The 55,806-nt window shown below is 71.9% G+C and carries 51 protein-coding genes, 1 tRNA gene, 1 pseudogene and 1 riboswitch (2 of these 54 only partly in view); of the genes and pseudogenes, 35 read left to right on the plus strand and 18 right to left on the minus strand.

The features are described from left to right. The 5 genes in view from ACFWJW_RS12620 to ACFWJW_RS12640 are tightly spaced (each overlapping or abutting the next) and all read left to right on the plus strand, a layout consistent with a single transcriptional unit that may run on beyond the window. A protein-coding gene (locus ACFWJW_RS12620; RefSeq protein ID WP_387238786.1) for a prenyltransferase/squalene oxidase repeat-containing protein crosses the window boundary here: on the plus strand, positions 1 to 1,064 show its 3' portion. 244 nt of this gene lie to the left of the window's left edge; only the last 1,064 of its 1,308 coding nucleotides appear in the window; the start codon falls outside the window, past its left edge; the stop codon is at positions 1,062 to 1,064. Beyond that, positions 1,064 to 1,762 carry an SCO2322 family protein gene (locus ACFWJW_RS12625; protein WP_387238789.1) on the plus strand — a complete coding sequence of 233 codons (699 nt, stop codon included), beginning with the start codon at positions 1,064 to 1,066 and terminating at the stop codon, positions 1,760 to 1,762. Before ACFWJW_RS12620 ends, ACFWJW_RS12625 begins: the two co-directional genes overlap by 1 nt. Next, on the plus strand, positions 1,759 to 2,940 hold the full coding sequence (locus ACFWJW_RS12630) for a CbiQ family ECF transporter T component (protein ID WP_387238988.1): 1,182 nt from the start codon (positions 1,759 to 1,761) through the stop codon (positions 2,938 to 2,940). Before ACFWJW_RS12625 ends, ACFWJW_RS12630 begins: the two co-directional genes overlap by 4 nt. Then, positions 2,937 to 4,565: an ABC transporter ATP-binding protein gene (locus ACFWJW_RS12635; protein WP_387238792.1), complete on the plus strand. Its 1,629-nt coding sequence runs from the start codon at positions 2,937 to 2,939 to the stop codon at positions 4,563 to 4,565. The genes ACFWJW_RS12630 and ACFWJW_RS12635 overlap by 4 nt, the downstream gene beginning before the upstream one ends. Continuing rightward, positions 4,562 to 5,569, plus strand: coding sequence for an ECF transporter S component (locus ACFWJW_RS12640; RefSeq protein ID WP_387238795.1), 1,008 nt, complete (start codon positions 4,562 to 4,564; stop codon positions 5,567 to 5,569). The genes ACFWJW_RS12635 and ACFWJW_RS12640 overlap by 4 nt, the downstream gene beginning before the upstream one ends. 214 nt (positions 5,570 to 5,783) lie before the next feature. Here ACFWJW_RS12640 and ACFWJW_RS12645 read toward each other — a convergent pair whose 3' ends face one another. Together ACFWJW_RS12645 and ACFWJW_RS12650 are read right to left on the minus strand one after the other, a co-directional pair. After that, the gene (locus ACFWJW_RS12645; protein ID WP_387238798.1) at positions 5,784 to 6,398 is read right to left on the minus strand and encodes a hypothetical protein; all 615 of its coding nucleotides are present in this window, start codon (positions 6,396 to 6,398) and stop codon (positions 5,784 to 5,786) included. A gap of 146 nt (positions 6,399 to 6,544) precedes the next feature. After that, positions 6,545 to 7,714, minus strand: coding sequence for a steroid 3-ketoacyl-CoA thiolase (locus tag ACFWJW_RS12650; protein ID WP_387238800.1), 1,170 nt, complete (start codon positions 7,712 to 7,714; stop codon positions 6,545 to 6,547). 239 nt (positions 7,715 to 7,953) lie between these two features. Here ACFWJW_RS12650 and ACFWJW_RS12655 point away from each other — a divergent pair, with 239 nt between their 5' ends. From ACFWJW_RS12655 to ACFWJW_RS12670, 4 genes are all read left to right on the plus strand, one after another. Then, complete coding sequence (locus ACFWJW_RS12655) at positions 7,954 to 9,186, plus strand: cytochrome P450 (protein WP_387238803.1); 1,233 nt, start codon at positions 7,954 to 7,956, stop codon at positions 9,184 to 9,186. A 454-nt stretch (positions 9,187 to 9,640) separates the two neighbouring features. Next, positions 9,641 to 10,261: a DUF6230 family protein gene (locus tag ACFWJW_RS12660; RefSeq protein ID WP_387238806.1), complete on the plus strand. Its 621-nt coding sequence runs from the start codon at positions 9,641 to 9,643 to the stop codon at positions 10,259 to 10,261. Beyond that, positions 10,252 to 10,650: a DUF6114 domain-containing protein gene (locus ACFWJW_RS12665; protein ID WP_387238809.1), complete on the plus strand. Its 399-nt coding sequence runs from the start codon at positions 10,252 to 10,254 to the stop codon at positions 10,648 to 10,650. Before ACFWJW_RS12660 ends, ACFWJW_RS12665 begins: the two co-directional genes overlap by 10 nt. 162 nt (positions 10,651 to 10,812) lie before the next feature. Continuing rightward, on the plus strand, positions 10,813 to 11,511 hold the full coding sequence (locus tag ACFWJW_RS12670) for a hypothetical protein (protein WP_387238812.1): 699 nt from the start codon (positions 10,813 to 10,815) through the stop codon (positions 11,509 to 11,511). Between the two features lie 52 nt (positions 11,512 to 11,563). Here ACFWJW_RS12670 and ACFWJW_RS12675 read toward each other — a convergent pair whose 3' ends face one another. After that, positions 11,564 to 11,899, minus strand: a complete 336-nt coding sequence (locus ACFWJW_RS12675; protein WP_387238815.1) for a hypothetical protein — start codon at positions 11,897 to 11,899, stop codon at positions 11,564 to 11,566. Positions 11,900 to 11,979: 80 nt separating this feature from the next. Then, complete coding sequence (gene ctaD, locus ACFWJW_RS12680) at positions 11,980 to 13,626, minus strand: cytochrome c oxidase subunit I (RefSeq protein ID WP_387238818.1); 1,647 nt, start codon at positions 13,624 to 13,626, stop codon at positions 11,980 to 11,982. A gap of 114 nt (positions 13,627 to 13,740) precedes the next feature. Between ctaD and ACFWJW_RS12685 the strand changes: the two genes are divergently transcribed. The 6 genes from ACFWJW_RS12685 (at position 13,741) to ACFWJW_RS12710 (ending at position 19,655) form a co-directional block, all read left to right on the plus strand. Continuing rightward, on the plus strand, positions 13,741 to 14,382 hold the full coding sequence (locus ACFWJW_RS12685) for an RNA polymerase sigma factor (protein ID WP_387238821.1): 642 nt from the start codon (positions 13,741 to 13,743) through the stop codon (positions 14,380 to 14,382). Then, entirely contained in the window at positions 14,375 to 15,406 is a 1,032-nt protein-coding gene (locus tag ACFWJW_RS12690; protein ID WP_387238824.1) for a CU044_5270 family protein, read from the plus strand. The genes ACFWJW_RS12685 and ACFWJW_RS12690 overlap by 8 nt, the downstream gene beginning before the upstream one ends. A gap of 450 nt (positions 15,407 to 15,856) precedes the next feature. Next, a complete protein-coding gene (gene proP / locus ACFWJW_RS12695; RefSeq protein WP_387238825.1) occupies positions 15,857 to 17,356 on the plus strand; it encodes a glycine betaine/L-proline transporter ProP in 1,500 nt (499 codons plus the stop codon). A 219-nt stretch (positions 17,357 to 17,575) separates the two neighbouring features. Next, complete coding sequence (locus tag ACFWJW_RS12700; RefSeq protein WP_387238991.1) at positions 17,576 to 18,640, plus strand: DUF2330 domain-containing protein; 1,065 nt, start codon at positions 17,576 to 17,578, stop codon at positions 18,638 to 18,640. A 91-nt stretch (positions 18,641 to 18,731) separates the two neighbouring features. Further along, positions 18,732 to 19,064: an antibiotic biosynthesis monooxygenase family protein gene (locus tag ACFWJW_RS12705; protein WP_387238827.1), complete on the plus strand. Its 333-nt coding sequence runs from the start codon at positions 18,732 to 18,734 to the stop codon at positions 19,062 to 19,064. A 66-nt stretch (positions 19,065 to 19,130) separates the two neighbouring features. Next, a complete protein-coding gene (locus ACFWJW_RS12710; protein WP_387238829.1) occupies positions 19,131 to 19,655 on the plus strand; it encodes a GNAT family N-acetyltransferase in 525 nt (174 codons plus the stop codon). Between the two features lie 44 nt (positions 19,656 to 19,699). Here ACFWJW_RS12710 and ACFWJW_RS12715 read toward each other — a convergent pair whose 3' ends face one another. Further along, the gene (locus tag ACFWJW_RS12715; protein WP_387238831.1) at positions 19,700 to 21,778 is read right to left on the minus strand and encodes an MFS transporter; all 2,079 of its coding nucleotides are present in this window, start codon (positions 21,776 to 21,778) and stop codon (positions 19,700 to 19,702) included. Between the two features lie 300 nt (positions 21,779 to 22,078). On the opposite strand from ACFWJW_RS12715, the gene ACFWJW_RS12720 reads away from it, so the two are divergent. Then, positions 22,079 to 23,140 (plus strand): peptidoglycan-binding protein, encoded by a 1,062-nt coding sequence (locus ACFWJW_RS12720; RefSeq protein ID WP_387238834.1) that lies wholly within the window; start codon positions 22,079 to 22,081, stop codon positions 23,138 to 23,140. A 182-nt stretch (positions 23,141 to 23,322) separates the two neighbouring features. Further along, positions 23,323 to 23,985 carry an HAD-IA family hydrolase gene (locus tag ACFWJW_RS12725; RefSeq protein ID WP_387238837.1) on the plus strand — a complete coding sequence of 221 codons (663 nt, stop codon included), beginning with the start codon at positions 23,323 to 23,325 and terminating at the stop codon, positions 23,983 to 23,985. Between the two features lie 175 nt (positions 23,986 to 24,160). On the opposite strand, the gene ACFWJW_RS12730 is transcribed toward ACFWJW_RS12725, so the two are convergent. Further along, positions 24,161 to 24,742: a TMEM165/GDT1 family protein gene (locus ACFWJW_RS12730; RefSeq protein ID WP_387238840.1), complete on the minus strand. Its 582-nt coding sequence runs from the start codon at positions 24,740 to 24,742 to the stop codon at positions 24,161 to 24,163. Positions 24,743 to 24,967: 225 nt separating this feature from the next. Continuing rightward, on the minus strand, positions 24,968 to 25,726 hold the full coding sequence (locus ACFWJW_RS12735) for an ABC transporter permease (protein ID WP_387238843.1): 759 nt from the start codon (positions 25,724 to 25,726) through the stop codon (positions 24,968 to 24,970). Positions 25,727 to 25,934: 208 nt separating this feature from the next. On the opposite strand from ACFWJW_RS12735, the gene ACFWJW_RS12740 reads away from it, so the two are divergent. From ACFWJW_RS12740 to ACFWJW_RS12770, 7 genes are all read left to right on the plus strand, one after another. Beyond that, complete coding sequence (locus ACFWJW_RS12740) at positions 25,935 to 26,579, plus strand: HNH endonuclease family protein (RefSeq protein ID WP_387238846.1); 645 nt, start codon at positions 25,935 to 25,937, stop codon at positions 26,577 to 26,579. A 135-nt stretch (positions 26,580 to 26,714) separates the two neighbouring features. Next, complete coding sequence (locus ACFWJW_RS12745) at positions 26,715 to 28,463, plus strand: alkaline phosphatase D family protein (RefSeq protein ID WP_387238849.1); 1,749 nt, start codon at positions 26,715 to 26,717, stop codon at positions 28,461 to 28,463. Between the two features lie 195 nt (positions 28,464 to 28,658). Then, positions 28,659 to 30,701: an FAD/NAD(P)-binding protein gene (locus ACFWJW_RS12750; RefSeq protein ID WP_387238852.1), complete on the plus strand. Its 2,043-nt coding sequence runs from the start codon at positions 28,659 to 28,661 to the stop codon at positions 30,699 to 30,701. Between the two features lie 60 nt (positions 30,702 to 30,761). Then, positions 30,762 to 31,226: a DoxX family protein gene (locus ACFWJW_RS12755; RefSeq protein ID WP_387238855.1), complete on the plus strand. Its 465-nt coding sequence runs from the start codon at positions 30,762 to 30,764 to the stop codon at positions 31,224 to 31,226. Between the two features lie 289 nt (positions 31,227 to 31,515). Beyond that, positions 31,516 to 32,169 (plus strand): DedA family protein, encoded by a 654-nt coding sequence (locus ACFWJW_RS12760; RefSeq protein WP_387238858.1) that lies wholly within the window; start codon positions 31,516 to 31,518, stop codon positions 32,167 to 32,169. A 549-nt stretch (positions 32,170 to 32,718) separates the two neighbouring features. After that, on the plus strand, positions 32,719 to 33,912 hold the full coding sequence (locus ACFWJW_RS12765; protein WP_387238861.1) for a methyltransferase: 1,194 nt from the start codon (positions 32,719 to 32,721) through the stop codon (positions 33,910 to 33,912). A 250-nt stretch (positions 33,913 to 34,162) separates the two neighbouring features. Beyond that, positions 34,163 to 34,819, plus strand: a complete 657-nt coding sequence (locus ACFWJW_RS12770; protein WP_387238864.1) for a nucleoside/nucleotide kinase family protein — start codon at positions 34,163 to 34,165, stop codon at positions 34,817 to 34,819. On the opposite strand, the gene ACFWJW_RS12775 is transcribed toward ACFWJW_RS12770, so the two are convergent. Beyond that, entirely contained in the window at positions 34,782 to 35,195 is a 414-nt protein-coding gene (locus ACFWJW_RS12775) for a hypothetical protein (protein WP_387238867.1), read from the minus strand. The genes ACFWJW_RS12770 and ACFWJW_RS12775 overlap by 38 nt on opposite strands. 211 nt (positions 35,196 to 35,406) lie before the next feature. Here ACFWJW_RS12775 and ACFWJW_RS12780 point away from each other — a divergent pair, with 211 nt between their 5' ends. The 3 genes and pseudogenes from ACFWJW_RS12780 to ACFWJW_RS12790 all read left to right on the plus strand — a co-directional run bounded on the left by ACFWJW_RS12780 (position 35,407) and on the right by ACFWJW_RS12790 (position 38,381). Continuing rightward, positions 35,407 to 36,042: a MarR family winged helix-turn-helix transcriptional regulator gene (locus ACFWJW_RS12780; protein ID WP_387238870.1), complete on the plus strand. Its 636-nt coding sequence runs from the start codon at positions 35,407 to 35,409 to the stop codon at positions 36,040 to 36,042. Next, positions 36,039 to 36,887 (plus strand): alpha/beta fold hydrolase, encoded by an 849-nt coding sequence (locus ACFWJW_RS12785; protein WP_387238873.1) that lies wholly within the window; start codon positions 36,039 to 36,041, stop codon positions 36,885 to 36,887. Before ACFWJW_RS12780 ends, ACFWJW_RS12785 begins: the two co-directional genes overlap by 4 nt. A 109-nt stretch (positions 36,888 to 36,996) precedes the next feature. Next, a riboswitch (cobalamin riboswitch) is annotated at positions 36,997 to 37,213 on the plus strand. 9 nt (positions 37,214 to 37,222) lie between these two features. Then, positions 37,223 to 38,381, plus strand: a pseudogene (locus ACFWJW_RS12790) (HoxN/HupN/NixA family nickel/cobalt transporter). A 204-nt stretch (positions 38,382 to 38,585) separates the two neighbouring features. Here ACFWJW_RS12790 and ACFWJW_RS12795 read toward each other — a convergent pair. The 4 genes from ACFWJW_RS12795 to ACFWJW_RS12810 form a co-directional block, all read right to left on the minus strand. Further along, on the minus strand, positions 38,586 to 39,086 hold the full coding sequence (locus ACFWJW_RS12795; RefSeq protein ID WP_387238876.1) for a VOC family protein: 501 nt from the start codon (positions 39,084 to 39,086) through the stop codon (positions 38,586 to 38,588). A 192-nt stretch (positions 39,087 to 39,278) separates the two neighbouring features. Continuing rightward, entirely contained in the window at positions 39,279 to 39,830 is a 552-nt protein-coding gene (locus ACFWJW_RS12800; protein WP_387238879.1) for a DoxX family protein, read from the minus strand. A gap of 212 nt (positions 39,831 to 40,042) precedes the next feature. Continuing rightward, positions 40,043 to 41,083: a DUF1152 domain-containing protein gene (locus ACFWJW_RS12805; RefSeq protein ID WP_387238994.1), complete on the minus strand. Its 1,041-nt coding sequence runs from the start codon at positions 41,081 to 41,083 to the stop codon at positions 40,043 to 40,045. Positions 41,084 to 41,376: 293 nt separating this feature from the next. Then, positions 41,377 to 41,448: transfer RNA gene (locus ACFWJW_RS12810), tRNA-Val, on the minus strand. A gap of 142 nt (positions 41,449 to 41,590) precedes the next feature. On the opposite strand from ACFWJW_RS12810, the gene ACFWJW_RS12815 reads away from it, so the two are divergent. From ACFWJW_RS12815 to ACFWJW_RS12845, 7 genes are all read left to right on the plus strand, one after another. Beyond that, positions 41,591 to 42,970, plus strand: a complete 1,380-nt coding sequence (locus ACFWJW_RS12815) for a hypothetical protein (protein ID WP_387238882.1) — start codon at positions 41,591 to 41,593, stop codon at positions 42,968 to 42,970. A 192-nt stretch (positions 42,971 to 43,162) separates the two neighbouring features. After that, positions 43,163 to 43,894 carry a DUF4383 domain-containing protein gene (locus ACFWJW_RS12820; protein WP_387238885.1) on the plus strand — a complete coding sequence of 244 codons (732 nt, stop codon included), beginning with the start codon at positions 43,163 to 43,165 and terminating at the stop codon, positions 43,892 to 43,894. A gap of 101 nt (positions 43,895 to 43,995) precedes the next feature. Continuing rightward, on the plus strand, positions 43,996 to 44,697 hold the full coding sequence (locus ACFWJW_RS12825) for a FadR/GntR family transcriptional regulator (RefSeq protein ID WP_387238888.1): 702 nt from the start codon (positions 43,996 to 43,998) through the stop codon (positions 44,695 to 44,697). Positions 44,698 to 44,858: 161 nt separating this feature from the next. Next, complete coding sequence (gene dgoD, locus ACFWJW_RS12830; RefSeq protein WP_387238891.1) at positions 44,859 to 46,004, plus strand: galactonate dehydratase; 1,146 nt, start codon at positions 44,859 to 44,861, stop codon at positions 46,002 to 46,004. Between the two features lie 171 nt (positions 46,005 to 46,175). Continuing rightward, positions 46,176 to 46,796 (plus strand): bifunctional 4-hydroxy-2-oxoglutarate aldolase/2-dehydro-3-deoxy-phosphogluconate aldolase, encoded by a 621-nt coding sequence (locus ACFWJW_RS12835; RefSeq protein ID WP_387238895.1) that lies wholly within the window; start codon positions 46,176 to 46,178, stop codon positions 46,794 to 46,796. After that, complete coding sequence (locus tag ACFWJW_RS12840) at positions 46,793 to 47,917, plus strand: sugar kinase (protein WP_387238997.1); 1,125 nt, start codon at positions 46,793 to 46,795, stop codon at positions 47,915 to 47,917. Before ACFWJW_RS12835 ends, ACFWJW_RS12840 begins: the two co-directional genes overlap by 4 nt. Positions 47,918 to 47,942: 25 nt before the next feature. After that, positions 47,943 to 48,167 (plus strand): zinc ribbon domain-containing protein, encoded by a 225-nt coding sequence (locus ACFWJW_RS12845; RefSeq protein WP_085926195.1) that lies wholly within the window; start codon positions 47,943 to 47,945, stop codon positions 48,165 to 48,167. A gap of 66 nt (positions 48,168 to 48,233) precedes the next feature. Here the strand turns inward: ACFWJW_RS12845 and ACFWJW_RS12850 are convergent, their stop codons facing one another. From ACFWJW_RS12850 to ACFWJW_RS12860, 3 genes are all read right to left on the minus strand, one after another. Further along, on the minus strand, positions 48,234 to 48,857 hold the full coding sequence (locus ACFWJW_RS12850) for an O-methyltransferase (RefSeq protein WP_387239000.1): 624 nt from the start codon (positions 48,855 to 48,857) through the stop codon (positions 48,234 to 48,236). Between the two features lie 147 nt (positions 48,858 to 49,004). Next, a complete protein-coding gene (locus tag ACFWJW_RS12855; RefSeq protein ID WP_387238898.1) occupies positions 49,005 to 49,664 on the minus strand; it encodes a LuxR C-terminal-related transcriptional regulator in 660 nt (219 codons plus the stop codon). After that, on the minus strand, positions 49,655 to 50,794 hold the full coding sequence (locus ACFWJW_RS12860; protein WP_387238901.1) for a sensor histidine kinase: 1,140 nt from the start codon (positions 50,792 to 50,794) through the stop codon (positions 49,655 to 49,657). Before ACFWJW_RS12860 ends, ACFWJW_RS12855 begins: the two co-directional genes overlap by 10 nt. A gap of 108 nt (positions 50,795 to 50,902) precedes the next feature. Here ACFWJW_RS12860 and ACFWJW_RS12865 point away from each other — a divergent pair, with 108 nt between their 5' ends. Beyond that, positions 50,903 to 51,541, plus strand: coding sequence for a DedA family protein (locus ACFWJW_RS12865; protein WP_387238904.1), 639 nt, complete (start codon positions 50,903 to 50,905; stop codon positions 51,539 to 51,541). Here ACFWJW_RS12865 and ACFWJW_RS12870 read toward each other — a convergent pair. The 3 genes in view from ACFWJW_RS12870 to ACFWJW_RS12880 are tightly spaced (at most 15 nt apart) and all read right to left on the minus strand, a layout consistent with a single transcriptional unit that may run on beyond the window. After that, positions 51,504 to 52,379 carry an HAD family hydrolase gene (locus tag ACFWJW_RS12870; protein WP_387238907.1) on the minus strand — a complete coding sequence of 292 codons (876 nt, stop codon included), beginning with the start codon at positions 52,377 to 52,379 and terminating at the stop codon, positions 51,504 to 51,506. The two genes, ACFWJW_RS12865 and ACFWJW_RS12870, sit on opposite strands and share 38 nt — an antisense overlap. Beyond that, on the minus strand, positions 52,379 to 54,994 hold the full coding sequence (locus ACFWJW_RS12875; protein WP_387238910.1) for a phosphoribosyltransferase: 2,616 nt from the start codon (positions 54,992 to 54,994) through the stop codon (positions 52,379 to 52,381). Before ACFWJW_RS12875 ends, ACFWJW_RS12870 begins: the two co-directional genes overlap by 1 nt. Before the next feature lie 15 nt (positions 54,995 to 55,009). Next, positions 55,010 to 55,806: the 3' portion of an HpcH/HpaI aldolase/citrate lyase family protein gene (locus ACFWJW_RS12880; protein ID WP_387238913.1), read on the minus strand. 376 nt of this gene lie beyond the right edge of the window; the window shows 797 of its 1,173 coding nt (coding positions 377-1,173); the start codon falls outside the window, past its right edge — the gene reads right to left on this strand; its stop codon occupies positions 55,010 to 55,012.

Below are 55,806 nucleotides of genomic sequence, written 5' to 3' on the forward strand. Positions count from 1 at the left end.
ACACGGTGGGAGTGCGGCCGGCCGCGTCCGGCGTGCGCTGGCTGGTCGGGCAGCAGTGCGCCGACGGCGCGTTCACCGCTTTCCGTGCCGAGCCCGGCAAGCCCTGTGACGCCAAGACCATGCGGGACACCAACCAGACGGCGGCCGCGGTGCAGGCGCTGGCCGCGCTCGGCGGGCACGGCGACGCCGTGCGAAAGGCCGTGGGCTGGCTGAAATCGGTGCAGAACGATGACGGCGGCTGGAGCTCGATGCCCGGTTCGGCCAGCGACGCCAACTCCACGTCCGTGGTCATCGGCGCGCTCGCGGCGGCGGGCGAGAAGCCGCGGTCCGTGACCTCCAAGAAGGGCGGCAAGACCCCGTACGACGGGCTGCTCACCTTCCAGCTGGGCTGCGACGCGAAGGAGGGCGAGCGCGGCGCGTTCACCTTCCAGCTCAAGGGCGCCGCCCCGAACGCCGATGCCACCGCGGCCGCCGCGACCGGAGTGCTCGGCAAGGGCTTCGTCGTCGCGCCCGCGGACCAGCGGGCGAACGCTCCGGTCAAGCCGCTGAACTGCAAGGACGGCGGGGACGCGAAGAAGGATGATCCGGCGGGGGCCGCGGCGGGCGGCGACGCCTACCTCGTCGCGCAGCTCGACAAGAACGGACAGCATCTGCTCTCCGCGATGCCGGGCGCCGAGAAGCAGCCCGATGTCGGCAACACCGCCGACGCCGTGGTGGCGCTGGCGGCCGGCGGGCACGGTGCCGCTGCCGCGAAGCCGCTGAAGTGGCTGGAGAAGAACGCCTCGGCCTGGGCCGAGCAGAACGGGCCCGCGGCGTACGCCCAGCTGGTGCTGGCCGCGCACGCCACCGGCACCGACCCGCGTTCCTTCGGCGGCACCGACCTGGTGGCCGCGCTCAACGCCACCGGCCCCAAGCCGGCCGCCGCGGCGCAGAAGGACACCGGGGACGCCGACGACGCCACGGACGGTGGCGGCATCGGGGTGTGGTGGGTCATCGGCGTCGGCCTCGCCTTCGGCGCCGGCATCGGGTTCCTGCTGAGCAGCCGTAAGAAGAACCAGCTCTGATGCGGCGGACCAGGATCGCCGGCGCCGTACTGCTGGCCGGTGCGGTCACCGGCCTGGCCGCTGGGCCCGCGCAGGCGCAGGAGTACCGCTACTGGTCGTTCTGGGACGGCAAGGGCGGCTCCTGGGCGTATGCCACCGAGGGGCCGGCCACTCAGCGGCCGGCCGACGGCGCGGTCGAGGGCTTCCGCTTCACCGTCGGCGCCGACTCCGCCGGGGCCGGCAAGCCGCGCCCGGCCGCCGACTTCGACATGATCTGCCGCGACACCCCCGCCAAGGACGGCCGCAAGCGGATCGGCATCGTGCTGGACTTCGGCACCGCGGCGGACGCGCCCGGCGGCGAACGGCCGCCGACGGCCAGGACGGAGTGTGCGCAGGTGGCCGAGGACGCCTCGGCGGGCGAGGCGCTGGCGGCGGTCGCCCGGCCGCTGCGCTACGACGCCAACGCCCTGCTGTGTGCCATCGCCGGCTATCCGAAGGCGGGGTGCGCGGAGGCGGTGAACGGGTCGAAGGACGGGGCGAAGGGGTCCGCGTCCTCCGCTGCGCCGTCCGCGGGAGCGGCGGAGGACCGTGCCGACGGGAACGACGGGGGCGGTGGAAGCGGCGACGGAGGGCCGTCCGCCGGACTGCTCGGCGGGGCCGCGGTCGTCGTCGCCCTGGGTGCGGCAGCGGTGTGGCAGGCACGCCGCCGGCGCGGATGAGCGCCCCGCAGGCGACCCGTACCACCGCGCTGCACGCCGGCGCCTGGTGGCTGTGGGCGCTGGGCCTGGCCACCGCGGCCTCCCGCACCACCGATCCACTGCTGCTGGGGCTGCTGGTGGGGGTGGCCGGATATGTCGTCGCGGCACGTCGTACGGACGCGCCGTGGGCCCGCTCGTACGGCGCGTTCGTCAAGCTCGGGCTGGTCGTGATCGTCATTCGGCTGGTCTTCGCCTTCTTCCTCGGCTCGCCGATCCCCGGTACGCACACCCTCGTCACGTTGCCCGAAGTGCCGCTGCCGGACTGGGCGAAGGGCGTCCGGATCGGCGGCCGGGTCACTGCGGAGGGCATGGTCTTCGCCCTGTACGACGGACTGAAACTGGCCACTCTCCTCATCTGTGTGGGCGCCGCCAATGCGCTCGCCAACCCGGCCCGGCTCCTGAAGTCCCTGCCCGGTGCGCTCTATGAGGCGGGCGTCGCGGTTGTCGTGGCGATGACCTTCGCCCCGAACCTGGTCGCCGACGTCCAGCGGCTGCGCGCCGCCCGCCGGCTGCGCGGGCGCCCCGACCGTGGGGTCAAGGCACTCCTCCAGGTCGGACTGCCGGTGCTGGAGGGCGCGCTGGAGCGCTCGGTGGCGCTGGCCGCGGCCATGGACGCGCGCGGCTACGGCCGCAGCGCCCACGTACCGCCCGCCGTACGCCACCTCACCTCCCTGCTCACCCTCGGCGGGCTGCTCGGTGTCTGCGCCGGAACCTACGGATTGTTGGGGGACACCGGGAGCGGCTACGGGCTGCCGCTGCTGCTCGCCGGGCTGGCGGCGGCGCTCGCCGGGCTGTGGCTCGGGGGCCGCCGCTCGGTGCGCAGCCGCTACCGGCCCGAGCGGTGGGGCGCCCGCGCCTGGCTGGTCGCGGGCTCCGGCATGGCCGTCGCCGCCCTGATGATCTGGGCGAACGCCTATGCGCCGGCCGCGCTGCATCCGCCCGCCGTCCCGCTCACCACCCCCGTTCTCCCCCTCTGGCCGGCCGTTTCCGTTCTCGTGGGGCTGCTGCCCGCGTTCGTCGCCCCACTCCCGTCGAGCGCGGACCGGGCCGGGTCCCGTGCTGCGTCCCGTGGGCGTCGCCGTGCCTCTGATGTCGATCCGTGTGATGTCGATCCGTGTACGAAGGAGCCCACCCCGTGATCCGGTTCGAGCAGGTCTCGGTCACCTACGGCGATGCCGCGGCGCCCGCCGTCCAGGGCGTCGACCTGACCGTCCCCGAGGGCGAACTGTGTCTCCTGGTCGGCCCCTCCGGCGTCGGCAAGTCCACCGTCCTGAACGCCGTCTGCGGTCTCGTCCCGCACTTCACCGGCGGCACCCTGCACGGCCGGGTCACCGTCGACGGCCGGGACACCCGCACCCACAAACCGCGCGAACTGGCCGATGTCGTCGGCACCGTGGGCCAGGACCCCCTGGCGCACTTCGTCACGGACACCGTCGAGGACGAACTCGCCTACGGCATGGAATCGCTCGGCCTCCCCCCTGAGGTGATGCGCCGCCGTGTCGAAGAGACCCTCGACCTGCTGGGCCTGGCCGAGCTGCGCGACCGCGCGATCACCACGCTCTCGGGCGGACAGATGCAACGGGTGGCGATCGGTTCGGTCCTCACCACCCACCCCAAGGTCCTGGTCCTGGACGAGCCGACCTCCGCACTGGACCCCGCCGCCGCGGAAGAGGTGCTCTCCGTCCTCCAGCGGCTGGTCCATGACCTCGGCACCACGGTCCTGCTGGCCGAACACCGGCTGGAGCGTGTGGTCCAGTACGCCGACCAGGTCATCCTCCTTCCCTCGCCGGGCGCGCCCCCGGCCATGGGCACCCCCGCCGACATCATGGCCGTCTCCCCCGTCCACCCCCCGGTCGTGGCCCTCGGCCGCCTCGCCCACTGGTCCCCGCTCCCCCTGTCCGTACGCGACGCCCGCCGCAAGGCCGCCCCCCTGCGCGAGCAGCTGACGGGCGTCCCGCCGCAGGTGCCGACGAGGAACGCGGGGCGCGGGCCGGGGGCATCGGATGCTGCCGCGGAGGTCTCGGGACTTGGCGTGCGCCGGGGGCGGACCGAGGCGCTGCACGGGGTGGATCTGACCGTGCGGGGTGGCGAGACGGTCGCTCTGATGGGACGTAACGGTGCGGGGAAGTCCACCCTGCTCACCACCCTCGTCGGGATGCATCAGCCGTCGTCCGGCACGGTGCGGGTCGGCGGCGCCGTCCCGCACCGCACCAGCCCCCGGGACCTCCTGCGGCATGTCGGTCTGGTCCCGCAGGAACCTCGTGACCTCCTCTACGCCGATACCGTCGCCGCCGAGTGCACCGCGGCCGACCAGGACGCGGACGCCCCCGCCGGCAGCTGCCGGGCTCTGGTCGCCCGGCTGCTGCCGGATGTCCCGGACTCCGTTCACCCCCGTGATCTGTCCGAGGGCCAACGGCTCGCGCTTGCCCTCGCGGTCGTGCTGACCGCCCGTCCACCACTGCTCCTTCTCGACGAGCCCACCCGCGGCCTGGACTACGCCGCCAAGGCCCGGCTGATCGAGGTGCTGCGCACCCTGGCCGCCGAGGGCCACGCCATCGTCCTGGCCACCCACGACGTGGAACTCGCCGCCGAACTGGCACACCGTGTGGTCATCCTCGTCGACGGCGAGATCGTCGCCGACGGTCCCACCGACGAGGTCGTGGTCTCCTCTCCTTCCTTCGCGCCGCAGGTCGCCAAGGTCCTTGCCCCGCTGCCCTGGCTGACGGTTCCCCAGGTGGCCCGCGCCCTGGAGGCCCTCGCATGACCGTGCCCCCACCCCGCCCGGAGGACCCCGGGCCCGAGCCCGGCTCCGGTCCCGGCCTCGGCTCCGACTCCGCTTCCGGCCCCACCTCCGACTCCCGCTCCCGTTCCGACTCCGATCCCGGCTCCGACTCCGGCCGCCCCGGCCCCGGCCCCGGCTCCCGCCACCCCTGCCTCGGCCGGCAGGCGCGCGCCGTGCGGCTCGGGCCCCGCTCCATCGCCGCGCTGGCGCTGATCTCGGCCATCGGCGTGATGGCCTTCGGCTGGCCGCTGCTCGCCGACTCCGCCTCCGGGCTCGCCCATTCCAAGGACGCGCCCTGGCTGTTCGCCGCGCTGCTGCCGATGCTGCTGGCCGTTGTCGTGGCGACCATCGCCGATACCGGCCTGGACGCCAAGGCCATCGCCATGCTCGGCGTCCTGGCCGCGGCCGGGGCCGCCATGCGCCCGCTGGGCGCGGGGACCGCCGGCATCGAGCCGATGTTCTTCCTGATGGTGCTGTCGGGACGGGTGCTCGGGCCCGGGTTCGGGTTCGTACTGGGTTCCGTGGCGATGTTCGCGTCGGCGCTGCTGACCGGCGGTGTCGGCCCCTGGATGCCGTTCCAGATGCTGACGATGGGGTGGGTGTCGATGGGCGCCGGCCTGCTGCCGGGGGCCGACCGGCTGCGTGGCCGCGGTGAACTCGCCATGCTCGCCGCCTACGGAGCCGTCTCCGCCGTCCTCTACGGCCTGGTCATGAACCTCCAGGGCTGGCCCTATATCGCCGGCCTGGCCTCAGGGGTCTCCTTCGTCCCCGGCGACCCGCTCGATCAGAACCTGGCCCGCTATCTCGCCTACTGCCTTGCCACCTCCCTCGGTTGGGACCTCCCCCGAGCCCTGGTCACCGTGATCCTCACCTGCACGCTCGGGGGCACCGTCCTCAGGGCGCTGCGCCGTGCCACCCGCCGCGCGGCCTTCGACGTCCCGGCCTCGTTCGCTCCCGATCCGCCCCGAGAGGCCACCTCCCGGTGAAGTGACCCAGGGTGCGATGACCCCAGATGCGGTGGCCCCAGATGCGGTGGCCCCGGGCGCGGTGACCCCGGGCGCGGTGGCCCCGGGTGCGGTGGCCCCGGGCGCCGTGACCTCGGCTCCTGCCTCCCCTCTGCCCCCGCGTACGCCCCTCCCCGCCTGGGACAGTGATCGTCAGCCGTCTCGCTGCACGCCCCTGGCACCCTCCGGAGCCGGATCAGCGGGCGACCGGCAGTGCGCGGGCGATGGACGGCTCCGAGCGCAGGAATGCCCTGTAGTGGTCGGCATCGGCGCCCTGGTCCACGACCGTGGCCCTGACGCCGTGGCCGGCCAACTGCCGGGCACAGCTGCGGGTGTTGGCTATGGGGACGTCCCGGTCGCCGGTGGCGGAGTAGAGGGCTATCCGCACGCCTCGGCCCGGCTTCCAGTCGCAGGTGCGGTCGTTGGCGCGAAGCACGTCCAGCAGGGCCCCGGAAGGGTGCCGGAGCTTTTGGTACCAGGTGTCCGTCAGCAGGTCTTCGAGACGTTCGGGCAGCTTGCCGGCGATCTCTTCCGCCGGATGCTCGCCGTCGAAGAGACCGAGGCGAGGACCGGGCGTCCATGTACGGATGGCGTCCGGGGCCGGTGCGGAGGGCCGCGCATCCTGGACGCGTCGTGGCCCCCGCGAGGTCCCCGGCCCGGCCGGCCCACCGGATGCGGCCGACTCGCCGAAGGCAGCCGACCCACCGGCGGCACCCGATGCACCAGCCGCTGCCCGAGGTAACGAAGAGAAGGCGAGAGAGAAGGAGGCGGAAGAGGAAGAGGAGAGCTGCCGCGGTGATCTGTTCGTCATGTCGTCGACGGTACGGAGATCGCGCGCCTCGCAGAATGCGGCTTTCCGCACAACTCAGCTGTGGCTTTCCTCAGGTTGGGGAGGGGGTGCCGGAACACCCCCGTCCCCTTCGCGTGACGGCCCGCCGGTGGCCGCCGGGCCCTGCACTACAACCGCTGAATGATCGTCCCCGTAGCCAGTGCCCCGCCCGCGCACATGGTGATCAGGGCGAACTCCTTGTCCCTGCGTTCGAGTTCGTGGAGTGCGGTGGTCAGGAGCCGGGCGCCGGTGGCGCCGACCGGGTGGCCGAGGGCGATGGCGCCGCCGTTCACGTTCACCTTCTCCAGGTCCTGCTCGAAGACCTGCGCCCAGGAGAGCACGACGGAGGCGAAAGCCTCGTTGATCTCGACGAGGTCGATGTCCTTGAGGGACATACCGGCCTTGCCGAGCACCGCGCGGGTGGCGTCGATGGGACCGTCCAGATGGAAGTGCGGATCGGCGCCGACCAGCGCCTGGGCCACGATGCGGGCCCGTGGCTTGAGTTTGAGGGCGCGTGCCATGCGCTTGGAGGCCCACATCAGCGCGGCGGCGCCGTCGGAGATCTGTGAGGAGTTGCCCGCCGTGTGGACGGCGGTCGGCATCACGGGCTTGAGGCCGCCGAGCGCCTCCATGCTGGTGTCGCGCAGTCCCTCGTCGTGGTCGACCAGCCGCCACATGCCCTGGCCCGTGGCCTGTTCGTCCTCGGTGGTGGGGACCTGGACGGCGAAGGTCTCCCGTTTGAAGCGCTCCTCGGCCCAGGCGGCGGCCGCCCGCTCCTGCGAGATGAGGCCGAGCGAGTCGACGTTCTCGCGGGTCAGCCCCCGGTTGCGGGCAATGCGTTCGGCCGCTTCGAACTGGTTGGGCAGGTCGACGTTCCACTCGTCGGGCCAGGGCTTGCCGGGTCCGTGCTTGGAGCCGCTGCCGAGCGGCACCCGGGACATCGCCTCGACGCCGCAGCCGATGCCGATGTCGATGACCCCGGCCGCGATCATGTTGGCGACCATGTGGTTGGCCTGTTGCGAGGATCCGCACTGACAGTCCACGGTGGTGGCGGCCGTCTCGTACGGGAGGCCCATCGTCAGCCAGGCGTTGCGGGCCGGGTTCATGGACTGCTCGCCGGCGTGGGTGACGGTGCCGCCCACGATCTGTTCGACGCAGTCCGGCTGGATGCCTGTACGGGCGAGGAGTTCGCGGTAGGTCTCCCCCAGGAGGTAGGCGGGGTGGAGGTTGGCGAGCGCGCCTCCGCGCTTACCGATGGGGGTGCGTACTGCTTCGACGATGACGGGTTCCGCGGCCATGACTGACTCGTCCTCTCCTCGCGTCCGCGGATGTCCCGGCACCCACGGAAGAAGAACTAGTACCCGTTCTAGTTCTACAAACAGTCTTATGAGGCGGCCCCCGGGGCGCAAGGGGCGTGCAAGCCCCTTGTCCACAACCGGAGTCGCCGCGCCCCTTGCCACTTGCGGAAGTGGTGATTACCTTCACCGCGACCCATATCTGATGAACCGTCAGACGCCGGATGGACCAGGAGTCGCCGATGCCATGTCCCGCGCTGCCCGACGGGTTCGACTTCACCGACCCCGACGTCTACCAGTCCCGTGTTCCGCTCCCCGAGTTCGCCCAGCTGCGGCGGACCGCGCCCGTGTGGTGGAACGCCCAGCCGCACGGCATCGCCGGCTTCGGTGACGACGGGTATTGGGTCGTCACCCGTCACCAGGACGTCAAGGAGGTGTCCACCAAGCCGGAGATCTTCTCCGCGAACCTCAACACCTCGATCATCCGGTTCAACGCGGCCATGACCCGTGACCAAATAGACGTACAGAAACTCATCATGCTGAACATGGACCCGCCCGAGCACACCAGGGTCCGGCAGATCGTGCAGCGCGGCTTCACCCCGCGCTCGATACGGGCACTGGAGGACGCGCTGCGTCACCGGGCGGCGCAGATCGTCGCCGAGGCACGGCGGAACGGCTCCGGGGACTTCGTCACCGATATCGCCTGCGAACTCCCCCTCCAGGCCATCGCAGAGCTCATCGGCATCCCCCAGGACGACCGGGCGCGCATCTTCGACTGGTCGAACAAGATGGTCGCGTACGACGATCCCGAACTGGCCATCACCGAAGAGGTCGGCCTGAACGCGGCCACGGAGCTGATCTCGTACGCGATGAATCTCGCCGCGGTGCGCAAGGAATGCCCGGCCACGGACATCGTCAGCCAACTGGTGGCCGCGGAGCACGAAGGGAACCTCGGCTCCGACGAGTTCGGCTTCTTCGTGCTCCTGCTGGCGGTGGCCGGCAACGAGACCACGCGTAACGCCATCACGCACGGTATGCATGCCTTCCTCACCCATCCCGACCAGTGGGAGCTCTACAAGCGCGAGCGCCCCGAGACGGCGGCCGAGGAGATCGTGCGGTGGGCGACCCCGGTGGTCTCCTTCCAGCGCACCGCCACCCAGGACACCGAGCTGGGCGGCGCGGAGATCAAGAAGGGCCAGCGGGTGGGGATCTTCTACTCCTCCGCCAACAACGACCCGGAGGTGTTCGACCGCCCGGAGGTCTTCGACATCACCCGGGACCCCAACCCCCACCTGGGATTCGGGGGCGGCGGCCCGCACTTCTGCCTCGGCAAGTCGCTCGCGGTCCTGGAGATCAACCTGATCTTCGGCGCCCTCGCGGACGCCATGCCCGGCATCTCCCTGGCGGGCGACCCGCGCCGGCTCCGCTCGGCCTGGCTCAACGGCGTCAAGGAACTCCAGGTTCACTACGGCTGACGGCAGCACCGCTGCCCGGGGGTCGGCAGCGGAGACGGAACGGCATACGGGCGGGACGCTCACCCCGATCGCGTCGGGTGGGCGTCCCGCCGGTGCGTGGACCCATGGGCGTCCGTGGTGCTCCCCCACCTGCCCGTAGTACCGCTGACCGCCGGCCGGTGCGCGCGAAGCCGATCCGGAGAAAGCCGGACCAGCGGTATGTCCGAAACCAGTTCCTCCCTCAACCTTGCCAGCCGTCATGGGCAGACTTACATTCAACTCGCCAGTAACAACTCGGCAGTTCATCCTCCGGCGCGCGCTCGCTCCGCACCGCCCGCGTCCGAGCCGCACGCTCCCCCCGCGCTCACCCCGGCTCGTCCGCGCGCCTTCCGCACCACGCGCAACCCTGCGCCCACGCATCCCCCACACGTTTCGACAAGTGCGCTCCACCGCTCTTCGAAGGGGACATACCGCCATGAAGGACGCACACGGCAGACCTGTCACGGGACGCATCAGCTGGCGGAAGTTCGCCGTGCTGTCCGTCCCGGCGCTCGCCGGCACCGCCGCCCTGGGCATCGCCCTGGCCAATGGGGCACTGGCGGCGTCGTTCGCCGTCTCGGGACAGCAGTTCAAGGTCTCCGCGGACAGCCTCAAGGGCGACGGCTTCGCCCAGTACGGCAGTGTGGACACGAACGCCAGGGGAGATCTCCTGCCGGTCGCCGTCACCGCCATCAAGACCGCCCAGCTGGACCATCTGTGCCAGTCGGTCGTCACCCACCTGCCCGTCGTCGGCGATATCTCGCTCAACCTCAGCGCCGGTACGGGCAGTACGCCCGTCGAGGCCACCGATCTGTTCGTGGACGCCACCCAGCTCTCCGGCAACGCGTCCTTCCACCGGATCGAGATCGGCCGGGACGCCTCCACCCTCGACAAGGGACCGGACGGCGCTCAGGGCATGCAGGACCTCTTCGCCCAGCAGGCGGACGACGTCAGCATCAGCAAGCTGCGGCAGACCGCCTGGGCCACCAACGCGGGGACCTTCAAGCTGTCCGGGCTGAGCATGAAGATCTCCAAGGGCAAGAAGGAATGCTTCTGACCTGGCGGCGCTGGCGGCGGGGACGGCCCTTCTGGGGCGGTCTGGCGGCCGTCGTCGCCGGCGCCGAGATCTGCGCCATCCCCCTGGCCCCGCTGAAGATCATGCTGCAACAGGGGATCGCCGGCATCCCGTCGGTCCTGATGGGGCTGGTGATGATCGTGATGGGGCTCTCGGCGTGGTTCGCGCCGTATTACCGGGGCATCGCGGGCGTGCTCACCGTGCTGTGCGCGGCGGCCGCGCTGGTGATGTCCAACCTCGGCGGCTTTCTGATCGGCACCGTCATCGGGATCCTCGGCGGCTCGATGATCTTCGCCTGGCAGCCGGTCGCCCCGACGGAACCCGAAACCCCCGAGGCGCCCGGAACCGCGCCCGCGCCCTGCGAGCACTAAGGCGTCCGCAACGCCCCGCCCGCCACAACGCCCCGCCCGCCGACGACCGCCCGCCCTACACCGTCCGCCCGTACGCGTACCCCCATGCCTTCATCCGCGTACGGGGCGGACCGCTGCCCGTACCTCTCCTCCGGCACCTCACCCCTCAGAAGGAGAACCACGATGACGATGACGCACCCCACCCGCCGTACGCCCCGTCAGCGCGCCTTACGCACCGCCGGAACCGGAAGCGTCGCGGCGCTCGGCCTGGCGCTCGCCGTCACGAGCCCCGCGACCGCCCAGCCGGCCGGGACACCGGCCGCCGCCGCGCCGTCCACGACCGTGAGCCCCGCCGGTCACGGCTTCACCGCCACGCTCAGCGGCAAGGCCACCTTCAAGGCCGGTTCGGTGACCGTCACCTGTAAGACCTCGGTCTCCAGTGGGCAGGTCCCGGCGGCGCCCGGTAACCAGAACCCGGCCGGGCCGGTGAGCAGTTCCACCACCCCGGCGACCTACGGCTCCTGCACGACGAGCATGCCGGGCGTCGCCGCGACCGTCACCACGACCGGCACCTGGGGCGTGGCCATGCAGTACGGGACACCGGTGACCGCCGGACTGACCATCCCGGCCGGCGGGTTCGTGCTCCAGACCAGCGGGCTGGCGTCCTGCACGGTGACGGCGGCTCCCACCTCGGCGGCAACGGTGAACGGCAGCTGGACCAACGGCGCGCCGTCCACCCTCACCTTCACCAACGCGTCGGTGCCGGTGAAGGTGGTGGGCGGTTTCGGCTGCCCGACCAGCGCGACCAGCTCGACGTTCAACGCCGCCTATACGGTGAGCGACACCACCGATCCCGCCGCCCAGATCACCGTCACCGGCTGAGCACCCCGCTGAGCCACGGGTGACGGCCGTTCCCCGAGCGGGCGTCACCCTCTCAGCGTGTGCTCATCCCGACGGCCGCCAGGGCCGCCAGCGCCGCCACGGCCACCGTGCCGGCCAGGAAGGCGGTGATCAGCCGGCGCCGCAGGGCCCGGTAGACACCTTCGTATTCGGTCCGCAAAGCGGCGCTGCGGGTCGCGATGCGCTCCAGGTAGGCCCGGGACGTCTGGTGCTGGTCCTGGCAGTAGCGCAGCTCCACTTCCCGCCGCTGGGTGTCGGTGAGCCAGGGCAGGCCGGCACAGAATTCCTCCGCGCGGGTCCGCGCCCGGTCCTTCTCCGCCTCCCAGAGGAGAAATCCCTCGATCTCGTTGACGGCCTGGTCCAGCTGCATTTCCGCGGCCCTCCGCATTCCTCCGCCGCTCCCCGTGCCGGCGGTCTTCCGCATGTCTTCGCCCATCCGCGTTCCCTCGCTCATGTGCGTGCGCCGATTTCGGTGGCGGCGGCGCCCTCGGCGTCCGCCATGACGGCGATCTCGTGCGCGATCTCCGGGTGGTGCAGATCGAACGCCGGGGATTCGGAGCGAATGCGCGGCAGGGTGCGGAAGTTGTGCCGCGGCGGCGGGCAGGACGTCGCCCATTCCAGCGAGCGGCCGTAGCCCCAGGGGTCGTCGGTCTCGACCTTCTTGGCGTACTTCGCGGTCTTCCAGACGTTGTAGAGGAACGGCAGAAGGGAGAGTCCGAGAAGGAAGGAGAAAAGGGTGGAGACGGTGTTCAGGGCGGTGAATCCATCGGCGGCGAGATAGTCGGGGATGCGGCGCACCATGCCTTCCGCGCCGAGCCAGTGCTGGACGAGGAAGGTGCCGTGGAAGCCCACGAACAGCGTCCAGAAGGTGATCTTGCCGAGCCGCTCGTCCAGCATCTTGCCGGTGAACTTCGGCCACCAGAAGTGGAAACCGGCGAACATCGCGAACACGACCGTACCGAACACCACGTAGTGGAAGTGCGCCACCACGAAGTACGAGTCCGAGACGTGGAAGTCCATCGGCGGCGAGGCCAGGATGACACCGGTCAGACCACCGAAGGTGAAGGTGATCAGGAAGCCGATCGTCCACAGCATCGGCGTCTCGAAGGACAGTGAGCCCTTCCACATCGTGCCGATCCAGTTGAAGAACTTCACACCCGTCGGCACCGCGATCAGGAACGTCATGAACGAGAAGAACGGCAACAGCACGCCGCCCGTCACATACATGTGGTGCGCCCACACCGTCACCGAAAGACCGGCGATCGAAATCGTCGCCGCGATCAGACCGAGGTAACCGAACATCGGCTTCCGGGAGAACACCGGAATGACCTCGGAAATGATGCCGAAGAACGGCAGCGCGATGATGTACACCTCGGGATGGCCGAAGAACCAGAAGAGGTGCTGCCACAGCAGTGCCCCGCCATTGGCCGCATCGAAGACATGCGCCCCAAATTTACGGTCCGCCTCCAGCGCGAACAGCGCCGCCGCCAGCACCGGGAAGGCCAGCAGCACCAGCACACCGGTCAGCAGCACGTTCCAGGTGAAGATCGGCATCCGGAACATCGTCATGCCGGGAGCCCGCATGCAGATGATCGTGGTGATGAAGTTGACCGAGCCGAGGATCGTGCCGAAGCCGGAGAAGGCCAGACCCATGATCCACATGTCGCCGCCGATGGCGGGGGAATGCACCGCGTCGGAGAGCGGCGCATAAGCGAACCAGCCGAAATCGGCGGCCCCTTGGGGCGTCAGAAATCCTCCGACGGCGATCAGCGAACCGAAGAGATAGAGCCAGTACGCGAACATGTTCAGCCGGGGAAAGGCGACATCGGGCGCGCCGATCTGGAGCGGCATGATCCAGTTCGCGAATCCGGCGAACAGCGGCGTCGCGAACATCAGCAGCATGATCGTGCCGTGCATCGTGAACGCCTGGTTGAACTGCTCGTTCGACATGATCTGGTGACCGGGACGGGCCAGTTCGGCGCGCATGAGCAGGGCCAGCAGACCGCCTAGGCAGAAGAAGGCGAAGGCGGTGACCAGGTAGAGCGTGCCGATCGTCTTGTGGTCAGTGGTCGTCAGCCACTTCACGGGAAACTTCATGCCCGGTAGGTGTCCGGAGCCGTCGCGATCCTCACCGGCGCGGGGACGAGACGGGGTGGCAAGTCTCACCCCGGAGGGTGTGAGGATCGGGGCGATGCCGGACACCAAGGGTTCATGAGCACGGACGACGCCTTCGCCGATGCCTATCGCGCGCACTACTGGGCGGTCAGCCGCTTCGTGGCGCGGCGGCTGGACGGGCAGGCACACGAGGTCGAGGAAGTGGTGGCGGAGGTCTTCTCCATAGCCTGGAGACGCCGCGCCGAACTCCCCGATGCGCCGCTGCCCTGGCTGTACGGGGTGGCCCGGAACTGTCTTGCCAACACGGTGCGGGGGCTGAGCCGTTACCGGCGGCTGCTGCACCGGCTCGGCAGTCACGAGGCGGCGCACCGCCGGCAGACCGTGGACAGTCCGGACGCCGAGCGGCCCGGCTCCTGGGTGCACGAGGCGCTGGCCCGGCTCTCCCCCGCCGACCAGGAGGTGCTGCGGCTGACGGCCTGGGAGGAACTGACCATCGAGGAGCTGGCGGTGACCCTCGGCTGCGGTCAGAGCGCGGCGGCCATGCGGCTGCACCGGGCGCGCGGCCGGCTCCGTACCCAGATCGAGCGGATGCGCCAGCGCGGCACCGCCCCGTCCGACGCGCCCCCACCACGGCCCGAGGCACCCCCCTCGCCGGAACCGGCGTCCCGCCCGGCCGCGCCCCGTCCCCTCACCCCCCACCCCGTACCTACCCGAGCGGGAGGCCGCCGCCATGACTGAGGAACTGGAGCTGCTGCGCCGGGCCGACCCCGTCTCCGCCGACGAGGGGCGCTGGCGCGACCGCCCGCTGACCGCACGGGCGCAGGCCCGGCTGGCGGCGCTGACGGCCGGCGCCGAACCGCGCGGCCGCCCGCGTCCGCTGCGCCGGCGGCCCCTGCTGATGGGCCTGGCCGCCGCGTCGGCGGCGGCCGCCGCGGCCCTGGTGCTGACCTTCTCCGGCGCCGGCAGCAGCCCCGCCGTCGCCGCGCCCCTCGCCCTCCCCGTACACGCCGACGCGCCGTCCGTGTCGCTGGACACCCTCGCCCTCCGGGCGGAGGCCAGGGCGCGGGCGGCGAGCCGCGAGGACGGGCCGCGGCGGGGCAGCCACCTCCAGAGCTGGTACATGAGCATGGAGTCGGGCCCGGACGCCGCGCCCCCCGTGACCGTGCCCGAGGAGCGCATCACCAGCTGGAACGACGACGGCAGCGGCTCGGAGCTGGTCGTGGCCACCGACCCGCGGCACCCGGGCCGTCCGGTGATCCACGAAAACGACGGCACATGGCAGACCGTCAGCGACGGCAAGGTGCTGCACCGCAAGACCTATCCGGCGGGCTCGGAGGCCCAGCACAGCGGGCTGGCCGCCCGGACGAAGCCCGCGACGGACGCCGGGAAGCTGCGCGAACAGCTCTCCTGGCTGTACGGCGGGGCGGACGGCACCAGCACGACACCGCAACTTCTGTCGGCGCTCTCCTCGTTCCGTCAGGAGTGGACGCCGGGGCCGCGGGAGACGGCCGCCGTCGTCCGGATGCTGGCCGATGCGGACGGTCTGCGGCCGGCGGGGGTGGTCACCGACCGGATGGGCCGGCGCGGGCAGGCGTATGTGTACGACGGCCCGGACGGCGCGACGAACTCCACCCGCCAGATGGTGATCCTCGACCCGCGGACCGGCGACCTCCTGGGGCTGGAGATCACCTTCACCAAGGACGAGCCGGAGTTCAAGATCAAGTCGGGGGAGGTCATGTCGTACGAGGCGTGGATGCCGTGAGGCGACGGTGACCCCGGCGGCCCGGAGCAGGGCGCCGGGGCACCGGGCCGGGGCGCCCCCGAGTGGCGGGGCGGGCCGTCATGGCCGACCCTTGAGGGAACGCGACGATCCACCTCGGCGCGGCGGTCCGGTCTGGCCCGCCGCGCCGTTTTCCTGCCCGGCCACGCCCCTCCCATAGGGCGTGGCCCACGTCACAACGGGCCGATGGTTGCAGCGGATCTTCGCGATATGGATCACAGCAAGCGGTGTCCCAAAGTGCTCCCCGAAAGGGAGTTTCCCCTGCAAGGAGCGGGTATACGGCCGACTGCGCGGTCGTCCGCGCACCGTCCGTGATGATCCGGTCTGCCCCTATGGTCGACCTTTGCCCGTCGCGTCCTGACGGGCCCTGCCCGCCTCCCCACGGCGGGCGATGTCATGTTGTCGTCCAAGAGAGCGCAGGCGAGCGAGCACGTGCCGACGCAGTCCCCCGTCGTACCCGGGCCCCGTCACCCCGTCGGCAGTCGAGCAGATGCGGCATCCGGTCCCCCGCAGGACCGCGCCGCGGACTCCGCGCAGCACACCTCGGGCGAGGTGACCGTCGTCGACCCCGCGATGGTCAAGCGTGCGGTGTCGGCCGCGGCCCTCGGCAATGCGATGGAGTGGTTCGACTTCGGCGTGTACAGCTACATCGCGGTCACCCTCGGACATGTCTTCTTCCCGTCCGGGAATCCGACCGCGCAGTTGCTGTCGACGTTCGGAGCGTTCGCGGCGGCGTTCCTGGTGCGGCCGATCGGCGGCATGGTCTTCGGGCCGCTCGGTGACCGGATCGGCCGGCAGAAGATCCTCGCGATCACCATGATCATGATGGCGGCGGGCACCTTCGCCATCGGTCTGATCCCGTCCTATGCCTCCATCGGCGTCGGCGCACCGATCCTGCTGCTCGTCGCCCGCCTGGTACAGGGCTTCTCCACCGGTGGTGAATACGGCGGCGCCTCCACCTTCATCGCCGAGTACGCGCCGGACAAGAAGCGCGGATTCCTGGGCAGCTGGCTGGAGTTCGGCACCCTGGCCGGCTACGTCGGCGGCGCCGGCCTGGTCACGCTGATGACCGCGCTGCTGTCCACCGAGGACCTCAACTCCTGGGGCTGGCGGATCCCGTTCCTGATCGCCGGACCGATGGGCATCATCGGCCTCTACCTGCGGATGCGGCTCGAAGAGACCCCGGCCTTCGCGCAGTTGGAGAAGGAGGCGCGGACGAAGGAGAAGGCGCGCCGCGAGGCCGAGAAGCGGATCGGCCTCCGCGAGATGATCTTCGGTCAGTGGCGGGCGCTGCTGCTGTGCGTCGGGCTGGTCCTGGTCTTCAACGTCACGGACTACATGCTGCTGTCGTACATGCCGAGCTATCTGACCTCGGAGCTCAAGTACGACGAGACGCACGGGCTGCTGGTCGTGCTGGCGGTGATGGTCCTGATGATGGGCGTCCAGCCGTTCGCGGGCAGGCTCACCGACCGCTTCGGCCGCCGGCCGGTCATCGGCGCGGGCTGCCTCGGCTTCCTGCTGCTGTCCGTGCCCGCCCTGCTGCTGATCCGGCAGGGGTCGCTGGCCGCCATCGCGCTGGGCATGGCCGCGCTGGGCCTGCTGCTGGTCACCTTCACCGCGGCGATGCCGTCCACGCTGCCCGCGCTGTTCCCGACCAAGGTCCGCTACGGCTCGCTGTCGATCGGCTTCAACGTCTCCGTGTCGCTCTTCGGCGGGACGACGCCGCTGGTGGTCACCGCCCTGATCGGCGCGACCGGCAACAAGATGATGCCCGCCTACTACATGATGGCGGCGGCCGTGATCGGCGGTATCGCCGTGCTGCTGATGTCGGAGAGCGCCGGTAAGCCGCTGCCCGGCTCCCCGCCGGCCGTCGAGACCGAGGCCGAGGCGCAGGAGGTCCGGCGCGCGGCGAGGGCCGACGCGGCGGCCTGATCCGCGGACTGCCCCAGGCGTGGCAAGGCCCGGCCGGATGCTTCCGGCCGGGCCTTCGGCGTTCCCCCGGGCAGGGGCGGGAACCGGCCACGCCCCGCCGCCGTCTGTGTCGCTGCCGATCACTTGACCGGCGGCGGTGAACGGGGGACGAGGATGAGCCTGGCTACGGGCGCGGCGGCGCGCACCACGGGGCGGCGGCGCGCGCTGCTGGTGGTGCTGATGTTGCTGGCCGTGCAGCTGGTGTCGCTGGCCAGGCCGGCGTACGCCTGTGGGTGCGGGGCGATGGTGCACGATCCGAAGACCACCATGGCGGTGGACCGCGAGACCTCGGTGGTGCGCTGGGACGGCCGGTCCGAGCAGATCGTGATGAGCCTGACGGTGAACGGCACCGCCCCGGACGCCGCGTGGATCATGCCCGTGCCGCACCGGGCCACGGTGGAGCTGGCCGACCCCGGCCTGTTCGACCAGCTCGCCGCGCTGACCGCACCGGCCGTCGAGCGGCGCCACCACTTCTGGCCCCGGGGCAGTGACTGGCCGTTCGAGGGGGACGGCGCCGCCGCCGAGGCCCCGGCTCCCGGCACCCGCGGCCCCGGGGTCGGGGTGGTCGGCCGCGAGCGCCTGGGCCCGTTCGACGTGGCCCGGCTGACCGCCACCGACCCGCAGGCGCTGCGCAACTGGCTGAAAACCAATGGGTTCCCACTCCCCGACGCACTGGCCACCGAACTCCGCCCCTATGTGGCCCAGCGCTGGGAGTACGTGGCGATCCGCCTGGCCCCGGCCGCGGCAGACCACCCGCTGACCGGCACCCTCGAACCGCTGCACCTGTCCTTCGCCAGCAACCGGCTCGTCTACCCCATGCGGCTCTCCCGCCTCGCCAAAACACCGCAGTCGCTGGGGCTCTACGTCCTCGCGCCGCACCGGATGGAGCCGCGCAGCGCCCTCGGCGGCTCCGAGCCCGAGGTCTTCTTCGCGGGCCGGATCACCCCCGTGGGCGCCCTGCGCGCACTCGGCGGCACCAGGCGCACGTTTCTGACCGCGCTCGACCAGACCTTCCCGCAGCCCCGGCGCATCACCGGCGACCACGAACTCGTCCGCGCCGCCGGGGACACCCCGTTCCACCGGGTCACCTACACCTCCGCGCTACTGAGGGTGGGCGGAATCCCGGCCTGGGTACTGACGGTCGGCGGCACGCTGCTGCTCCTGGTAGCGGCCACGCTGGTGCTCGTCCTGCGCAGCCGCCGCCCGGTGCCGCCGCCGCGCCCGGTGCCACCACCCCTGACGTGACGGTGCCGATACCACCGGGCGGGGCATCGCCCGGCCGTGGCACCCCGCCCTGACCGGCGCCCCTCGGGCACCGTGCGGCACGATGGTCGGCATGAGCATCGTGAAGATCAACGTACTGACCGTCCCCGCCGAGCAGCGCGAGGTCCTGGAGCAGCGCTTCGCCGCGCGCGCCGGGACCGTGGACTCCTCGGACGGCTTCGAATGGTTCGAGCTGCTGCGCCCCGTGGAGGGCACCGACCAGTACCTCGTCTACACCCGGTGGCGGGACGAGGAGTCGTTCCAGGCGTGGATGGAGGGGCCGATGAAGGCCGCGCACCAGCGGGGTGGCGGCGCCGAGGGTGGGGAGCGCCCCAAGCCGGCCGCGTCCGGTTCCACGCTGTGGTCCTTCGAGGTGGTGCAGCAGACCGGGCCGAAGCAGGGCTGAGCGGCACCGGCGGCGTCACCCGAAATCCGTTGCGCGGGGCCCCGGTCCGGCCGTGACAATGGCGCCATGAGTGACGCCGCCACCCTCCGTCTCCCCTGGGCCGTCTCGGCCGAACCGGTCGGCTCGCCGGACGCCGCGGCGCTGCTGCGCGACTACTACACCGAGGTGGCCGACCGCTACTTCGCGCTCCATGAGGACCGCCGCTCGACGGCGGCGGAGATCGACGAGGGGCTGGCGGAGTACCCGAGCGCCGATCTGGCGCCGCCGGGCGGGGTGCTGCTGGTGGCGCGGTACGGCGGGGACGTGGCGGGCTGTGCCGGGGTGCGGCTGCTGGACGCGCGCACCGCGGAGCTCAAGCAGATGTTCGTACGGGCCGCCTGGCGCGGGCGGGGCGGCGCGGGCGCGCTGCTGGGTGCCGCCGAGACGGCCGCGGTGCGGCTGGGCGCCGAGCGGATACGGCTCGACACCCGGCGGGATCTGGTGGAGGCCGTGGCGCTCTACCGGCGGCACGGATTCGAGGAGATCGAGCCCTACCACGACGATCCCTACGCGGAGATCTTCTTCGAGAAGCGGCTGGCCGGGGGCCGTTGACGGTCCGGGGGCAGGCGCCGGTCCCCGCTCCCCGCCGGCCGGGCTCACTTCGCCAGGTCCGGTGGCTGGGGCGCGGGCGGCGGGGTGCGCGGCACCGGCGGCCGGGCGTCGCCGTTGTGCGGCTCCTCCGCGTCCGAACCGCACAGCTCCGCGGTCAGCTCGTGGACGAGTTCGGTGAGATCGGTGGGCCGGTCCCTGGTCCACCAGTCACCCAGCATCTCCGCGAGCGACTCCTGACGGGCCGCCGCGAGCCGCTCCGCGGTGTCCCGTCCGCGGTCGGTGAGCAGCAGCAACAGCCCCTCGCGGGTGGCGAGTCCGCGGACCTCCATCTGCCGGACGCTCTCGCTGATCACGCCCAGCGGCACGGTGCTGCGTTCGGCGAGCAGTGCCGGTTCCACCGACCCGTAGCGGTGGATGCGCAGGATCAGCCAGGCGGCGGCCGGTTTGAGGTCCAGTCCGGCCCGTGCGGCGATCTTCTCGTAGATGTGCTTACGGCCTTCCCGGCTGCCGAGGGTGGACAGGGCGCGGGCGACCTCGTCGCGTGAGGACCGCTCGACGGGGTTGGAGGACAGCACCTGGCTGGTGTCGGGCGCGGTGACACTGCTGCGCAGCGGCTCCTCCTTGAGGAACCAGGCCAGGACGAAGGCCACCAGGACGACCGGGACGGCGTAGAGGAAGACATCGGTGATCGAGACGGCGTAGGCGTCCAGGACACCGGCCCGCAGCCCGGCCGGCAGCCTGCCCACGGTCCGCGGGTCCTCGGCGATCCTGGAGGGGTCGATGCCGGGCGGCAGTTGGTGCCCGGCGACGGCGTCCGCGATCCGCGGGCCGAGGTGGCCGGCGAAGATCGTGCCGAAGATGGAAACGCCGAACGAGCCGCCGATGGAGCGGAAGAACGTGGCGCCGGAGGTGGCCACGCCCAGGTCCTGGTAGGGCACCGCGTTCTGCACGATCAACACCAGCACCTGCATGACCAGGCCGAGTCCGAAGCCGAAGACGAAGAAGCAGGCGCTCATGCCGGCGACACCGCTGTCCGCGTCGAGCTGGTGCAACAGCAGCAGACCGAGCGCCACTACACCGGTGCCGGCGATCGGGAAGACCTTGTAGTGGCCGGTGCGGCTGACGATCTGCCCGGAGCCGGTGGAGGCCAGCAGCATGCCGATCACCATCGGCAGCATGTGCACCCCGGACATGGTCGGGCTGACGCCCTGGACGACCTGGAGGAACGTCGGCAGATAGGTCATCGAGCCGAACATGGCGAAGCCGACGACGAAGCCGATGACGGCGGTGAGCGAGAAGGTGCGCAGCCGGAACAGGCGCAGCGGCAGCACGGGTTCGGCGGCCCGCCGCTCGATGCCGAGGAAGACGCCCAGCAGCGCGAGGCCGAGCACGCCGCACCCCACGACCTGCCAGGACGCCCACGGGTAGGTGACGCCGCCGAACGAGGTCATCAGCACGAAGCAGGCGGCGACCGCGGCGATCACCACGGTGCCCAGGTAGTCGATCCGGTGCCGGGTGCGGGGGCGCGGGATGTGCAGCACGGCGGCGATGACGGCGAGCGCGACGATGCCGACGGGGACGTTGATGTAGAACACCCAGCGCCAGCTGAGGTATTCCACGAACAGCCCGCCCAGCAGCGGGCCGAGGACGCTCGCCCCGCCGAAGACGCCACCGAACAGGCCCTGGTACTTCCCCCGTTCGCGGGGCGGCACGATATCGCCGACGATCGCCATCGACAGCACGATCAGCCCGCCGCCGCCCAGCCCCTGGAGGGCCCGGAAGGCGATCAGCTCGCCCATGTTCTGCGCGATACCGCACAGCACCGAGCCGATCAGGAAGATCACGATGGCGGTCTGGAAGAGCTTCTTGCGGCCGTACTGGTCACCGAGCTTGCCCCAGAGGGGCGTCGCGGCCGTCGCGGCCAGAAGGTAGGCGGTGACGACCCAGGAGAGGTGGTTGAGGCCGCCGAGGTCGCTGACGATGGTGGGCAGCGCGGTGGCGACGATGGTCTGGTCGAGCGCCGCGATGAGCAGGCCGAGCAGCAGCGCGCCGATCGCGACGAGGACCGTCCGCGGGGACCGGTCCTCGCCGGGGACGGCCGGAGCGCCGGTGTCCTGCGCCATGAGCGTCTTCCTCCGTTCCGGAGCGTCCCGTGCGGTGCCGGGGACCCGGAGCGGCCGGTGCGGTACCGGGCCGTCCGTCCCGGGCCGCCGCCGGCCGCCCTTGCCGTGCCGTGTCTCCTTCGGACTTCTTCCATCCTGGGCGGTTCCACCGGATATGGCCCGCCGAGCGGCGCCCGGCATCGGGGGTCTCCCGGAGGACACCCGGGGTATGCCGGGCGGATGTCTTCGAGCACCTGCGCGGACCGGTGCGGCGTCTGGATAATCGCTGCCGGTTCGATGCCTCCAGGGAGGGGAACACCCGTGACGGCACAGACCTGTCCGCACTGCTTCGCCCCCGTACGCGGCCATGGCCGGCCGGCCTGCCTGTGTGCGGCGGCCGCGGCGGACGACTTCGATCCGCTGCGCGTTCGGCCGTACGTGTCACTGCCCGACGGGGAGGGGGAGGCAGGCGACAACGACGGCGCGGCGGACGGCACCGCGCTCGGCCGGGGTGACCTGCTGGACGACTTACCCGGGGTGGACGCGGCGGTGCACTACGCCGACGGGCCGTCGTCGTCCGGCACCGGGCCGTCGTCGTCCGCCACCGGACCGCCCCTGGACCCCGGGCAGAGCCTGACTCCCGGTCCGCCCGGCGCGGGGCCCGCCGACCCCCTGATGCCCCGTATGCGGCGCCGCCCCGCCGGCCCGGCCTCCCGGACGTGCAGCGCGTCGGAGGGACCGGAGGAGGAGCCGGCCGCCGGCGGCTCCACCGCCGCCCCGCGCCGGCGGCGCGCGCTGCCGGCCGTACTGCTGACCGCCGGGGCCGCCATGGCCGCCACCGCCGTGCTGATCGGCACCGACGCCCTCTCCGGCGGCACCCAGACCCGGGCGGCGCCGCCCGACCGCGGCACCGCCTCCCCCGACGCCGCCCTCCCCACCGGCGGCACCTCCGCCCCCGCACCCAGCGGCGCCACTTCGCCCACCGCGACCCGCTCCCCGTCACCGGACGCGACCACCCCCGCGGCGAGCGTGCGCCCCTACCGGACCCCGGCCCCGCGTCCCCCCGCCCCCACCCGGGCCTCCGGCAGCGTCTCGGACTCCCCCGCCACCCACGGCCCCAGCGCCCCGCCCACCGGGCCGATCGTGCTGCGCGAGGGGGCCGGCGGCCCGGAAGTGGTGGAGCTTCAGGGGCGGCTGCGGCAGCTGGCGCTGTACCCCGGCCCGGAGGACGGCCGCTACGACGCGGACGTACGGGACGCCGTGGCGCGCTACCAGCGGGCCTATGGGGTGGCGGGCGATCCGGACGGCGTCTACGGCGCGCCGACCCGGGCGTCCCTGGAGTCCCGGACGCAGGCACCGCAGACCTCGCCCACAGAGCGCTGACCAGCCCCGATGCAGGCCGCTGACCAGCCCGGTTGTCCCCAGCGGGCGCTTTTTGTATCGTGAAGAAACAAAGTGGTTCCGCCCGCACTCCCTGACCGGCGGGCGGGACCGCTCTGTTCCTTCCGTACGTGTCTTCCGTACGTGCGCGATCCGCACCGTCCGTAGCGCCCAGGAGCCCGCCGATGACGGCCACCACCACGCTCACCGCCCGCGCCCTGCTGCTGGACATGGACAGCACGATCGTGAACTCCGAGGCCGTGGTGGAGCGCTGCTGGCGCCGCTGGGCCACCGAACAGGGGCTGGACGGGGACACGATCCTCCAGGTCGTCCACGGCCGGCAGGGCTGGGCCACGATGGCCGCGCTGCTCCCGGACCGCCCGATGGAGCTCAACCTGGCGGACAACCGCCGGATGCTGGCCCAGGAGACCGCCGATATGGACGGCGTGGTGCCGGTCCCCGGCGCCCCCGCGTTCATGGCCGCCCTCGCCGCGCTGCCGCACGCCCTGGTGACCTCCGCCGATATCGCGCTCTCCGACGCCCGGATGGGCGCGGCCGGGCTGCCGATGCCGGACGTGCGGATCACCGCGGAGAGCGTGAGCGCCAGCAAGCCCGACCCGGAGGGCTTCCTCAAGGGCGCCGCCGAGCTGGGCTTCGCCCCCGAGGACTGCCTGGTGTTCGAGGACTCCGAGGCGGGCATCGAGGCGGGCCGGGCGGCCGGCATGCGGGTGGTCGGCGTCGGCGGCCGGGCCGCCGCGTTCGGGCCCACCGTGCAGATACCCGACCTCACCCACGTCCGCGTCGAGGCGTCGGCGGACGGCGTGATCGCGGTGCACATCGGCGGCTGAGCGCCGGACGGCCCGGGGCCCCGGGGGCCGGCGCCGTCCAGGGGCCGCGCCGTCCAGGGGCCGCGCCGTCCAGGGGCCGCGCCGTCCAGGGGCGACGCCGCACACACCGGGCGGGCCGAACCTCCCCTCTACACCCGCCCACCCCCCGAAGGGGGGTGGGCGGCGGGGAAAAAACTCAGCCCACGATCGCCTCATACAGGCTGAAGCCCGCCAGCAGCAGCATCACGGCCGCCGCGATCTTGGTGATGAGGGCGAGCGGCACATACTTCATCAGCGTGCGGCCGCCCAGGATGCCCAGGCCCGCCACCGCCCACAGCGCCAGGACGGCACCGACGCCGACCGAGAGCGGAGCGTCGTAACGGGCCGCGAGGTTGGCGGTCATGATCTGGGTCAGATCACCGAACTCGGCGACCAGGATCATCATGAAGCCCGCCCCGGAGACCTTCCAGAAGCTCTGGTCGGCGGGCTTCTTCACCTCTTCCTCGTCGTCGCCCTTGCGGAACAGCAGCACGGCGGCGCCCGCGAGGAAGAGGACACCGACCACGCCCTGCACCACACGGTGCGGCAGCAGGTTCAGCACGCTGCCCGCGGCGATGGCGAGGGCGACATGCACCAGGAAGGCCGCGGCGACACCGGCGAAGACATAGGAGGCGCGGTAGCGGGTGCCGAGCATCAGGCCGGCGAGAGCGGTCTTGTCGGGAAGTTCGGCGAGGAAGACGACGCCGAAGACGACGGCGGCGATGGTGAAGCTGAACACGGGGTGGGATACCTCGATCGGTCGGGCCGCACCAAAAGGCCCGGGAAAGGGGTCGCTTCGGCACGGCAGCGTCGAACACTGCGGCCGAAGGTCTCGCTGGCGCGGTACGGCTGGGTACCGCGCTCCGGGCGCCGGCTCGCCCGTCGTCACAGCGCGCGGAACGCGCTCCACCAGGAGTGGTGGTCGGGCGACGGGAGGGCAGTATGTCGACGGTCCGGCAGAGAGCTACTCCCCTTCTGCTGACGTCAAGGGTACGCGGTGCAGCTTTCCGCGCGCGACCAGCTCCAGCACCACCGCACAGGCCGTCGCCTGCACCGCCAGCAGCGCCACCAGCACGAACAGCTGCACCGCACCGGCCTGCACGGGCGAGGCCCCGCCCAGCAGCATGCCCACGAACGCACCGGGGAGTGTGACCAACCCCACGGTCCGGGTCTGGTCGAGCCCCGGCAGCAGCGCGTCCGACGCGGCCGGGCGGGCGACCTCCATCCGTGCGTCGCGGTCGACCAGCCCCAGCGCGAGGCCCGCCTCGAACTCGCCGCGCCGGGTCTCCAGCTCGTCCAGCGCCCGCCGCCCGGCCAGGACGGTGGCGGTCAGCGCGCCGCCGATCAGGATGCCGGTGACGGGGATCAGGGTGATTCCGCGCGGCGGCACCAGACCGGTGAGCAGCAGCAGCCCGACGACCGGGACGACCCCGACGGCGATCGGCGCGGCGGCCCACCACCAGGTGCGATTGCGGGTGATCCGGCGTCCGGCGGTCCGTACCGCCACCGCGAACATCAGCATGAGGAAGGCCAGCAGCCGGGGCAGGGCGTGCACCACCCAGCCGATGAGGTAGGAGACGGCGGCGAGTTGGGCGGCGGCGCGCAGTCCGGCGACCGCGATCGCCCGGGTGTGGCCGAGGCGGGCCAGTGCGGCGACGGCCACGGCGGCGATCAGCAGGGCGGCGAGGACGATCCCGAGAGTGGCGTTGACCGGCAGCAGCACGCGCTCACTGTAGGGGTGTGACGAGGGGCGCATACGCCGGAGCGACACAACCGGAGTGCCACTGTGCAGTTATGTCGTCCCGTCAGCCCTTGAACTGACGTGGGCATGTCGTCACCCTGTTACCTGGTGCACGTCTCACGGAAACCCCACAGCGACACCATGAGCCGCGCACCGCACGTCAACTTCCCCCCACATTCCGGGAGTTTCGATGAAAAAGGTCTACGCGCGTCGAGTTTCCCTCGCCGCGGGTTCGGCCGCGGCCCTGGTCTGCACACTGGCGCTGAGCTGCCAGTCCGCCCAGGCGGCACCGCCCAGCCCGCCGGACGCGGCGACCGCTCGGAAGTACCTCGCCGACATCAAGGAACAGGCCGAGGGCCCGCAGGACGGCTACAGCCGCGACAAGTTCCCGCACTGGATCGACCAGGGCAAGAACTGCAACACCCGCGAAGTGGTGCTCAAGCGCGACGGCACGGACGTACAGCAGGACGGCAGCTGCAAGACGACCAGCGGCAAGTGGGTCTCCGCCTACGACAACGCGACCTGGACCGACCCGGCCGACCTCGACATCGACCATGTCGTACCGCTGTCCGAGGCGTGGAAGTCGGGCGCCGCGCAGTGGACCACCGAGCGCCGCAAGGAGCTGGCCAACGATCTCACCCACTCCCAGCTGATCGCGGTCACCGACAACCTCAACCAGGAGAAGGGCGACCAGGACCCGGCGAAGTGGCTGCCGCCCAAGACCTCGTACCACTGCGAGTACGCCCGGATGTGGGTGTCGGTGAAGCATGAGTACGACATGACCGCGGACTCCGCCGAGAAGGCCGCGCTGAAGAAGATCCTGGACGGCTGCTGAGCCCCGCTCCTCAGGGCTGCCGACCCGCGCGCCCGTCGGCCGGAAATTGACCGGTCGGCGGGCGCGCCGCCTCCCGGCCACCCGCCGCGCCCCTGGTGCTCCTATCCTCTGACCACGACGAAGGGGAGGCACCCGATGGCCGGACTGCGCTTGGGGCCGCTGCTGCGGTATGTCGACGCGGACAGCGCGACGGTATGGGTGGAGACCGACCGGCCGTGCGTGGTGCACGTCCGCTGCGACGACGGGGCGGCCGGCGCGGAGCACACCTGGCAGGTCGCCGGGCACCACTACGCGCTGGTCCCGGTGACCGGACTGACGCCCGGCAGCGAGACGCCCTACCGGGTCCTCCTGGAAGATCCGGGGGCGACTCCCACCGGTAGCCAGGAGGAGGTCTGGCCGCTGCCCGGCAGCCACTTCCCCGCGAGCGCCATCCGCACCCTCCCCGCCTCCGCACAGGAGCCCCTGCACTTCGCCTTCGGCTCCTGCCGCTGGTCCGCGACGCCCTCGAAGGCGCACCACGACCCGGTCGGCCCGGACGCGCTGGACACCCTCGCCGCCAACCTGGCCGCCGGTTCCGGACGGCAGCGCCCCGACGTCCTGCTCCTGCTGGGCGACCAGGTCTACGCCGACCAGACCTCCGAGGCGACCGCGCAGGCGCTGGCCGGCCGCCGCGACCTCACCGAGCCACCGTGGAAGCAGGTCGCCGACTACGAGGAATACACCTACCTCTACTACGAGTCCTGGCTCGACCCGGAGGTCCGCTGGCTGCTGTCCACGGTCCCCAGCTGCATGATCTTCGACGATCACGATGTGATCGACGACTGGAACACCTCGGCGTCCTGGCTGGCCCGGATGCGCGCGACCCCGTGGTGGCGGGAGCGGATACTCGGCGGCCTGATGTCGTACTGGGTCCACCAGCACCTGGGCAATCTCTCGCCCGCGGAACTGGCCGCCGACGAGCTGTACGCGCAGGTCCGGGCGGTGCCGGACGCGACGGACCTGGTACGGGAGTTCGCGGCCGGTGCGGACAACGATCCGGCGCACGCGCGCTGGAGCTACCGCCGCGACTTCGGCCGGGTGCGGCTGGTCATGATCGACACCCGGGCCACCCGGGTGCTGGACGAGGGCCGCCGCGCGATGCTCGACAAGACCGAGGGCGAATGGCTGCGGCAGGCGGTGCTGGACGGGCGCGGCAGCTACGACCATCTGCTGCTCGGCAGTTCGCTGCCCTGGCTGCTGCCGCATCTGATCCATGCCGGGGAGGGCTGGAACGCCGCGCTGTGCGCCGGTGAACGCGGCTCCCGCTGGGCCCGCCGCAGCGAGCTGCTGCGCCAGCGCGCCGACTTGGAGCACTGGGCGGCCTTCCCCGGATCGTTCACCGCGCTCACCGAGCTGATCGCCGAGGCGGGCTCCGGTGCCGGCGCCCCGGCGACGGTCTGTGTGCTGTCCGGGGACGTGCACCACGCGTATGTGGCGGAGCCGCACTGGCGCGGCGCCGGTCCGCACCCCACGAGCCGGGTGCTCCAGCTGACCTGCTCCCCCGTCCACAACAGCATCCCCGGCTCGCTCCAGGCCGGTTTCCGCTTCGGCTGGAGCCGCTCCGGCCGCTGGCTGGGCAAGCTGCTGGCCCGGCACGGGCGGCTGCCCAAGCCGGCGGTGAAGTGGCGGCGCACCGGCGGGCCCTGGTTCGGCAATCAGCTGATGACGCTGACACTGGCGGGCCGGGCGGCGCGGCTGGCCCTGGACCAGACCCGCCGGGAGAAGCGGGGCGGCGTCCGGCTCGTCACGGTCTGGCGGGCCGCGTTGGCCGATACCCGCGGGGGCGGGGAAACCGGTGTCACGGGCGGTCCGGCGGCGGGCACCGAACGGCCGAAGTCCGGATGAGGCGGACGTTCCGGCGTCCGTGACGCTCCGTCTGTGCGCCGGAGGCGTGCGATCCGCGAATCCGCCACGTTATTTTGCCCACTCGACTCCTCCGCCGGCGGGCCGGGCAGTGATGATGGGGCGCACTTCTGCTCGTCGCCCGAACGTCCCGGGCGGCCGCGCCCCGGCCGTCCACCGCCCCAGGGAGAGCTCCTTTTGGCCGCCGACCACTTCGCCGACCACCGCCCCCGGCACGCCCTCGCGCTCGTCGGCGCCGGGCCGCGCGGGACGAGCGTGCTGGAGCGGATCTGCGCCTCGGCCGCCGAACTGGCCCCGGGCTCCCGGCTGACCGTCCATGTCATCGATCCCGCGCCGCCCGGTGCCGGCCAGGTGTGGCGCACCGCCCAGCCGCCCGAGCTCCTGATGAACACCGTGGCCTCGCAGGTCACCCTGTTCACCGATGACAGCGTGGAGTGCGCCGGCCCGATACGCCCCGGGCCGAGCCTGTACGACTGGGAGGGGTGCGAGGTCGGCCCGGACGACTATCCGGGGCGCGCGCTGTACGGGCGCTATCTGGAGTGGTTCTTCCGCCACACGGTGCGCACCGCACCCGAGGGGGTGCGGGTGGTGACGCACCCGGCCCACGCGGTGCGGCTGGCCGAGGCCCCCGACGGCACCCAGTCCCTCACCCTCGACAACGGCCGGACGCTGCACGGCCTGGGGGCGGTGGTCCTCGCCCAGGGCCATCTGCCGGCCGTCGCGGACGCGGAGCAGCGGCGGCTGGCCGACTACGCCGCCGGGCACGGGCTGCGCTATCTGCCGCCCGCGAATCCCGCCGACCTCTCGGCCGCCCTGGAGGCGCTGGCGCCGGGCCGTCCGGTACTGCTGCGCGGGCTCGGCCTCAACTTCTTCGATCACATGGCGCTGCTGACGACGGCCCGGGGCGGCCGGTTCGTCCGCGGCGCCGACGGGACGCTGACGTATCTGCCGTCCGGCCGCGAACCCCGGCTGTACGCGGGCTCCCGGCGCGGCGTTCCGTACCACGCGCGCGGCGACAACGCGAAGGGCGCGCACGGCCGTCATCTGCCGCTGCTGCTCACCGAGGACGTGATAGCGGCCTTCCGCAAGCGCGCGGACTCCGGTGAGCTGCCCGACTTCCTGGCGGAGGTCTGGCCCCTGGTGGCCAAGGAGGTGGAGACGGTCTACTACGAGGCGCTGCTGGCGCGACGCGATGCGGGCGGCATGCCGGACCCCCTCTTCCGGGAGCGGTTCCGGCAGCGCTTCCTGGGCAGCGCGCACCGCAGCCCCGAAGAGGCCGCCGCCCTGGACGCGTTCGGGATCGGGCCGGGCGAGCGCTGGGACTGGGAGCGGATCTCCCGGCCGCACGCGGAGCGGTCGTTCGCCGGCCGCGCCGCCTTCCGGGAGTGGCTGCTGGACCATCTGCGGGAGGACGTCGCCCACGCCCGCCAGGACAATGTGTCCGGCCCGGTCAAGGCGGCCCTGGACGTGCTGCGGGATCTGCGCAACGAGCTGCGGCGGATCGTCGACCACGGCGGGCTGGCCGGCGCGTCCCGCCGTGACCATCTGGACCGCTGGTACACCCCGCTCAACGCCTTTCTCTCCATCGGGCCGCCGCGGCGCCGGATCGAGGAGATGACCGCGCTGATCGAGGCCGGGGTGCTGGAGGTGGTCGGGCCCCGGATGACGGTCCGGCCCGGCTCCGCCGACGGCCGCGAGCCCGGCTTCACGGCGCACTCCCCGGACGTGCCGGGCTCCACGGTGACGGCGACGGCCCTGATCGAGGCACGGCTGCCGGAGCCGGATGTCCGGCGCACCGCGGACCCGCTGCTGGCCCGGCTGCTGGCCGAGGGCGGCGGCCGGCCGCACACCGTGGACGGCTACGAGAGCGGCGGGCTCGATGTGTCGCCGAGCCCGTACCACCTCATCGGGGCCGACGGGCGGCGCCATCCGCGGCGGTTCGCGGTCGGGGTGCCGACGGAGGGGGTGCACTGGGTGACCGCGGCCGGGGCGCGTCCCGGCGTGGGGTCGGTGACGTTGGCGGATACGGATGCGGTGGCGCGGGCGGCGCTGCGGGCGGCGGTCGGGGGCACGGACCCGGCCGCGGGGGGCGGTATGAGTGCGGGCGTGGCCTCGGCGACCGGCGTGGCGTCGGCGGCGGGAGTGGTTTCGGGGCAGGTGCGGCCGCTTCCAGCCAAAGATCCCATATGGCCAGAGGTTGAACTTGCAAGTACAGATTAGGTGTCCCTAACCTGTGCCCTTCACGGTTATGTCGTCCCCAGAAGCCGTAGGAGTCCCCACATGTCCACACCGCTCACCTCGTTCACCCAGAGATCCACGCCGCACGCGCTCGCGCTCTTCCGCATCGTCATCGGCCTGCTCTTCGCCTGCCACGGCGCCTCCTCACTCTTCGGCGTCCTCGGCGGCGCCATGGGCCAGGGCGGCACCGTCCCCACCGGCAGCTGGCCGGGCTGGTACGCGGCCGTGATCCAGCTGGCCGGCGGCCTCCTGGTGATGCTCGGCCTGGGTACCCGCGCCGCCGCGTTCATCAGCTCCGGCTCGATGGCGTACGCGTACTTCACCATGCACCAGGGTTCGGGACTGTTCCCGATACAGAACGGCGGCGAGCCCTCCGCGCTGTACTGCTGGGCGTTCCTGCTGATCTTCTTCACCGGCCCCGGCGCATGGGCCCTCGACCGGGTCTTCTTCGGCGACCGCGGCGCGGAGGCGGCCCCGGCCGCTCAGCGGGAGCCCTCCGCCGTCTGACGCCCCACGCTTCGGCGGACCCCGGCCCGCCTCCCACGGCCCGTACGGCAGCTCTGCCGTACGGGCCGCACCGCGTCCGGCGCCCAAGGGCGGGACACGCCGGGCGCGGGCCATCCCTCCTCATAAGGGGCATGCCACGCGTCCCGGGCGCCACGCACCCAATGCCGCTTCCCACGTATCCCACCCCCACCCTTTCGGCCACCATGGCCAGGCGTACGCTGTATGGCTGTAGCGCCGCCCCTGCCGCACCGAGCGACGTCGCGGCGGGGTTCGGACCGGGAGAAGGACGTTGCTGGAAAGCCTGGGGTCCCTCGGCGGCAGCCCTTGGGTGTATGTGATCGTCAGCATCTCGATCGTTCTCGACGTCTTCGTCCCGATCCTGCCCAGCGGGGTCCTGGTGATCGCCGCGGCCACTACGGCGGCCGGCACCGGCACGGCGGCCGACGCGGTCGGCGGCGCCGAGGTCACCGCCACCGTCCACAGCGGTGCCCACCTGGCCGAAATGCTGTCCCTGGTGCTGTGTGCGGCCACCGCCTCCGTGCTCGGCGACATGGTCGCCTACCGGCTCGCCCGGCGCGGCGGCGACCGCTTCGACCGCGCCATCGGCCGCTCCCGCCGGCTGGCCACGGCACAGGAACGACTCGGTACGGCGCTGACGCGGGGCGGCGGCGGCATCGTCGTCCTGGCCCGCTTCGCCCCCGCCGGACGCTCCGTGGTCAGCCTGGGCGCCGGTGTCGCGCACCGTACGGTCCGCGAGTTCCTCCCCTGGTCCGCCCTGGCCGGCTTGGTCTGGGCGACCTACAGCGTGAGCCTCGGCTACTTCGGCGGGCACTGGCTCGGCACCTCCTGGATGAGCACGGCCCTCTCCGTCGTCGCCCTCTTCGCCGCCGGATCGGCCGCCGCCTTCCTGATGCGCCGCCCGGAGCGTCACCCGGCGCACTGACGGGGCGGCGGCGGACGCCGAGGGCCGGTTGTCGGCGGTCTGTTGTTGAGGGCATGTGATCGGCGGTCTGTCGTTGGGCCGGTGACCGGCGGTCTGTTGTTGGGCTACCGGCGGCGGGGCGGAAATGATCCGCGCGCTCCTGGAGGCGGCGCGGGCCGCCGGGGAGCGGACCGCGATCGTGCTCGGCCATCCGCCGTATTACCCGCGCTTCGGGTTCGCCCCGGCCGCCCCGCGGTTCGGCATTCTGCCGCCGCGGCCCTGGCCGGACGATGCCTTCATGGCGCTGTCCCCGGACGGCTCCCCGCCCCCGCGCGGCACGGTGCGCTACGCCCGGGCGTTCGGCATCGACTGGCACCGGGCCCGGTGCCGCCGCCCGCCCTCGCGCCGGTGCGGCCGAGACCGATGCCAATACGGAGTAAAGTCGACCGTCCCACCAACCCGCCCACCGTCTCCTGCGAGCGCAGCACCGCTCCCCCGGCGCCGGACCGGCGCCGCTCCGAGGGCGGCACCCCTGGGAGGGCTCCCACCACACACACGAGGCACTCTTCGGTGAACCACCCGCCGGTCGTCGAATGGACCGAGGCCGACCAGCCCCGCTCCGCCCGTTGGCGCTCCGAGAACGGCGCCCCGCCGCCGCGCCGTATCGTCCTCGCGGACGACCGGACCAAGGCCGACGACGCCTACCGGCTGGCCTGTGAGGGCACCGCGCTGTTGTGGCGCGGCGACTTCCACAACGCCCGTCAGCTGCTGACGGCGATGGCCCGCCGGATCGACCGGCGCCCCCGCAAGACACCGCCCGCCGATGTCACCCAGGCGTTCCATCTGCACCGGGCCGCGCAGAATCACCGGGCCCGCATCCTGGGCATGCTGCTGGTCCCCCTGGACGCGTCCTTCGCCGTCCCGCTGCACCGCGCCCCTGATGTCCGCGAAGCCTGCACCCGGGCGTACGGGCCCGGTGAGCCCGCCGGCGCGGAGGCGTCCGGCGCCACGGCGGGTTCGGACCCGACCACCACTCTCGTCTCACTGCGTGAGCTCCTCGCCCTGATCGGCGCCAACGAATGGCGCAAGAAGGGCGTCGAGATCCCGGCGCTCGGCGGCGACCGCATCCATCCGCACTACGGCGTCTTCTCCCCCGCCCGCGGCGAATACGTCGACCTGGTGGCCGAGGCGCCGCTGCCCACCGAGGAGCTGGCGTTCGACATCGGTACCGGTACCGGCGTGCTGGCCTCGGTGCTCGCCCGGCGCGGAGTGCGCAGGATCGTGGCCACCGACCAGGATCCGCGGGCGCTGGCCTGCGCCCGCGAGAACACCGAACGCCTGGGTGTCGCCGGGCAGGTGGAGGTCGTCGAAGCCGATCTGTTCCCGGCCGGCCGCGCCCCCCTGGTCGTCTGCAACCCCCCATGGGTGCCCGCGAAACCGACCTCCCCCGTGGAGTACGCGGTGTACGACCCGGGCAACCGCATGCTGCACGGCTTCCTGAACGGCCTCGCGGACCATCTGACACCGGACGGCGAGGGCTGGCTGATCCTCTCCGACCTGGCGGAGCACCTCGGGCTGCGTCCGCACGCCGAACTCCTCGACGCCTTCGCCAAGGCCGGCCTCACGGTCCTTGGCCGGCTCGATGTCACCCCGCGCCATCCGCGCGCCCGGGACACCTCGGACCCGCTCCACGTGGCCCGCGCCGCCGAGGTCACGTCCCTGTGGCGCCTGGGCCTCGCGGACCGGACCGCCTCCGCCTCCTGACCCGCGGCCGTACGGTCAGGCCCGCGGCCCCGCACAGGCGAGCTGGGCCGCGACCGCCTCAACGAGAGCGGGCGCCAAGTACGGGATGGAGTACCACGGCTGAGAAACGGAGGCCGGGCGTGAGCCGGGCGAGCGGAGTGCGGCGGCGAGCGAGGGGGAGCGCCGTGTCGCCGACGCAGCCGCCGGCGCAGGGCCGCCGAGCGGGGCGCCTCCGGCCGCTGCGACGCCGATCGGGCACGATGGACGCACCATGGATCCCCGGCATCTCTTCTCCCGCGCCCGCCGGCTCGCCGAGTCCGCGACTCCCGCCCGGCGGCGGCTGCTCGGCATCACCGGGCCGCCAGGCTCCGGCAAGTCCACCCTCGCCGCCCATGTGGTCGCGGAGCTGGCCGGGCAGGCGGCACTCGTCCCCATGGACGGCTTCCATCTCGCCGAGGCGGAGTTGCGCCGCCTGGGCCGTACGGACCGCAAGGGCGCGCCGGACACCTTCGATCCGGCCGGATACGCGGCGCTGCTGGCGCGGCTGCGCGCACCGGAGCCGGACAGCGCCGTCTACGCCCCGGCGTTCGACCGCCGGATCGAGGAGCCGGTCGCCGGCAGCATCCCCGTGGCACCCCATATCCCGCTCATCGTGACCGAGGGCAATTACCTCCTCCTCGACTCCGCCCCCTGGTCGCGGGTCCGCGCACTGCTCGACGAGGTCTGGTACGTGGACCTGGACACCCCGGAGCGGATCCGGCGGCTGGTCGACCGCCATGAGCGCTTCGGGCGCCCGCGCGCCGACGCCGAGCGGTTCGTCCACGCCTCGGACGAGGCCAACGCCCGGGTGGTGGCGGCCACTCGCGACCGCGCCGACCTCGTCATCACCTTCACGCCTGAAGAGGCCCCGCCGCCGGCGGGCTCCTAACCTCCCGCCGCCGCCCGCCGGCGAGCAGCCCGGCCACCGACAGCGCACCCCACCCCACGGACACCGCCACCGCCGCCAGCTTCCGGTCGCGGCCGGGCAGCGTCGCGCCGAGCAGAGCGGCGTCCCCGAAGTCGGCCGCGATCCGCACATACGCGGCGGTGCGCAGCGCCGGGCCTTCCGGGGCCACCGCCAGCGCCAGCCCGCTCACCGCATCCCGCCAGGCCAACGGGCGCAGCGAGGTGCGTGTCGCCCGCTCGGTCCGCCCCTCCTCATCGACCAGCCCCGAGGGCCGTGCCAGCAGAGCGGGCACCGCTGTCACCGCCACCCCGTAGACCGCCGTGGCGACCCCGACCGCACGCAACAGACCGACCTTCATCCGCCGTCCACCTTTCCTCGCCCCGACCACACGAGCCTCATCACACCCATCCGCCCCCTCAACTCCATTCCGCGGCAGGCCCCTTCCCAAACGACATCAGCGGTGTCATCATGACATCACGAGTGTCATTGGGGGGGATGTCAATGAAGAGGCCGACGCGAACGCCGACGCGGACGCCGATGGGGACGACGAGGGACCTGAGGGGGCTGCGGTGAGGGGTACCGAGGGGGAGGGCGCCGGAGGGCCGGCGGCCACCGAAGATCTGCTGTACGACGTCATCCGACGTCTGTGGCCGCTGCACCGCACGGTCGTGCGCGCGGTGGAGCGCGAGCTGGCCGACACCGGCATGACCGCCGGCGAACACGCGCTCCTGGACGCGCTGCGCACCGAAGGTCCGCGTACCGTCCCGCAGTTGGCGCGTTCGATGGGGCTCGACCGCCAGCCGGTGCAGCGCTGGGTGAACCACGCCGCGGAGCTGGGCCTGGTCGTCACGGCCCCGAATCCCGCCCACCGACGCTCGCCCCTGATCCGGCTGACGACCGAAGGCACCGCGGCGATACGCGGGGTCCAGCAGTTCGAGGCGACGGAGCTGCGGCAGCGGCTGGCCGACCTGCCCGCCGAGGACGTCCGCACCGCGCTGCACGTACTCGACCGACTCGGCGAGGAATTCCGGCACCTGGCGAACGGCTCGCGCGTTCAACCGGAGGAAACCGACAGTCAGGGCAGTCGGGACAGTCGTCGCAGTGAAGGCAGTAACGGCAGGAACCGTAGTAACGGCAATTCTGACGGCCACGACGACAGACCCGCCCCGCCCCCTCTCATGCACAAAGGACGGTCAGGAGAATGACGCGGAGAATCACCGCCTGGTCCGAGATCGACAACGGCATCGTGCCGATCGACGAGGGCGAGCTGTTCTACGAGACGGCCGGCTCGGGCCCGGCGGTGGTGCTGCTGCACGGCGGCATGCTCGACCAGCACATGTGGGACGAGCAGTTCACCTGGCTGGTCAACTCCGGCCTGCGCGCGATCCGTTACGACGCCCGCGGCCATGGCCTGTCCTCCACGGTGACCGGCGACTTCTCCCACCACGACGACCTGTGCGCCCTGCTGGACGCCCTCGATGTCCCCAGCGCCGTCCTCGTCGGCCTCTCCCACGGCGCGCGGGTCGCGCTGGACACCGCCCTCGCCCACCCCGGCCGGGTGACGGCCCTCGCGCTCGCCTCCCCGGGAATCAGCGGCCGGGCCTTCACCGACCCCTTCGTCCTGGCGCACATCAAGGAGCAGGTGGCGGCGATCGGCGCACCGGACGGCGCGGAGCGGTATGTCGAGCACTTCCTGCGGATATGGGTGGACGGGCCGCATCGTGAACCGTCCGCGGTGCATCCGGGATTCCGCGAACGGATGCGCGCCTCGGCCGCGGCCAATGTGGAGGTCCATGCCGACGGAATGGGCGCCGGAATGCCCCTCGAAGTCGGCGCCGCCGACCGCCTCGGGGAGGTCCGGGTGCCGACGGTCGTATTCGACGGCGACCTCGACAGCCGGGACATCTCCGCCAACGCCCATGCGATAGCCCTGACCGTCCCGGGCGCCCGAAGGGTCCGAATACCGGGTGCGGCCCATATGGTCAACCTGGAGAACACCCCGCTCTTCGACCACGAACTGCACGCCTTCCTCTCGTCCCTGGACTACTGACCCACCGCGACCGGCCCACCACAACCGGCCCCCTGTGACCGGTCCATTGAGGGCAGTGCCCCCATGGAAGGCGAAAACCCCCACGCACCGCGTACCGCGAGGGCGGCGGCTAGAGTGGCCGGGCCGTGGTGTTCGGGAAGCCGGTGACGGACCTTGTGGTCCCAGCCCGGAGCGGCCCTCGCCACTGTGATCGGGGAGTTTCCACCCCTTCCGCGGGCGCCTGGCGCGCCCGCGGCGCCACTGACCGCAGCCCGCGGCCGGGAAGGCCGGGGCGGACGCGGACACACCCGTAAGCCAGGAGACCGGCCACGGCATCTCACGAACTGATCCACGAGGTGCTGGAGCGTGACCGCCCGGATGGCCCTGTCCACCGATACCCCGAACTCCCCTGCCCCCGCCACGTTCCGCTGGCGCCGGCAGGACACCGTCCGTACCGCGGGCCTGATGGCCGTCATAGCCGGGCTGCATGTCGTGGCCTTCGGCGTGCTCTTCCTGCTCGTGGTCCCGAACCACTACTCCGTCGGAAGCCAGGTCTTCGGCGTCGGGCTCGGCATCACCGCATACACCCTCGGTATGCGGCACGCCTTCGACGCCGACCACATCGCCGCGATCGACAACACCACCCGCAAGCTGATGGCCGACGGCAAGCGGCCGGTCTCGGTCGGCTTCTGGTTCGCCCTCGGCCACTCCAGCGTGGTCGTGGTGATGGCGGCCCTCGTGGCCGGCGGTGCCCAGCTCGCCGGCACGCTGCTCAACGACGAGTCCCGTACCCACCAGATCCTGGGCACCGTCGGCACCACGGTCTCGGGCACCTTCCTCTACCTCATCGCCGCCCTCAACCTCATCGCGCTGGCCGGGATCTGGCGGGTCTTCCGAGGCATGCGCGACGGCCACTATGACGAGGCCGAGCTGGAGCAGCGCCTCGACGCGCGCGGCTTCATGAACCGTTTCCTGGGACGGTTCACCCGCTCCATCTCGCGCCCCGGCCAGATGTTCCCGCTCGGCTTCCTCTTCGGGCTCGGCTTCGACACCGCGACCGAGGTGACCCTGATGGTGATGGCGGGCAGCGGCGCGGCGGCGGGCCTGCCCTGGTACGCGATCCTGTGTCTGCCGCTGCTGTTCGCCGCCGGGATGAGCCTGTTCGACACCCTGGACGGCACCTTCATGAACTTCGCCTACCAGTGGGCGTTCGCCAACCCGGTGCGCAAGGTCTACTACAACCTCACCATCACCGGTCTGTCGATCGCCGTCGCCTTCTTCATCGGCACCATCGAGCTGGTGACCGTGCTGCACGACAAGCTCGGCCTCAACGACGCGCTCACCGGCTGGATTTCCGGCCTCGACCTCGACAACGTCGGCTTCATCATCGTCGGCCTGTTCGTGGTGGTGTGGGCCGCGGCGCTGGCGTACTGGCGTCTGGCCGGCGTCGAAAAGCGCTGGGCGGAGCGGGCTCGGCGAGCCGAGTCGCCGGAGCAGACCGCGCCGGGAGCCTGAGGAAGCGCGGGCCGGCGCCTGCTCCCGCACCCCGGCCGCGCCCTCCCGGATGCCCGAACCGGTCCCGGCCCCTCGGGCCCCGGTCCGGTCGAGCGCCCGCGGGTCCCAATCCGGACGGGCGCCCGCGGGCGGCCGAGCCGGCCCGGCGCCCTCAACTGCCCGAGCCGCTCCCGGCCCCTCGCTCCCCCGGCCCGGTCCGGCGCCTCAGGTGGCCGAGCCCGCCGCGGCGCCCGTCTCCCGGTCCGGCCCCCACTGCTCCAGCGCCGCCGCCAGATCGAGGGGCAGCAGCCGGTCCGGCTGGTCCGGGCCCGGCCAGTCCTCCCGCGGGACCCGCCACATCACCTCGAACTCGTTGCCGTCCGGGTCCTTGGCGTACAGCGACTTGGCGACGAGGTGGTCGGTCGATCCCACCAGGGCGCCGCGCTCGGTGAGCCGCGTGTGTGCCGCGACGAGTTCGCGGAGCGTGCCGACCTCCCAGGCCAGGTGGTACAGCCCGACCCGCCCGGTCTCGGGCCCCGGCGCGTCCGGCGCCACCGCGAACAGCCCCAGATCATGATCGTTGAGTGAGCCGGGAGCGCTGAGAAACGCGGCCCGCCCCGGTATCTCGACATCCACCGTCAGCCCGAGGGCCTCGGTGTAGAACGCCACCGACCGTGTCACATCGCGGACGTTGAGCACCGCGTGATTCAGACGTCGTACGGACATGGAGCTGTTCTCCGATCTCCCGGCCGCGACACCGCCGTGGCGCCGCCGCCTCCCCTACTTCTGCTCTACCTCGCACACCCCGCCCCTGCCCAGGGCCTGCCGGCCGGTATCCGGCCGGCAGACGTCCCGTCCGTCGCGCACTCCGGGTGCGCCACGGGGCAGGGCAGCCATCTCCGGGGGCTCGCCCCGGCGTCACTTCCGTACCAGCAGCACCCCGCCTGCCAGCACCACACCCAGCATCAGCGCGATCACGCCGTGGACCGTCCGGTGGGCGCGCAGACCGGGCAGCAGCCGGTCGACGGCGAAGCGGCCGGGCCCGGTCAGCGCCAGGGCCGCCGCACCGGCGGTCAGCAGCAGCTCGTACTCCACGCCCTTGGGCGCGAAGAAGCCGCCGCCCCACTTGACGGCAAGGGCGTTGATCATCGTGCCGACGACCGCCGCCGCGGCCAGCGGCGTGAGCAGCCCGACCGCCAGCCCGAGCCCGCCGAGCGCCTCGCTCAGCCCGGCGACGACGGCCATCGTCCGGCCCGCCGGATAGCCGCTCATCGTGAAGAACTGCCCGGTCCCGTCCAGCCCCGGCCCGCCGAACCAGCCGAACAGCTTCTGGGCGCCGTGGGCCGCCATGGTCAGTCCGAGCGCGAGGCGCAGCAGAAGGAGCCCGGCGTCGTAACCGGCCGGACAGGGGGCGTGGCGGGTGGGGATGTCGAGGCGCGAGGACGCGAGAGTACCGAGGGGGGACGTCATCAGGAGCCGCTCTTTCGCAGGTCGGGTCCGGCCCCGCGAGGCCGCGAACAAGTACTTGAAAGTTCAAGCCATTGCTCCCGACGATACACAGCACCCCCACGGCGAACAACAGCGCCTGCGGCGGGTCCGCAGCCCTCGCCATGGCACCGGTCCGCGATGCCGTAAGGCCAATAGCCCCGACAACCTCGGATCGAGCTCTTGCTCGTTCTCGCTCAAGCTCCGGACGGAATGTGCCAGAGCGGAGCCTGATACCGCTCCGGGCGGCTGCCGAGCAGAAGCGCTCTCAGCTCCAGGCGTTGCGTACCACTGAGCCCAAAGGCTTCGGTGAGCCGGCGAAAGGTCGTGTGCGTGATGCCGCGCCCCCGCGCATCGGCCTCGAAATCGTCGAGCTGCCGGAGTACCGCTTCCGGATCGATCGCCGACGGCGCCTGCCCGCCGAGCCGCCCGGCCTGGTGCCGTTCGTCATCGATTTCGGAGAAGCCGCAGATCTCCCGGCTGTACTGCTCGACCTGGTGCAGATTCTCCGTGGCGAGGATGGCCCCGGCGAGCTGATTCCGCTGGAGCGCTTCCTCGAGATCGGCCTCGTACACGACGGGCCCCTCATCGGTCAGCGGCACCGGCGCACCGGCACCGCTCCCGTCACACCGGCCCCGAGCACCCCTCGCGGCGGCGGCCAGCATGGCCGTGGCCTCAGAGGGGTGCCACTCCAGGACCGCGCTGACGGGCGCAACGTGCTCCGCGCCGAGAGTCAGCGCAACAGGCCCCAGTCGGTCGCGCAGCACCTCGGCGGCAAGCTCGCCATCGAGGCCGGGGCCGGCGACCAGAAGCCGTACCGGGAAGTTGAGTTCACCGCACGCCGCGAGGGTGAGGGCATCGGCCAGCGGGCTGCGGAGCGTGGACTCGTCCCCCCGGGCGAGGATGTCGCCGCCCACATCCAGGAGGTCGATGGATTCCGGCTCCAAGTACTGCACCAGCTCTTCGAGTTGGCGAACGATGCCCTCGGCGCCGTGGTGCGGATCAATGAGCGCGAAGGTCTGCCGGAGCTCAGCGGCCATCCGGGGAAGCGTCGACCCCGCAGGAGCAATCGGCGTGGCATCGGCGGGCACGATCCGAACGCTGCGGGTGAGAGGACGAAGCCCCCTGAAGTTGGCCGGCCCTCTCGGCCCCGGCACCGGGTCGACCAAGAGCCGGTCCCACGCGTAGGAGAACACCACCGCCAGTGTCTCGCCCCCGTAGAGAGCCGCATCCAGCATCACAGCGGCGACCGCATCGCCGCCACCTCCTGCCGCCACGATCACACGCGTCACATTCGCCAGCGTACGAGCCTCGGCGCCGGCGGGCGGGGACGGCGGGGCGGGGCCTGGCGAGCTGGTGTGTCGGGCGGGGAGGGACGGGCGGGAAATGCATTGTTGATCACCGGCGTACCGACCGACGCCCGGATGCAATGCGCGCTGCACTGAATACGTACCGACAACTGAATGTGCACCGACAGCCGAAGGCCCTCCGCGCACTCGCACGAAGGGCCCTCTGACCTGCTATTTCTCTGTGGGCACAACAGGATTTGAACCTGTGACATCTGCTTTGTAAGAGCAGCGCTCTACCGCTGAGCTATGCGCCCTGGCCGAGCCGACAGACTACCTTGCCTCCGGGGCTGAACTGCAAACCAGTACTCGAAGGGCGAACTTACCGGCCGGTGTGTTCGTTTCCGGTGAGTGGGAGAATGACATTCGGTCCTGGGGCGATCCGATCGGGAGAGGGAAGTGACGGCGACAGACACTCAGCCGCATGAGCAGCGAGAACGCCGTCGCGCCCGTGGGGGCCCGGTCCGGGATGCGATGGCGCTCATGTTGCTGCCGTTGCCGCTGGTGGTGGCGATGGCGCCGTGGTCGTTCGCGGGTGGCGGGACCCGCCGCTGGTTCGGGCGGGGGGAAGGCCAGCGGGCCGATGCGCAGGCCGCCAAGGATGCCGCGGCGGCGTCGTTCTACGAGCTGGACACCGCGCACCGTGATCTGCGGATCTCCATAGAGACGATCACCGCCGTCGACACCTCGCCGCCCGCGCGGAAGGCGGCAGAGGAGTACGAGGGCTTCGGCCGGCGGATCGACGAGGTGAGCCAGGGGTACATCACCGCGGTCGACTCCCACGATCTGGACCGGGACGACCTCGACGGGGCCGCGATGTCGCGGGCGCGGGCCGATCTGACCCGTGCCAAGCAGGAGCTGGACCGGGTCAAGGGCGAGCTGGACCGGTTCGCGCAGGGGCTGGGGCCGCTGCTCCAGTCCGCCGAGACGCAGCTGGCGCGGCTGGCCCCGGCCGTGGAGCGGGCGCGGCAGGCGCTGCTGGCGGCGAGCAATGCGCTGGACGCGGTCCGTGCGCAGGGTCTCCAGGCCGACGATCTCGCGGCCCGGCTGGCGGCGCTCGGGCCGGAGCTGACCAAGCTCAACCAGGGCGCCGGGCAGCATGGCGTCCAGGAGACGATCCGGCGCGCCGACGACGTGCTGCGCCAGGCCGAGGGCGTACGGACCGAGGCCGAGCGGCTGCCGGGGAAGGCCGCGGAGATCGACAAGCGGCTGGTGTCGCTGCGGACCCGGGCACAGGCGATCACGACGCGTGCCGGGAAGGTCGACCCGGTCCTCAGCGAGCTGCGGCGGCGGTACAGCGCGGCGTGCTGGCAGGACCTCCAGCAGGTGCCGGAGCAGGCCGCGCGGTCCGTCCAGCAGGCCGAGGTCAAGCTGCGGGAGGCGCAGCAGGCGCGGGACGAGCAGCGCTGGGCGGATGCCACGAGCCGGCTGGCGACCGTACGGGCGCTGCTGGACACCACCGATGAGGCGGTGTCGGCGGCCGGTGACCGGCTACAGCGGCTCGATGCGGTCTCGTTCGACCGGCAGAAGGAGGTCGAGCGGACCCGCTTCGCCGTACGGGACGCGCAGCGGCTGGCGATGAGCGGGCGCAGCACCCCCGATCCGCGGCATGCCGGGCCCCTGGACGATGCGGTGGCGCGGCTGGACCGGGCGGTCGCGGGCCTGGAGGGGCGCCATCCGGACTGGTGGCACTTTCTGATGGAGACCGAGGCGGTACGGGAGACGGCGGCCCGGGTGGTGCAGGAGATCCGGGAGGCCAGGGGCGGCGCCGGCGGCTGAGCCCCCGGGGTCGGCCTCGGAGGGTGCCTTTGCCGGGCCCGGTGTGCCGGCTGGTGCCGGGCCGGACGCCCGGCGGGCCAGGAGGGTGGCTCGGTGCTCCCCCGCCACCGGGCGCGATGGCGTGAACTGCCACCCTGGCGGATCCTGGAGTGGAGTACGGCCCAGTCGGCACCTGCGCGAAGGAGGCCGGACATGGCTACTGGGGCTACTGGCCAGACCCTGCACGGGCCCGTGAACCCGCTTCACCGGGGTAAGCAGCGGCGCCACACACGGCTCGACGAGCATCTGCCCGTGGACCACCGGCTCAGCAAGGTCTACCGCATCGGCGCCGGGCTGATGGGCCTGGTACTGATCGCGTTCGGCATCGTCGGGCTGACCCACCACATCGGCTACTTCGACACCGGCGGCGACACCGTGGCCGGGCTGAACACCAACGACACGCTGAGCGTGCTCTCGATCGTCGTCGGAGCCATCCTCGTCGTCGGCATGGTGATCGGCGGGAACTTCGCCTCGACCCTCAACATCGTGCTCGGCGTGCTCTTCCTCCTGAGCGGATTCGTGAACCTGGCGCTGCTGGACACCGGCGTGAACTTCCTCGCCTTCCAGATCCAGAACGTCCTGTTCAGCTTCCTGGTCGGGCTGATGCTGCTGGTCTTCGGGATGTACGGGCGGGTCAGCGGCGGCCTCTCCCACGACAATCCGTACTGGCGCGCCCGGCACCCGGAGGAGGCCGAGCAGTTCGACCGCGGACAGCTGCGTCCCGTCTCCGGTATGACGGCCGCACGGCAGGCGGCGCGGGTCAAGATGCAGGGCGCCTCGCATGCGGGGCGCGGTTCGTTCGGCGCCGGCACCAGCGGGAGCAGAAGGCACACCACTTCCCTGGATCCCGGCACCCGGTCCGGTGGCGACAGCAAGAAGCCCTGAGCCGGGGCGCGGAGACGTCAGGGCGTACCGAGGTGGGAATGGGGTGCTCGGTACGCCCTGATGGCTGGGGTGGGTGGGGTGAGTGTGATGGGAGCAGCACCATGAGCCGTACGGGGCACGCCGCCTCCTCAGGACACGGGGCTCACCATGGGGCGGTCGAAACGCTCGCCAAGCGGATCTTCAAGGGCACGTACGAGGAGGGCGAGAGCCTCGTGCTGCCGGAGGTGATGGCGGAGCTGGACGTGAGCCAGACCGTGCTGCGGGAGGCGATCAAGGTGCTGACCACCAAGGGTCTCCTCGGAGCCGACGAGAAGCGGGGCACATTCGTCCGCCCCCGGGAGGACTGGAACCTCCTGGACACGGACGTACTGCGATGGAAGCTGGCGGCCGGCGTCTCGTCCGACTTCTTCGCCGATGTGCTCGAACTGCGTCGTTCCATCGAGCCGGCGGCCGCCGCGCTCGCCGCGGAACGCCGTACCGACGAGGATCTGGCGGCCCTGGACGCCGCGTTGAGCGCGATGGCCGCGTCCGACAACGATCCGGCGCTGCTCGTGGAGGCCGACGCGTCCTTCCACACGGCGATGCTGGTCGCGTCGAACAATCGCTTCTACGCACAGATGCACCGGGTGATCGTGCCGGTGCTCGTCCAGCGCGACCGGGCGGTGCTGGACGAGTACGGCGCGTTCGACCATCCCCATGCGATACATGCCGCGGTCGTGGAGGCCGTACGGAACCGGGACGTCGACGGGGCCTACATGGCGATGCTCGAACTGCTCGATGTGTCCGCGCGGGAGCATCCGTAGGTGCGGGAGGAGCCGTAGTTGCGGGAGCCCCTGTAGTGGGGGGCGGATGTGGCGGGGGCGGACGGTTGCGTTCCGGGGAGCGGCGTTCGGTTACCGCGGCGACGTGGGTGGGCAGGAGGTCGCGGACAAGGTCTGCGCATCCGAAAGGACGGACCCGGTCCATGAAGATCAGCCGCATCGAGACGTTCCTCGCCCCGCCGCGCTGGATGTTCGTACGGGTGGAGACCGATGAGGGCCTCGTCGGCTGGGGTGAGCCGGTGGTCGAGGGGCGGGCCGAACCGGTCCGGGCGGCCGTGGAGGTGCTGGCCGAATACCTCCTGGGGCAGGATCCGGCACGTATCGAGGACCACTGGCAGGTCATGACCAAGGGCGGCTTCTATCGCGGCGGGCCGGTCCTCTCGTCCGCCGTCGCCGGCCTGGACCAGGCGCTGTGGGACATCAAGGGGAAGCGGCACGGCGTCCCCGTCCACCAGCTGCTCGGCGGGCCGGTCCGCGAGAAGATCCGCGCCTACGCATGGGTGGGCGGCGACGAGCCACATGCCATCCGCGACGCGGTCACCGCGCAGACCGAGGCGGGCTTCACCGCCGTCAAGATGAACGGCTGCGGCAGGATGACGCCGGTGGCGACCCGCGCCGAAGTGCGGGCCTGTCTGCTGCGCGCCGAGACCGCGCGCGAAGTCCTCGGCGACGAACGGGACTTCGGCCTCGACTTCCACGGCCGGGTCTCCCCCGCCAACGCCCGCAGGCTCCTCCCCCTGCTCGCCGAATACGCCCCGCTGTTCGTCGAGGAACCCGTCCTCTGCGACTACATACATGCCCTCCCCGACCTCGTGAACGCTTCCTCCATCCCCCTCGCACTCGGTGAACGTCTCTTCACCCGGCGAGAGTTCCTGGCTCCACTGCAAGCCGGTGTGGCGATCCTCCAGCCCGACATCTCGCATGCGGGCGGCATCTCCGAGCTGCGCCGGATCGCCGCGCTCGCGGAGGTGTACGGGGCACAGCTCGCGCCGCACTGCCCCCTGGGACCGGTCGCGCTGGCCGCCAGCCTCCAAGTCGCCTTCACCACCCCGAACTTCCTCGTCCAGGAACAGTCCATCGGGATCCACTACAATCAGGGCGCCGAGCTGCTGGACTACGTCGCGGATCCGGAGCCGTTCCGCTTCCATGGCGGCTCACTGTTGCGGACCGAGCGCCCCGGCCTCGGCGTGGAGGTGGACGAGGCCGCCGTGCGGGCGGCGGACCGGCGGGGGCACGCCTGGCGGAATCCCGTGTGGCGCCATGAGGACGGGGCGTTCGCCGAATGGTGAGGGGTGGGCGGGAGCCAAGGGCGGTCCCGTAGAAGCGCTGATCGTTCCGTCTCGGTCCGGGGCTCGATCCGGCCCGCCCCGGCCCGGAATAATCAGAGGTGTCACCCGTGCGCCCGAACGGCCCGGTCGCGCAGTACGCGCGCGGCGGGGTCAGGAGAAAGCAGGAACGCCATGGACTTCAGCACAGCACTCCGGACCGAGCGGCTGATCGCCATCATCCGGGGCAGAGATGCGGAGGCGTCGTTCCGTACGGTCATGGCGCTCGCGGAGGCCGACCTTCCGCTGATCGAGGTCTCGCTCAGCGGACATGACGCCCTCACGGTCATCCGACGGGCGCGTGCCGAGCTCGGCGATGCGGCCTGGCTCGGCGCCGGCACCGTCCTGACCGCCGCTGACGCCCGGCGCGCCGCCGAGGCCGGGGCCAATCTCATCGTCACGCCGGGCCTGGGGGCCGGTCTGGAGGAGTCCGTACGACAGGGGCTCTCGACGCTCGCCGGGGTGCTGACGCCGTCCGAGGTGATCGCGGCCGATGCGCTGGGCGTCTCGGCTCTGAAGTTGTTTCCGGCGTCGGTCGGCGGGCCCGGGTATCTCCAAGCGCTCCGTGCTCCCTTCCCCGAGCTGCCGTTCGTGCCGGTCGGCGGGGTGGACGCGGCCGCCGCTCCGGCGTACTTCGCCGCCGGGGCGGTGGCGGTGGGCGTCGGCTCACCGCTGATCGGCGACGCGGCGGACGGCGGCGACCTGGAAGGACTGCGCAAGCGCGCGGCGGAGTTCAAGGCGGCGTGCGCACCATGACGGGGCAGCCGAGGGCCGCGGGCGGCGAGGACCGGGGTGTCACCACTCCCCGCCCCGGGGCGGCGGCCGGCCGTCCGCTGCTTCCCGGCCGGCCCGGCCGCCCGGACGTCTTCACCTTCGGGGAGACGATGGTCGCCCTACGGGGCAGCGGCCCGCTGAAGCTCGGCGGCACGATGAACGTCTCCATCGCGGGGGCGGAGAGCAATCTCGCGATCGGCCTGGCCCGGCTCGGGCACCACGTCCGCTGGGCGGGTGCGGTCGGCGACGACGAGGCAGGACAGCTGGTGCTGCGTACGCTGCGTGCCGAGGGCGTCGAGATATCCGGCGCCACGACCGACCCCGGCGCCCCGACCGGACTCCTCCTCTTCGAGCCGCGGCTGCCCGAGGTCACCCGGGTGCACTACTACCGCGCGGGCTCGGCCGGCTCCCGGCTCACCCCGGAAGTGATCCAGCGCGCCTTCTCCGCCGCTGCGCCCCGCGTCCTGCATCTGACGGGCATCACTCCGTCCCTGAGCCCCACGGCCCGCTCGGCGTCCCGGCGAGCTCTGCAACTGGCCAGGGAAAACGGCTCGTTGGTCTGTCTCGATGTCAACTTCCGCGCTCGTCTGTGGACCGCCGAAGAGGCCACCGAGGTCCTCCGCGCGTGGATCCCCGCGGTGGATGTCCTGATCGCCTCCGACGACGAGCTGCCGCTGTGCCTGCCCGGTGGCGGGGGCGGGGAGGGCTCGCCACTGCCCCTCCCGGCTCAGGAGGTCGCGGCCGACGACGCGGCCGACGAGGCGGCGGCCACCGTGGCGAGGCAGGCCGGGCTCCTGCTGGACCGGGGTGCCGGGGAGATCGTGGTCAAACTCGGTGCGGCGGGGGCGACGGCCTTCACCCCCAGCGGCTCCCTGCACCGGCCCGCCAAACCGATGCGCGCGGTGGACACCGTGGGCGCCGGAGACGCCTTCGTGGCGGGCTATCTGTCGGCACTCCTGGACGGCGAAGGGCCGGCCGGACGCCTGGAGCGCGCCGTCACCACCGGGGCGTTCGCGGTCGCGTCGCCCGGCGACTGGGAGGGCGCGCCGACCCGCTCGGAGCTGGGCATGCTGGGCGCGCCGCCCGGCACCGTCGTGCGCTGAGCGGCGCCGCGGCTAACCTGTGCCCATGCCTCGTTACGAATACCGGTGCCGCCCCTGTGGCTCCACCTTCGAGCTGAACCGGCCGATGGCCGAGTCCTCCGCCCCGGCCGTCTGCCCCGAGGGCCACGAGGACACCGTGAAGCTCCTCTCCACGGTCGCCGTCGGCGGCTCCGCGTCCGCCCCCGCCCGCGCCCCGAGCGGTGGGGGCGGCGGAGGCGGCGGCTGCTGCGGAGGCGGCTGCTGCGGCTAGGGCGCGCCGGTCTGCCCGCGTCCTGGCCGCGCCGGGCCGCGCTCATCCCGACGCGGACCAGGGCTGCTACCGCTTGCGCGCCAGCGTCACACCGTCCGCCACGGTGAGGATCACCGCCTCCATACGAGGGTCCGCCAGCACATGGTCATTGAACGCCCTGATCGCCAGGGCGTTCCCGGTGGCCGCCGGGTCGGCGACCTCCCCGTGGTACAGGACGTTGTCCGCGACGATCAGACCTCCCGGCCGCAGCCGGGGCACCAGCTCCTCCCAGTAGGCGATATAGCCGCCCTTGTCCGCGTCGAGATAGACGAGGTCGATATGCGGCTCCTCCGGCATCGCCCGCAGCGTTTCCAGCGCGGGCGCGATCCGCAGATCGATACGGTCCGCGACCCCGGCCTTCGCCCAGGACTCCCGGCCGTAGGCGGTCCACTCCTCGGAGACATCGCACGCGATCAGAGTGCCGTCCGCGGGCATCGCCTGAGCCATGGACAGCGTCGAGAATCCGGTGAACGTCCCTACCTCGACGACATGCCGGGCCCCGGTCAGCCGCACCAGGAACGCGAGCAGCGGCCCCTGTTCCTCCGCCGACTGCATCCCCGCCGCCTCGGGGAACTGTTGGTGTGTGAGCTCCACGATGTCCCGCTGCGCGGCGTTCAACGGCGGATTGTGGGCGAGGACGTACTCGTACATCTCCGGTGTGATCGGCGTGCTCTTGGACTCCACCACTGGCTCTCCTCTTGATCAAGGATCGCGGTCTCGGCCGATCACCGGACGGTGCAGCCGACCGCCTCGGCGAGACTAGTCGAGCTGATCGCCGACCGGCCGCAATCCCCGGTTTCATGTCCCCAAGTACCGCAACACCGCCAGCACCCGGCGCGAGTAGCCGGAGGTGCCGGTCAGGCCGAACTTGTCGAAGATCGCGTTGATGTGCTTCTCCACGGCGCTCTGCGAGATGTGCAGCCGGACCGCGATGGCCGCGTTGGTGTGGCCCTGCGCCATCTCCCGGAGCACCTCCTGCTCGCGTGCGGTCAGCGTGCCCAGCGGATCCGTGCGACGGCTGTGCGTCAGCAGCTGCCGTACGACTTCGGAGTCGAAGGCGGCCTTTCCGGTACTCACCCGTTCCAGCGCGTCCAGGAACTCGTCCACCTGGACCACCCGGTCCTTGAGCAGATAGCCCACCCCCTCACTGTCCTCGGTCAGCAGCTCTGTCGCATAGCGGCGCTCGACATACTGCGAGAGCACCAGGACGCCGATATCGGGCCAGCGCTCCCGGATCTGGACGGCGGCGCGCAGCCCCTCATCGGTATGCGTCGGCGGCATCCGGACATCCACGACCACCGCGTCCGGCTGCTCCCCCTCCTTCCCCGCCTGCTCCAGCACGGCGATCAGCTGATCGGCGTCGCCGACCGCGGCTGCCACCTCATGCCCCTCCTCGGCGAGGAGGCGCACCAGGCCCTCGCGCAACAGGATCGAATCGTCGGCCAGCACTACGCGCACGGCAACTCCGCGGTGATGGTGGTCGGTCCACCGGCCGGGCTGTGCACCCGGAACCGGCCGTCGACGGCGGCGACCCGGCGGGCCAGCCCGAACAGACCGCTGCCGGAGGAATCCGCGCCGCCCGGTCCGTCGTCCTCGATGTGCACGAGCACGGCGTCCTCGCCAGGGGCGACGCGGACCGTTATCCGTCCGGCGCCGGAATGCTTGACGGCGTTGGTGACGGCTTCGGAGACCACGAAGTAGGCGACCGTGGCCACGGCGCTGTCGGGCTCGGTGGCGAGTGCGTAGTCGAGGCGTACGGGGATGGCCGAGCGTTCGGCGACCGTTTCCAGGGCTGCGCGCAGCCCCGCTTCGTCCAGCACCGTGGGATAGACCCGCCAGGCCACTTCGCGCAGCTCGGTCAGGGCCTGGCCGCTCTCTTCGTGGGCCTGCCGCAGGAGTTGCTCCGCGCGCCGCGGGTCCTGGCTGCGCAGTGCGCGGCCGAGCAGCATCCCCAGGGCGACCAGCCGCTGCTGCACACCGTCGTGCAGATCGCGTTCGATACGGCGGCGCTCGTCGTTGACCGCGAAGAGGACGCCGGCCCGGGTGGCGGCCAGTTCCTCGATGCGGCGCTCCAGCGTCTCGTGGTGGCTGGGGCCGAGGTAGTACCGCGCGAGCCTGGTCTCCAGCCCGGCCACCCCGAAAGTGCTCTGAAGACCGAGGAAGAGGAGGAAGAGGCCGCCGATGCTCGAGAGCGCGAGGTTGCCGGGGTGGCGGACGTCGGTGAGCAGCAGGATGAAGATCCACGAGATGCCGTACGCCACTCCGATCAGCGCCGCGCCCAGGACAAGAGCGCCCAGCACGCCCAATCCCCAGCGCAGGGACAGATATTGCAGGGCGCGGTGGTCCGCGTACGCGTCCGAGGTGTCGGCCGCGACATAGACGCGGAGGCGGCGCCGATGGGTCTCGGTCAGGGCTCGCGCAGCGGCGGCCAGGGGCTTGAGGATCGCGCGGCGGCCGCGCGGCCAGGCGCACACGCACAGCAGGGAGAGGCCGGAGAGCACGACGAAGGGGAGCTCGGCCACCGCGAGCACGGCACCGAGCACCAGACCTGTCGCCAGACGCAATCCGCGCCGCGCAATTCCCAACATGATCAAAACGCTAGCCGCATCGTGCGTCCGCGCACACTGCGGAAAACCGCAGTCTTTCGTGCGGTGTACCGCAATGTGCCGCGAGACGAGAATTCTTAGCGTTGAAACATGACCGAAAGCATCGGAAGCACCGCACCCGGCTGGATCATCGACCTCATGGACACGCTCGGCGCGCCCGGCGCGGGTGTGGCCATCGCCGCCGAAAATCTCTTCCCACCGCTGCCGAGCGAGGTGATCCTGCCGCTGGCGGGCTTCACGGCCGCCCGCGGCAGCATGCCCCTGTTCTCCGCCCTCGCGTGGACGACCCTCGGCTCGGTGACCGGCGCCCTGGCGCTCTACGGCGTGGGCGCGTTGCTCGGGCGGGAGCGTACGGTCGCGATCGCTTCGAAGCTTCCGCTGGTCAAGGTCTCCGACATCGAGAAGACGGAGCGCTGGTTCCGGCGGCACGGGACGAAGGCGGTGTTCTTCGGCCGGATGATTCCCCTCTTTCGCAGCTTCATCTCGATACCCGCCGGAATCGAGCGCATGCCGATACCGGTCTTTCTCGCCCTGACCACCCTCGGCAGCCTCACCTGGAACGCGATCTTCGTCCTCGCCGGCTATCTGCTCGGCGACAACTGGGAGGAGGTGACGGGATATGTGGACGCCTACTCGAAGGTGGTCCTTGCGGCAACTGCGCTGGCGGTGGCGGCCTTTGTCATGGTCCGCATCAGCCGGCGTGGCTCGGGAGTACGGCGCCGCGGATGAAGGCCCGCACGATTTCCTCGCCCGCCGCGACCCCCCGCTCTTCGAGCGCCGTGACATGCGGGGCGCTCCAGCCGGAGTCCGCCAGTTCCCCGTGTCCGGGCCGCCATCCGCGATCGGAAGCCAGCAGCAGATCGGCGTCGAGGAGGGAATCGCCGGCCGCGAGGATCTCGGACGCCCCGGTGCGGCGCGCCACCTCCGCCACGGCTGCGCTCTTGGTCAGCGGCTGCGGCACGGCATAGATCTTGCGGCCCTGAAGCGAGACGGTCCAGCCGCGTTCGCCCGCCCAGCCGGCGAGGTCCTTCACCCAGGTGTCCGGCAGCAGTGGCCGCTCCACGACGAGATAGGCGAAGAGGTCCTCCGCGACCCGCTCCTTGAGCAGCCAGGCCGGGTCGGCGGTGCGCACGAGATGCGCACGGACCTCATCGAGCGGCGCGCACCGCGCGGCGAGCCGCTCGGCGACGGTGCGCTGCCAGTCCGGGTCCGACTCCCCCCGTACGAGCAGATGGCCGCCATTGGCGCAGATGGCGAACTCCGGTGCCGGGCCCGGGAGATGAATGCGGCCGTACTGCTCGCGGGTGCGGGTGGTGGTCGGCACGAAGGTGGTCCTGCCGGCCAGTTCGGCGAGCAGCCCGGCGGCCGTCTCCGTCATGTAGGACAGCGGCTTGCGCTCATAGGTCTCCACGCACAGGAGGCGGGGAGCCTCGGCGTCGGGCATGGCGAGGCCCAGCGCAGCCGCCGAATAGATCAGGGTGCGGTCGAGGTCGCTGGCGACCAAAAGAGGGGCAGCGCGCAGCGCTTCCGGGGAAGGGTGGTGGTGGGCGAGGGGCCGGCCGCTCATCAGGAGGCCACCGCCTTGCCGTCAGCACCCGTGGCCCCGCGAGTGAAGCGGGGGTGGATCAGCCCCACACAGGTATAGGGCAGTTCGTCGACCTCTTCGACGGGCACGCCCCGTTGTTCAGCCAGGAGGCGCACATGATCGAGGTCGGTCCCGGCACCCCGCCGGGCCAGGATCTTCCAGGGGACCCGGCGCAGCAGTACGCGGGTGGTCTCCCCGACGCCGGGCTTCACGAGGTTCACGTCGTGGATGCCGTATTCCTCGCTGATCCGCTCGACGGCCGCCCAGCCCTCCCAGGTCGGGGCCCGGTCGGCGGCGGCCAGTTCCTTCACCTCTTCGGCGACGTCCGGGGCGACCTCGTCGAAGCGGGCGCTGACCGCGTCCAGGAAGGCACGCGACACATCGGTCGGGGCCAGCTCGCGGTAGAACTTCGCACCGTGGAAGTCGTCGGGGCCCACGAGGTCGTCGCGCAGGACGGTGCGCGATATGAGGCCGGAGACGGTGGAGTTGAGGCAGGCGGACGGGATGAGGAAGTCATCGCGGGTGCCGTAGGTCTCGACGCAGCCGCCGGGGTCGGCGAGCACGGCGATCCGCGGGTCGAAGCCCGGGAAGTCCGCCAGAGCCTGGGCGAGTTCGCGGGTGATGGCGCCCTTGCCGGTCCAGCCGTCCACGAAGACGACATCCGCCGGATCGTGGTGGGCGGCCAGCCACCGGAGCGCGGTGGTGTCGATGCCCCGGCCGCGGACGATCGAGACCGCGTAGTGCGGCAGCTCCAGGCCGTGCGCGTGCTGCGCCCAGCGACGCATCAGCACCCCGACGGGGGTACCCGCCCGTGCCAGCGACACCAGCACGGGACGGGGGCTGCGTTCGGCGAGCACGGTCTCGGTGACCGTCCCGACGGCCCGCGCAATCCGGCTCGCGGAGGTCCGCAGCGCGCTGTGAAAGAGCGCCTGGTAGTCCTCGCTCGGCTGGTATTCGACGGGCAGCGACTCCGCGTAGTGGGCGCCACCGCGCTGAATCGCCTCCTCGCGCTCCTCGGTCGGCGCTTCCAGGGTGACCTCGGAGAGATCCTGAAGCAGCCACCCGACCTCGTCGGCGGTGTAGGAGGAGAAGGCAGGGCCGCGCAGCGGCTCGGGAAGGTGCATGAGTCCGGCCTGAGGTTGCGGGGCGTACGAGGGGACGACGGCGAGCAGCAGCCGGTCGGTGTGCGCGGCGAGCCGGCTCAGCAGACCGTCGGGGGCGTGCAGTTCGGGGAGGTCGCCCCGCGAATCCACCACGGCCACGATGGCGTCGAAGCGGCGCTCCGGGTCGGTACCGGCCGCCACGTTGTAGGCGTACCGCTCCCCCGGCCCGTCGGCGGGAGCGTCGTGAGCGGGGAAGGACAGCCTGGTCCGTATCGCGTAGCCGGGGTCGTCGACGGCGAGCACCGGCGACCGGGTGGTGGTGGAGAAGAAGACACCCGCGCCTACTGTCGACGCAGACGGCTGACCGCCCCCCGGCGCGAGGGCACCGGCCCCCGCCCCGGTGCCGTCACCGGCGGCCGCCGCGTCGACACTGTCCCGCGCGACGAGGGCGTCCAGCGCCTCGGCTATCCGCAGCGGTGCGTACATCAATTCCTCGTTGCCGAGGACGAGGATGCGGCGGGCACCGTCCAGTCGCCGGGCGATACGGGTCGCCATGTCCGGCAGCCCGGCCTCCAGCCGTGCCCGGTGCTGCGGCGTGAAGCCGTGCCGGCCGCCGTCCGGCAGCCCGGCGGGCCAGCCGAGGTCGACCCGTACGACGTCCGCCCCGCGGCCACCGGACGCCGCAGGAGCGCCTGCCGCGTTCTGCTTATCGCCCACGGGAGCCGACGTGCTCCCCGGGGCGGCCCCCGACTCCTGTGCCGTACGGGCCTCGTGTGCGGCGACGAGTTCCTGTCCGCGGGTCAGCACGTCCTCGGGCAGTCGTACGCCGCCCGCGGCCAGTGCGATGAGGTCGACGCGGGCGCCCAGTTCCGCCGCGAACTTCTCCAGCCGGCTGCGGTCCGCGTCGGAGCGCATGTCGACCAGGGCGACGACCACGTACCGCTCGCGCGGGAAGTGCGCATGCAGCGCCTTGATGGTGTTCAGAACGGTCCGGCCGGTGGAGAACTCGTCGTCGACGAGCACCAGCGGTCCGTCTCCGGCCAGGAGTGCGCGGTCCTCGGGGAGCAGCAGATGGGAGGTGGCATGGCTGTGCTCCTCCTCGAATCCGCCCACCTGCGCGACACCCGCCACCGGGCGGCGGGTGGAGTGCAGATACGGCGCGAGGGCCAGGCCGTCGGCGACCGAATGTCCCAGGCCGGTGGCGGTCTCGGCGTAGCCCAGGACGACGGAGCGGGCGGCGGCCTCGTCACCCAGCAGCGTGCGCACGCGGCGTCCCAGCCCGAAGCCGGCGCCATGGACCACGCCGGGTCGCTGCGGCACATGCTTGCCGAGCACGTTCGACACGAGCAGATGGGCCCGCTTGGGATTACGCCGCAGCGCGAGCCCGAGCAGTTCCGGCAGCTCGTCCCCGCCACTCAGCGAGACCCCGAGCCGACCGGCGACCCATTCTCCTGTCCAGACCACGCGTTTCGTCTCCTCCGTCGTCATGTTCATCTCGATCACCGCAGGTCAGTTCTGCGGCACACTCGCCGTCAGCAGCTCCACGAAGCCGATGCCCTCCCGGGCGACGCCGAACGCCTCGGCGCGCATCAGGGTCCGCTCGGCCCAGGCACGATGCGGCTTCACCTCGTTCATCTTGTTCGTGTACGAGGAGCGCAGCACCCCGCCGTCGCCCCGTTCGGGCCGCAGGATGTCGACCGCGTCGCTGAACTCCTCATGGCTGACGACCGAGAGGGCGTGCACCGGCGCGACATGCGAGGGGTGGATACAGGTCTTGCCCTGAAGGCCGTTCGCGCGGTCGAGTTCGATCTCGCGCAGCAGGCCGTCCATGTCGTGCTCGATCAGTGCCGTCCGCAGTTCCTCGGCGCGTCCGAGGAACGGGCTGCGCCGCAGCTGCGGCTTGAACATCCGCTCATGCAGCCGGAAGTACTCCCACACCGGGCCGGTGACCGTGAAGCCCGTGCCGTCCGCCCGTCCGAGCACATTCACCACGTCGGCGATCACGGAGGCGACGATCTGGACGTCGTATGCCGTCATGTCGGGCGGTCTGCGCAGGCCATAGGCGGAGCAGAAGTCCGTGACGCCGAGCCGCAGGGCCAGCACCCGGTCCCGGTATTTGTCGACGGTCCTGGCGATGCCCTGAAGGGTCTCGGCGCGGGTCTCCAGATGCAGCAGCTGCGGAGATTCCAGCACCGGCATCGCGAAGAGCCGGCGGGAGCAGTCGGACTCGGCGGTGGTCAGCGCCTCGAGGAACGGGACGCCCCGTTCCTCGGTGAATTTCGGAAGTACAAATCCAGACAGTCTGT

The organism is Streptomyces sp. NPDC127097, assembly GCF_042724075.1.
Lineage (GTDB): Bacteria > Actinomycetota > Actinomycetes > Streptomycetales > Streptomycetaceae > Streptomyces.

Excerpts from the sequence above, each read along its gene's own strand:
- ACFWJW_RS12870 (WP_387238907.1), bottom strand. The coding sequence starts at position 52,379 with ATGAGCGGCCGGCCCCTCGCCCACCACCACCCTTCCCCGGAAGCGCTG.
- ACFWJW_RS12645 (WP_387238798.1), bottom strand. The coding sequence starts at position 6,398 with ATGACGAACAGATCACCGCGGCAGCTCTCCTCTTCCTCTTCCGCCTCC.
- ACFWJW_RS12875 (WP_387238910.1), bottom strand. The coding sequence starts at position 54,994 with ATGAACATGACGACGGAGGAGACGAAACGCGTGGTCTGGACAGGAGAA.
- dgoD (WP_387238891.1), top strand. The coding sequence starts at position 44,859 with ATGAAGATCAGCCGCATCGAGACGTTCCTCGCCCCGCCGCGCTGGATG.
- ACFWJW_RS12805 (WP_387238994.1), bottom strand. The coding sequence starts at position 41,083 with ATGCTGGATGCGGCTCTCTACGGGGGCGAGACACTGGCGGTGGTGTTC.
- ACFWJW_RS12845 (WP_085926195.1), top strand. The coding sequence starts at position 47,943 with ATGCCTCGTTACGAATACCGGTGCCGCCCCTGTGGCTCCACCTTCGAG.
- ACFWJW_RS12800 (WP_387238879.1), bottom strand. The coding sequence starts at position 39,830 with ATGACGTCCCCCCTCGGTACTCTCGCGTCCTCGCGCCTCGACATCCCC.
- ACFWJW_RS12725 (WP_387238837.1), top strand. The coding sequence starts at position 23,323 with ATGACGGCCACCACCACGCTCACCGCCCGCGCCCTGCTGCTGGACATG.
- ACFWJW_RS12700 (WP_387238991.1), top strand. The coding sequence starts at position 17,576 with ATGTTGCTGGCCGTGCAGCTGGTGTCGCTGGCCAGGCCGGCGTACGCC.
- ACFWJW_RS12660 (WP_387238806.1), top strand. The coding sequence starts at position 9,641 with ATGAAGGACGCACACGGCAGACCTGTCACGGGACGCATCAGCTGGCGG.
- ACFWJW_RS12850 (WP_387239000.1), bottom strand. The coding sequence starts at position 48,857 with ATGTACGAGTACGTCCTCGCCCACAATCCGCCGTTGAACGCCGCGCAG.
- ACFWJW_RS12860 (WP_387238901.1), bottom strand. The coding sequence starts at position 50,794 with ATGTTGGGAATTGCGCGGCGCGGATTGCGTCTGGCGACAGGTCTGGTG.
- ACFWJW_RS12770 (WP_387238864.1), top strand. The coding sequence starts at position 34,163 with ATGGATCCCCGGCATCTCTTCTCCCGCGCCCGCCGGCTCGCCGAGTCC.
- ACFWJW_RS12820 (WP_387238885.1), top strand. The coding sequence starts at position 43,163 with ATGGCTACTGGGGCTACTGGCCAGACCCTGCACGGGCCCGTGAACCCG.
- ctaD (WP_387238818.1), bottom strand. The coding sequence starts at position 13,626 with ATGAAGTTTCCCGTGAAGTGGCTGACGACCACTGACCACAAGACGATC.
- ACFWJW_RS12685 (WP_387238821.1), top strand. The coding sequence starts at position 13,741 with ATGAGCACGGACGACGCCTTCGCCGATGCCTATCGCGCGCACTACTGG.
- ACFWJW_RS12710 (WP_387238829.1), top strand. The coding sequence starts at position 19,131 with ATGAGTGACGCCGCCACCCTCCGTCTCCCCTGGGCCGTCTCGGCCGAA.
- ACFWJW_RS12665 (WP_387238809.1), top strand. The coding sequence starts at position 10,252 with ATGCTTCTGACCTGGCGGCGCTGGCGGCGGGGACGGCCCTTCTGGGGC.
- ACFWJW_RS12840 (WP_387238997.1), top strand. The coding sequence starts at position 46,793 with ATGACGGGGCAGCCGAGGGCCGCGGGCGGCGAGGACCGGGGTGTCACC.
- ACFWJW_RS12740 (WP_387238846.1), top strand. The coding sequence starts at position 25,935 with ATGAAAAAGGTCTACGCGCGTCGAGTTTCCCTCGCCGCGGGTTCGGCC.
- ACFWJW_RS12690 (WP_387238824.1), top strand. The coding sequence starts at position 14,375 with ATGACTGAGGAACTGGAGCTGCTGCGCCGGGCCGACCCCGTCTCCGCC.
- ACFWJW_RS12655 (WP_387238803.1), top strand. The coding sequence starts at position 7,954 with ATGCCATGTCCCGCGCTGCCCGACGGGTTCGACTTCACCGACCCCGAC.
- ACFWJW_RS12650 (WP_387238800.1), bottom strand. The coding sequence starts at position 7,714 with ATGGCCGCGGAACCCGTCATCGTCGAAGCAGTACGCACCCCCATCGGT.
- ACFWJW_RS12775 (WP_387238867.1), bottom strand. The coding sequence starts at position 35,195 with ATGAAGGTCGGTCTGTTGCGTGCGGTCGGGGTCGCCACGGCGGTCTAC.
- ACFWJW_RS12670 (WP_387238812.1), top strand. The coding sequence starts at position 10,813 with ATGACGATGACGCACCCCACCCGCCGTACGCCCCGTCAGCGCGCCTTA.
- ACFWJW_RS12795 (WP_387238876.1), bottom strand. The coding sequence starts at position 39,086 with ATGTCCGTACGACGTCTGAATCACGCGGTGCTCAACGTCCGCGATGTG.
- ACFWJW_RS12675 (WP_387238815.1), bottom strand. The coding sequence starts at position 11,899 with ATGCAGCTGGACCAGGCCGTCAACGAGATCGAGGGATTTCTCCTCTGG.
- ACFWJW_RS12755 (WP_387238855.1), top strand. The coding sequence starts at position 30,762 with ATGTCCACACCGCTCACCTCGTTCACCCAGAGATCCACGCCGCACGCG.
- ACFWJW_RS12825 (WP_387238888.1), top strand. The coding sequence starts at position 43,996 with ATGAGCCGTACGGGGCACGCCGCCTCCTCAGGACACGGGGCTCACCAT.
- ACFWJW_RS12835 (WP_387238895.1), top strand. The coding sequence starts at position 46,176 with ATGGACTTCAGCACAGCACTCCGGACCGAGCGGCTGATCGCCATCATC.
- ACFWJW_RS12785 (WP_387238873.1), top strand. The coding sequence starts at position 36,039 with ATGACGCGGAGAATCACCGCCTGGTCCGAGATCGACAACGGCATCGTG.
- ACFWJW_RS12715 (WP_387238831.1), bottom strand. The coding sequence starts at position 21,778 with ATGGCGCAGGACACCGGCGCTCCGGCCGTCCCCGGCGAGGACCGGTCC.
- ACFWJW_RS12630 (WP_387238988.1), top strand. The coding sequence starts at position 1,759 with ATGAGCGCCCCGCAGGCGACCCGTACCACCGCGCTGCACGCCGGCGCC.
- ACFWJW_RS12745 (WP_387238849.1), top strand. The coding sequence starts at position 26,715 with ATGGCCGGACTGCGCTTGGGGCCGCTGCTGCGGTATGTCGACGCGGAC.
- ACFWJW_RS12705 (WP_387238827.1), top strand. The coding sequence starts at position 18,732 with ATGAGCATCGTGAAGATCAACGTACTGACCGTCCCCGCCGAGCAGCGC.
- ACFWJW_RS12640 (WP_387238795.1), top strand. The coding sequence starts at position 4,562 with ATGACCGTGCCCCCACCCCGCCCGGAGGACCCCGGGCCCGAGCCCGGC.
- ACFWJW_RS12625 (WP_387238789.1), top strand. The coding sequence starts at position 1,064 with ATGCGGCGGACCAGGATCGCCGGCGCCGTACTGCTGGCCGGTGCGGTC.
- ACFWJW_RS12865 (WP_387238904.1), top strand. The coding sequence starts at position 50,903 with ATGACCGAAAGCATCGGAAGCACCGCACCCGGCTGGATCATCGACCTC.